Origin of the sequence: Rhizobium rhizoryzae (assembly GCF_011046895.1) — a bacterium.
GTDB classification, from domain to species: domain Bacteria; phylum Pseudomonadota; class Alphaproteobacteria; order Rhizobiales; family Rhizobiaceae; genus Neorhizobium; species Neorhizobium rhizoryzae.
This window is the reverse complement of the sequence record NZ_CP049250.1, coordinates 1,324,653-1,382,323: the sequence shown is the minus strand read 5'-3', so window position 1 is coordinate 1,382,323 and position 57,671 is coordinate 1,324,653. Positions and strand designations below refer to the sequence as shown.

The 57,671-nt window shown below is 59.5% G+C and carries 45 protein-coding genes (2 of these 45 cut by a window edge); 11 read left to right on the top strand and 34 right to left on the bottom strand.

Features of this window, described 5'->3' with window-relative positions; genetic code table 11:
* Positions 1 to 762, bottom strand: partial view of an FAD-dependent oxidoreductase gene (locus G6N80_RS12695; RefSeq protein WP_165134252.1) — the 5' portion only. The gene continues 462 nt to the left of window position 1, outside the view; only the first 762 of its 1,224 coding nucleotides appear in the window; the start codon lies at positions 760 to 762; its stop codon lies off the left edge, out of view.
* Positions 763 to 899: 137 nt separating this feature from the next.
* Between G6N80_RS12695 and dxr the strand changes: the two genes are divergently transcribed.
* Positions 900 to 2,066, top strand: a complete 1,167-nt coding sequence (gene dxr, locus G6N80_RS12690; protein ID WP_165134249.1) for a 1-deoxy-D-xylulose-5-phosphate reductoisomerase — start codon at positions 900 to 902, stop codon at positions 2,064 to 2,066.
* 60 nt (positions 2,067 to 2,126) lie between these two features.
* Here the strand turns inward: dxr and scpA are convergent, their stop codons facing one another.
* The gene (gene scpA, locus G6N80_RS12685) at positions 2,127 to 4,265 is read right to left on the bottom strand and encodes a methylmalonyl-CoA mutase (RefSeq protein ID WP_062556059.1); all 2,139 of its coding nucleotides are present in this window, start codon (positions 4,263 to 4,265) and stop codon (positions 2,127 to 2,129) included.
* Between the two features lie 106 nt (positions 4,266 to 4,371).
* Between scpA and G6N80_RS12680 the strand changes: the two genes are divergently transcribed.
* The gene (locus G6N80_RS12680; protein ID WP_165134246.1) at positions 4,372 to 4,641 is read left to right on the top strand and encodes a type II toxin-antitoxin system ParD family antitoxin; all 270 of its coding nucleotides are present in this window, start codon (positions 4,372 to 4,374) and stop codon (positions 4,639 to 4,641) included.
* Complete coding sequence (locus G6N80_RS12675) at positions 4,631 to 4,990, top strand: type II toxin-antitoxin system RelE/ParE family toxin (RefSeq protein ID WP_165134243.1); 360 nt, start codon at positions 4,631 to 4,633, stop codon at positions 4,988 to 4,990. Before G6N80_RS12680 ends, G6N80_RS12675 begins: the two co-directional genes overlap by 11 nt.
* A gap of 28 nt (positions 4,991 to 5,018) precedes the next feature.
* Here the strand turns inward: G6N80_RS12675 and G6N80_RS12670 are convergent, their stop codons facing one another.
* From G6N80_RS12670 to G6N80_RS12650, 5 genes are all read right to left on the bottom strand, one after another.
* Entirely contained in the window at positions 5,019 to 7,031 is a 2,013-nt protein-coding gene (locus tag G6N80_RS12670; RefSeq protein WP_165134240.1) for an acetyl-CoA carboxylase biotin carboxylase subunit, read from the bottom strand.
* 4 nt (positions 7,032 to 7,035) lie between these two features.
* A complete protein-coding gene (locus G6N80_RS12665; RefSeq protein ID WP_062556063.1) occupies positions 7,036 to 7,410 on the bottom strand; it encodes a hypothetical protein in 375 nt (124 codons plus the stop codon).
* A gap of 4 nt (positions 7,411 to 7,414) precedes the next feature.
* Complete coding sequence (locus G6N80_RS12660; RefSeq protein ID WP_062556064.1) at positions 7,415 to 7,792, bottom strand: hypothetical protein; 378 nt, start codon at positions 7,790 to 7,792, stop codon at positions 7,415 to 7,417.
* A gap of 73 nt (positions 7,793 to 7,865) precedes the next feature.
* Positions 7,866 to 8,759 (bottom strand): glutathione-dependent disulfide-bond oxidoreductase, encoded by an 894-nt coding sequence (gene yghU / locus G6N80_RS12655; protein ID WP_165134237.1) that lies wholly within the window; start codon positions 8,757 to 8,759, stop codon positions 7,866 to 7,868.
* Positions 8,760 to 8,848: 89 nt separating this feature from the next.
* A complete protein-coding gene (locus tag G6N80_RS12650) occupies positions 8,849 to 10,381 on the bottom strand; it encodes an acyl-CoA carboxylase subunit beta (protein ID WP_165134234.1) in 1,533 nt (510 codons plus the stop codon).
* Positions 10,382 to 10,512: 131 nt separating this feature from the next.
* On the opposite strand from G6N80_RS12650, the gene G6N80_RS12645 reads away from it, so the two are divergent.
* A complete protein-coding gene (locus G6N80_RS12645) occupies positions 10,513 to 11,922 on the top strand; it encodes a helix-turn-helix domain-containing protein (RefSeq protein ID WP_165134231.1) in 1,410 nt (469 codons plus the stop codon).
* Positions 11,923 to 11,979: 57 nt separating this feature from the next.
* On the opposite strand, the gene hemA is transcribed toward G6N80_RS12645, so the two are convergent.
* From hemA to G6N80_RS12625, 4 genes are all read right to left on the bottom strand, one after another.
* Entirely contained in the window at positions 11,980 to 13,194 is a 1,215-nt protein-coding gene (hemA, locus tag G6N80_RS12640) for a 5-aminolevulinate synthase (protein WP_165134228.1), read from the bottom strand.
* Positions 13,195 to 13,411: 217 nt separating this feature from the next.
* Complete coding sequence (locus G6N80_RS12635; protein ID WP_165134225.1) at positions 13,412 to 14,209, bottom strand: FAD binding domain-containing protein; 798 nt, start codon at positions 14,207 to 14,209, stop codon at positions 13,412 to 13,414.
* Between the two features lie 15 nt (positions 14,210 to 14,224).
* Positions 14,225 to 16,588: a xanthine dehydrogenase family protein molybdopterin-binding subunit gene (locus G6N80_RS12630; RefSeq protein ID WP_165134222.1), complete on the bottom strand. Its 2,364-nt coding sequence runs from the start codon at positions 16,586 to 16,588 to the stop codon at positions 14,225 to 14,227.
* 99 nt (positions 16,589 to 16,687) lie between these two features.
* Complete coding sequence (locus G6N80_RS12625) at positions 16,688 to 17,179, bottom strand: (2Fe-2S)-binding protein (protein ID WP_062556072.1); 492 nt, start codon at positions 17,177 to 17,179, stop codon at positions 16,688 to 16,690.
* A 266-nt stretch (positions 17,180 to 17,445) separates the two neighbouring features.
* On the opposite strand from G6N80_RS12625, the gene G6N80_RS12620 reads away from it, so the two are divergent.
* The 5 genes from G6N80_RS12620 (at position 17,446) to G6N80_RS12600 (ending at position 27,621) form a co-directional block, all read left to right on the top strand.
* Complete coding sequence (locus tag G6N80_RS12620; protein WP_062556073.1) at positions 17,446 to 17,709, top strand: glycine zipper domain-containing protein; 264 nt, start codon at positions 17,446 to 17,448, stop codon at positions 17,707 to 17,709.
* A 181-nt stretch (positions 17,710 to 17,890) separates the two neighbouring features.
* Positions 17,891 to 19,807: an autotransporter assembly complex protein TamA gene (locus G6N80_RS12615; RefSeq protein WP_376748629.1), complete on the top strand. Its 1,917-nt coding sequence runs from the start codon at positions 17,891 to 17,893 to the stop codon at positions 19,805 to 19,807.
* Between the two features lie 64 nt (positions 19,808 to 19,871).
* Complete coding sequence (locus G6N80_RS12610) at positions 19,872 to 25,964, top strand: translocation/assembly module TamB domain-containing protein (RefSeq protein ID WP_165134201.1); 6,093 nt, start codon at positions 19,872 to 19,874, stop codon at positions 25,962 to 25,964.
* 194 nt (positions 25,965 to 26,158) lie between these two features.
* Positions 26,159 to 26,635: a chemotaxis protein CheW gene (locus tag G6N80_RS12605; protein ID WP_062556076.1), complete on the top strand. Its 477-nt coding sequence runs from the start codon at positions 26,159 to 26,161 to the stop codon at positions 26,633 to 26,635.
* Positions 26,636 to 26,772: 137 nt separating this feature from the next.
* Positions 26,773 to 27,621, top strand: coding sequence for an asparaginase (locus G6N80_RS12600; RefSeq protein ID WP_246251482.1), 849 nt, complete (start codon positions 26,773 to 26,775; stop codon positions 27,619 to 27,621).
* Between the two features lie 116 nt (positions 27,622 to 27,737).
* On the opposite strand, the gene G6N80_RS12595 is transcribed toward G6N80_RS12600, so the two are convergent.
* The 15 genes from G6N80_RS12595 to G6N80_RS12525 form a co-directional block, all read right to left on the bottom strand.
* A complete protein-coding gene (locus G6N80_RS12595; protein ID WP_165134198.1) occupies positions 27,738 to 29,390 on the bottom strand; it encodes an OFA family MFS transporter in 1,653 nt (550 codons plus the stop codon).
* A gap of 163 nt (positions 29,391 to 29,553) precedes the next feature.
* On the bottom strand, positions 29,554 to 29,898 hold the full coding sequence (locus G6N80_RS12590; protein WP_062556078.1) for a formate dehydrogenase subunit delta: 345 nt from the start codon (positions 29,896 to 29,898) through the stop codon (positions 29,554 to 29,556).
* Positions 29,888 to 30,712 carry a formate dehydrogenase accessory sulfurtransferase FdhD gene (gene fdhD, locus G6N80_RS12585; protein WP_165134195.1) on the bottom strand — a complete coding sequence of 275 codons (825 nt, stop codon included), beginning with the start codon at positions 30,710 to 30,712 and terminating at the stop codon, positions 29,888 to 29,890. Before fdhD ends, G6N80_RS12590 begins: the two co-directional genes overlap by 11 nt.
* A gap of 6 nt (positions 30,713 to 30,718) precedes the next feature.
* Positions 30,719 to 33,601, bottom strand: a complete 2,883-nt coding sequence (gene fdhF / locus G6N80_RS12580) for a formate dehydrogenase subunit alpha (RefSeq protein ID WP_165134192.1) — start codon at positions 33,599 to 33,601, stop codon at positions 30,719 to 30,721.
* A 151-nt stretch (positions 33,602 to 33,752) separates the two neighbouring features.
* Positions 33,753 to 35,309: a formate dehydrogenase beta subunit gene (locus G6N80_RS12575; RefSeq protein WP_165134189.1), complete on the bottom strand. Its 1,557-nt coding sequence runs from the start codon at positions 35,307 to 35,309 to the stop codon at positions 33,753 to 33,755.
* Positions 35,306 to 35,785: a formate dehydrogenase subunit gamma gene (locus G6N80_RS12570; protein WP_165134186.1), complete on the bottom strand. Its 480-nt coding sequence runs from the start codon at positions 35,783 to 35,785 to the stop codon at positions 35,306 to 35,308. The genes G6N80_RS12575 and G6N80_RS12570 overlap by 4 nt, the downstream gene beginning before the upstream one ends.
* Before the next feature lie 120 nt (positions 35,786 to 35,905).
* Positions 35,906 to 36,841, bottom strand: a complete 936-nt coding sequence (locus G6N80_RS12565; RefSeq protein ID WP_165134183.1) for a LysR family transcriptional regulator — start codon at positions 36,839 to 36,841, stop codon at positions 35,906 to 35,908.
* A gap of 84 nt (positions 36,842 to 36,925) precedes the next feature.
* Entirely contained in the window at positions 36,926 to 37,858 is a 933-nt protein-coding gene (locus G6N80_RS12560) for an L-lactate dehydrogenase (RefSeq protein ID WP_165134180.1), read from the bottom strand.
* Between the two features lie 216 nt (positions 37,859 to 38,074).
* The gene (locus tag G6N80_RS12555) at positions 38,075 to 38,482 is read right to left on the bottom strand and encodes a F0F1 ATP synthase subunit epsilon (RefSeq protein ID WP_062556085.1); all 408 of its coding nucleotides are present in this window, start codon (positions 38,480 to 38,482) and stop codon (positions 38,075 to 38,077) included.
* Positions 38,483 to 38,556: 74 nt separating this feature from the next.
* On the bottom strand, positions 38,557 to 39,987 hold the full coding sequence (gene atpD, locus G6N80_RS12550) for a F0F1 ATP synthase subunit beta (RefSeq protein WP_062556086.1): 1,431 nt from the start codon (positions 39,985 to 39,987) through the stop codon (positions 38,557 to 38,559).
* 21 nt (positions 39,988 to 40,008) lie between these two features.
* Positions 40,009 to 40,884: a F0F1 ATP synthase subunit gamma gene (locus tag G6N80_RS12545; protein WP_062556087.1), complete on the bottom strand. Its 876-nt coding sequence runs from the start codon at positions 40,882 to 40,884 to the stop codon at positions 40,009 to 40,011.
* Between the two features lie 27 nt (positions 40,885 to 40,911).
* Complete coding sequence (atpA, locus tag G6N80_RS12540; protein WP_062556088.1) at positions 40,912 to 42,441, bottom strand: F0F1 ATP synthase subunit alpha; 1,530 nt, start codon at positions 42,439 to 42,441, stop codon at positions 40,912 to 40,914.
* Positions 42,441 to 43,007 carry a F0F1 ATP synthase subunit delta gene (locus G6N80_RS12535; protein WP_156379294.1) on the bottom strand — a complete coding sequence of 189 codons (567 nt, stop codon included), beginning with the start codon at positions 43,005 to 43,007 and terminating at the stop codon, positions 42,441 to 42,443. Before G6N80_RS12535 ends, atpA begins: the two co-directional genes overlap by 1 nt.
* 258 nt (positions 43,008 to 43,265) lie before the next feature.
* Complete coding sequence (locus G6N80_RS12530) at positions 43,266 to 43,649, bottom strand: AGROH133_08824 family phage infection protein (protein WP_062556090.1); 384 nt, start codon at positions 43,647 to 43,649, stop codon at positions 43,266 to 43,268.
* Positions 43,650 to 43,709: 60 nt separating this feature from the next.
* Entirely contained in the window at positions 43,710 to 45,941 is a 2,232-nt protein-coding gene (locus G6N80_RS12525) for a primosomal protein N' (protein WP_165134177.1), read from the bottom strand.
* A gap of 171 nt (positions 45,942 to 46,112) precedes the next feature.
* On the opposite strand from G6N80_RS12525, the gene G6N80_RS12520 reads away from it, so the two are divergent.
* Together G6N80_RS12520 and G6N80_RS12515 are read left to right on the top strand one after the other, a co-directional pair.
* Entirely contained in the window at positions 46,113 to 47,048 is a 936-nt protein-coding gene (locus G6N80_RS12520; protein ID WP_165134174.1) for a tyrosine recombinase XerC, read from the top strand.
* A 183-nt stretch (positions 47,049 to 47,231) separates the two neighbouring features.
* Positions 47,232 to 48,242 (top strand): TraB/GumN family protein, encoded by a 1,011-nt coding sequence (locus tag G6N80_RS12515; protein WP_246251493.1) that lies wholly within the window; start codon positions 47,232 to 47,234, stop codon positions 48,240 to 48,242.
* On the opposite strand, the gene G6N80_RS12510 is transcribed toward G6N80_RS12515, so the two are convergent.
* The 8 genes from G6N80_RS12510 to sucC form a co-directional block, all read right to left on the bottom strand.
* Positions 48,239 to 48,733: a cytochrome b gene (locus G6N80_RS12510; RefSeq protein ID WP_165134168.1), complete on the bottom strand. Its 495-nt coding sequence runs from the start codon at positions 48,731 to 48,733 to the stop codon at positions 48,239 to 48,241. The genes G6N80_RS12515 and G6N80_RS12510 overlap by 4 nt on opposite strands.
* Positions 48,734 to 48,933: 200 nt before the next feature.
* Complete coding sequence (gene lpdA, locus G6N80_RS12505; RefSeq protein WP_062556093.1) at positions 48,934 to 50,340, bottom strand: dihydrolipoyl dehydrogenase; 1,407 nt, start codon at positions 50,338 to 50,340, stop codon at positions 48,934 to 48,936.
* Between the two features lie 27 nt (positions 50,341 to 50,367).
* Positions 50,368 to 51,120 (bottom strand): SDR family oxidoreductase, encoded by a 753-nt coding sequence (locus G6N80_RS12500; RefSeq protein WP_165134166.1) that lies wholly within the window; start codon positions 51,118 to 51,120, stop codon positions 50,368 to 50,370.
* 22 nt (positions 51,121 to 51,142) lie between these two features.
* On the bottom strand, positions 51,143 to 51,556 hold the full coding sequence (locus tag G6N80_RS12495; RefSeq protein WP_062556095.1) for an MAPEG family protein: 414 nt from the start codon (positions 51,554 to 51,556) through the stop codon (positions 51,143 to 51,145).
* Between the two features lie 132 nt (positions 51,557 to 51,688).
* Complete coding sequence (odhB, locus tag G6N80_RS12490; RefSeq protein WP_062556096.1) at positions 51,689 to 52,915, bottom strand: 2-oxoglutarate dehydrogenase complex dihydrolipoyllysine-residue succinyltransferase; 1,227 nt, start codon at positions 52,913 to 52,915, stop codon at positions 51,689 to 51,691.
* Between the two features lie 60 nt (positions 52,916 to 52,975).
* Positions 52,976 to 55,972, bottom strand: coding sequence for a 2-oxoglutarate dehydrogenase E1 component (locus tag G6N80_RS12485; RefSeq protein WP_062556097.1), 2,997 nt, complete (start codon positions 55,970 to 55,972; stop codon positions 52,976 to 52,978).
* Positions 55,973 to 56,159: 187 nt separating this feature from the next.
* Entirely contained in the window at positions 56,160 to 57,062 is a 903-nt protein-coding gene (gene sucD, locus G6N80_RS12480) for a succinate--CoA ligase subunit alpha (RefSeq protein ID WP_062556098.1), read from the bottom strand.
* Between the two features lie 17 nt (positions 57,063 to 57,079).
* Positions 57,080 to 57,671, bottom strand: partial view of an ADP-forming succinate--CoA ligase subunit beta gene (gene sucC, locus G6N80_RS12475; protein WP_062556099.1) — the 3' end only. The gene runs 602 nt beyond the window's last position; 592 of the gene's 1,194 nt are visible here — the last part of the coding sequence; its start codon lies off the right edge, out of view; it ends in the stop codon at positions 57,080 to 57,082.

Genomic DNA, 57,671 nt, shown 5'->3' with positions numbered 1-57,671 from the left:
GGGAGAAACAGCACGCACCTTGTTGCGGAATTCTTCCAGATCGCGCTGCCGGATCTCTTCGAATGTTTCGCCGCGAACGATATAGCCGCACTGCCAGTAATCGCCGCGATCGATCAGCACGAAGCCCTGTCGCGGACCTGCATGGCCCATGGTTTGCGCCGGGTCGCCCTCCTGTTTGGACAGCTTCATCCAGACGACTTCGCTGGGACTGCCGAAGCTTTCCACGTCCAGACCTGCCTTTTCCCGAACCACGGAATTGCGACCATCGGCGGCAACGACCAGATCACTCCGCAGCATCAACGTGCCTTCCGCGGTTTCGACCTTGAGGCCCTGAACCCGATGTCCCTCCTCCAGCACCTCTGTGACCCTTGCGCCTGTCAGCAAGCGGAAGTTGGGATAGCGCGCGGCCTGGCTTGCGAGAAAATTCAGGAAATCCCATTGCGGCATGAAGGCGATGAAGCGATTGCGCACGGGCAGGCGCGAGAAATCCGCCATGGTGATCGTCTGGCCGCCCATCTCGGCCATGAGTTTCGGCGCACGCGTGTGTGGCAGCTTGAGAAATTCCTCTTCAAGGCCCAGTTCGTAGATCACCTCCAGCGTAGACGGGTGGATCGTATCGCCGCGAAAATCGCGCAGGAAATCATCGTGCTTTTCGAGAACGGTCACATCGACCCCGGCACGCGCCAGAAGAAGCCCCAGCATGAGGCCAGCCGGACCGCCACCTGCGATGGCGCAGGATGTGTTCAGAACTTTTTCCACCATGCATGATCTCCCGATTCGCTTGCGACCCGACTCTGCCATCTGGCAATGAAACAGGGGAAATTCAATGCGACTTGATAAGCTCTTGTGAGGGACAGGCGCCGCCTGTAAACGGGCAGGTGAATGAGGAACGGGAAAGAATGACTTCTGCCAGACGCAGCATTTCCATCTTGGGTTCGACGGGCTCCATCGGCACCAATACGCTGGATGTGCTGACGCACCTCGATGAGGCGGACGGTTTCGAGGTTGTCGCCCTGACGGGCGCCGGAAACATCGAGCTTCTGGCCGAGCAGGCAAAGGCGCATCGCGCAAAGCTCGCCGTCACCGCCGATGAAAGCCAGTATGTGGCGCTGCGCGATCTCATGTCCGGCACCGGTATTGAAGTGGCCGCTGGCCAGACCGGCCTCCTGGAGGCGGCAAGCGCCGAAGCGGACATGGTGATGGCCGCCATCGTCGGCACGGCAGGGCTTGGCCCCACGCTGGCGGCGGCCAAACGCGGCGCAGACATCGCGCTCGCCAACAAGGAATGCCTCGTTTCTGCTGGTGACCTGTTCATCTCAGCCGTCAAAGCTGGTGGCGGTCGTCTGCTGCCGGTCGACAGCGAACACAATGCCATTTTTCAGGTGCTGGAGGAGAACCAGCGCCACGCCATCGAGCGCGTGATTCTCACCGCATCCGGCGGGCCGTTCCGCACCTTTACGCGCGAACAGATGGCGGGCGTGACAGTGGAGACAGCACGCGCGCACCCCAACTGGTCCATGGGCCTGAAGATTTCGATCGACAGTGCCTCCATGTTCAACAAGGCGCTGGAGATGATCGAGGCGAAACACCTCTTCGGCCTCTCGCCGGAACAGGTGGAGGTGATCGTTCATCCGCAATCGATCATTCATTCCATGGTAGGTTATGCGGATGGCTCCGTTCTTGCCCAGCTTGGCTGCCCGGATATGCGCCACGCCATAGGCTATGCCCTGCATTATCCCCGCCGCGGGAAGCTGCCGGTGGAGCGGCTGGATTTCGCCAAGCTCTCTCGACTGGATTTCGAAGCGCCCGATGAGACCCGCTTTCCGGCGCTCCGGCTGGCGCGGCTTGCCATGACACGCGGCGGGGTGCAGGGCGCTGTGCTGAACGGTGCAAAGGAAGTGGCGCTGGAGGCCTTCATTGCGGGCGAGCTTCCCTTCCTCGCCATGGCGGAGATTACCGAAGCCGTCATGGACGAGCTGGCACAACTACCACCAGCCACAACCATGGACGATGTGTTTGCTGCCGATCTGGAAGCGCGCCACCGGGCGAAGGCGAAGTTGCCTTAAGCATTTCCAGGAAAAGTGGCACCCGGTTTTCCGTCTGGAAATGCGTCAAACAGAGCAACTTCAGGCGTTGCGCCGCCGCCCTTCCATCAGGTCGAGAATGGCGCGGGCGGCATCCAGCACATTGGTGCCGGGACCGAAGACTGCAGCAACGCCGGAATCCAGCAGGAACTGGTAATCCTGCCGGGGAATGACGCCGCCCACCACGACAATCACCTCTTCCGCCCCCTTCGCCTTCAAGGCCTCGACGAGCTGCGGCGCCAGCGTCTTGTGACCGGCCGCCAGCGATGACATGCCGACCACTTGCACCTTTTCGGATACGGCAAGCGATGCCGCCTCTTCCGGTGTCTGGAACAGCGGACCGGCAATCACCTGAAAGCCGATATCGCCGAATGCAGAGGCAATGACCTTCGCACCGCGATCATGGCCATCCTGACCGAGCTTGGCGACCAGCATCTTCGGCTTGATGCCCGTTGCCTTGGCAAATTCCGAGAGACGCCCGGTCAGCGTCTGATATTCGGGATCATCCGCATAGGCCGGACCATAGATATCGCTCACCACTTCCGGCACGGCAGAGTGATCTCCGAAAACGGCGCGCATGGCATCGGAAATTTCACCGACACTTGCGCGGGCGCGGGCAGCCTCGACCGCCTTCTCCAGGAGATTGCCCTCTCCGGTTTCAGCGACCTTGGTCAGCGCTGCCAGTGCTTCCTCAACGCGTTTCGGATCGCGTTGGCGGCGGATCTGCTCCAGCCGCTTGATCTGCGAATTGCGGACAGCGGTGTTGTCGATGTCGAGAATATCGATCGGCTCTTCATTCTCCAGCCGGTACTTGTTGACGCCGACGATGATCTCCTCGCCACGATCCACACGCGCCTGCCGCCGGGTTGCCGCCTCCTCGATCAAGCGCTTGGGAAGACCATCAGCCACAGCCTTGGTCATGCCGCCCAGGGCCTCGACCTCTTCGATCAGCGCCCAGGCCTTGTCTGCCAGTTCCTTGGTCAGGCTCTCGACGTAATAGGAGCCCGCCAGCGGATCGACCACCTTGGTCACACCCGTTTCATGCTGAAGGATAAGCTGCGTGTTGCGGGCAATGCGCGCTGAAAATTCCGTCGGCAGGGCAATCGCCTCATCCAGCGCGTTGGTATGGAGAGACTGCGTGCCGCCCAGCACCGCCGACAGCGCCTCATAGGCCGTACGGATGACGTTATTATATGGGTCCTGCTCCTGAAGCGAGACGCCCGAGGTCTGACAGTGGGTGCGCAGCATCAGCGAGCCGGGCTTCTTGGGCTCGAACTCTTCCATGATGCGCGACCAAAGCAGGCGCGCAGCGCGAAGCTTTGCTGCTTCCATGAAGAAGTTCATGCCGATCGCGAAGAAGAAGGACAGGCGCCCGGCAAATTCATCGACGTTCAGGCCACGTGCCAGAGCGGCCCGTACATATTCCCGACCATCCGCCAGCGTGAAGGCTAACTCCTGCACCAGCGTCGCGCCCGCTTCCTGCATGTGATAGCCGGAAATCGAGATGGAGTTGAAGCGCGGCATTTCCTTGGCCGTATAGGCGATGATATCCGCAATGATCCGCATGGAAGGCTCCGGCGGATAGATGTAGGTGTTGCGAACCATGAACTCCTTCAGAATATCGTTCTGAATGGTGCCCGAGAGAAGATCCCGCGAAACGCCCTGCTCCTCCCCCGTCACGATGAAGTTCGCGAGGATCGGAATGACCGCGCCGTTCATGGTCATGGAAACGGAGATATCCTGCAAGGGAATGCCATTGAACAGGATCTTCATATCCTCGACCGAGTCGATCGCTACGCCCGCCTTGCCGACATCGCCGACCACACGCGGATGGTCGGAATCGTAACCGCGATGGGTGGCGAGATCGAAGGCGACGGACACACCCTGCTGACCGGCGGCCAACGCCTTGCGATAAAACGCATTGCTTTCCTCAGCGGTCGAAAAGCCCGCATATTGGCGGATCGTCCAGGGGCGCCCCGCATACATGGTGGCGCGAGGACCGCGCACGAAGGGTTTGAAGCCCGGCAGGCTTTCCAGATGCTCGACGCCGTCAAGATCTTCCGCCGTGTAGAGCGGCTTCACCGGAATGCCTTCCGGCGTGTTCCAGATGAGCTTGTCCGGTGATGCTTTTAGTTCCTTCTCGGCCAGCACCTGCCAGTCGGCAACGGTTTTCTTGCTCATCGGGCTGATCCTCCAGAGGCCGACATCACAGTCAGCGCGGCGTTGAGATTGACGAAATTGCTACTCAGTAGCATATTGAGCGCATTTTTCACGGGAGCCTTGAGCCATGACCGTAAAAGCATCCGTATCCATTTCCGACCAGCAAGACGCCTTTGCCCGCCGACTGGTTGAAGAAGGCCGCTATTCAAGCGTGAGCGCCGTAGTGCAGCAGGGGCTGGAGCTGCTGCGCGAGCAGACGGAGATGAAGGAAGCGGAATTGGCGGCTCTGCGGGAACTAATCGAAGAGAGAAGCAAGGGGCCTTTCTTGAATGCGGAGGAAAGCAGCCGCCGTATTGATGCGTTGATTGCACGCAAGAAAGCAGAATATGGTTTTTGAGCTGTTCCGGGCCCCTGCAGCGGACCAAGACCTCAACCTGATTTTCGAGCATCTTGTCGAGTCCTATCTCTCTCTCGGAGATGACTTGCACGACGCCGTTGAGCGTGCTGCAGCGCGCTTGAAAGCTATAGACAGTGATATGCTGGCGCTTGTTCGTGCTCCGCACCAGGGGAGTCTGCGGCATCAGATTTCGCCTGGATTGCGACAGGTGACCAAGAATCGCACGATTTTCTATTTTAAAGTCGATGAAGCAAGGCAGGAAGTGAAGGTCTTGGCGGTATTTTTCCGTGGCCAAGACCACGAGAAGCACATCCTCAAACGGCTTGGCAAAACGTTCGGCGACGCTTGACCACTTTTCCAAACCGTTAGATCCCATCTTACTCGAACTCCATGATCAGTTCGTCCACCGCCAAGCTCTGACCGGCACTGGCGGCAACACGCTTCACCACGCCACGACGCTCGGCTTTCAGCACGTTTTCCATCTTCATGGCTTCGACGGTGGCGAGCGTCTGACCGGCTTCCACCGTGTCACCCACCTTCACCGCGACGCCGGTAATGACGCCCGGCATGGGGCAGAGCAGCATCTTCGAGGTATCCGGCGGCAGCTTGACCGGCATAAGCTTTGCCAGTTCCGCCACACGTGGGCTACGCACACGCGCCGACACATCCATGCCGTTGGCGCGCAGGCGGATAGCAGATCCGACGAGATCCACCTTCACGCCCAGCTTTTGCCCGTTCAGCAGGAAATGCGCGTGCGTCTGGCCCGGATGCCAGGAACCGGCGACCGTGACGCTTTCGCCACCTTCGTTGAACGTGACGACCTGCGCATCCGCACCGCTTGAAAGCGAAACGGCATGGCTGACATCGCCCAGCTGCACCACCCAGTCCTTGCCCACCTTGCGGGCATGGTTGCCGATGGTGCCGGAAATCTGCGCCGCACGGCTCTGCACATGGGCATTGATGACAGCAGCAATGGCGGCCAGTTTCTGCGAAGCGGCGGCATCCGGCGTGACACCGGAAAAGCCATCGGGAAATTCCTCCGCGATATAGGCTGTCGTCAGCTTGCCGGAACGAAAGCGCTCCTGCCCCATGACGGCAGAGAGGAAGGGCAGGTTATGACCGATGCCTTCCACCTCGAAATCATTGAGCGCCGCCTGCATGGCATCGATTGCCACCTCGCGGGTCTCACCCCAGGTGCAAAGCTTGGCGATCATGGGATCGTAATACATCGAGATCTCGCCGCCCTCATAGACGCCGGTATCGTTGCGCACCACCGTGCCCTCAGCCTGCTCACCCTCGACAGGCGGGCGGTAACGGCTGAGACGGCCAATGGAGGGCAGAAAGTTGCGGAACGGATCTTCCGCATATAGGCGGCTTTCGATGGCCCAGCCGTTCAGCTTCACGTCGTCCTGAGCGAGCGCCAGCTTTTCGCCCGAGGCAACGCGGATCATCTGTTCCACAAGGTCGATGCCGGTGACGAGTTCGGTCACCGGATGCTCCACCTGCAAACGGGTGTTCATCTCGAGGAAGTAGAACTTGTTGGCCTTGCCATCGACGATGAATTCCACCGTACCTGCCGAGTGGTAACCGACAGCTTTCGCCAAAGCCACGGCCTGTTCGCCCATGGCGCGACGGGTCTCAGGTGTGAGGAACGGCGACGGAGCCTCCTCGATAACCTTCTGGTTACGGCGCTGGATGGAGCATTCGCGCTCACCCAGATAAAGGCAGTTACCGTGCTTGTCGCCCAGCACCTGGATCTCGATATGGCGTGGTTCGGTGACGAATTTCTCGATGAAGATGCGGTCGTCGCCAAACGAGCTTTTCGCCTCGTTCTTGGAAGACTGGAAGCCTTCACGGGCTTCCGCATCGTTCCAGGCAATGCGCATGCCTTTACCGCCACCTCCAGCAGAGGCCTTGATCATGACCGGATAACCGATGGCTGCGGAAATCTTCACCGCCTCATCCGCATCGGAAATCAGCCCCATATGGCCGGGAACGGTAGAAACGCCTGCTTCAGCTGCAATCTTCTTCGAGGTGATCTTGTCACCCATGGCCTGAATGGCACCGACCGGTGGGCCAATGAAGGTTACGCCTTCCTTCTCCAGCGCCTCTGCAAACAGCGGATTTTCCGACAGGAAGCCGTAACCGGGATGCACGGCATCGGCACCGGTCTGGCGGATTGCATCCATAATCTTGTCGATGACGATATAGGACTGCGACGACGGTGCCGGACCGATATGCACCGCTTCATCGGCCTCACGCACATGCAGCGCATTCGAATCGGCATCCGAATAGACGGCGACCGTCTTGATGCCCATTTTCTTCGCCGTGCGAATGACGCGGCAAGCGATTTCGCCTCTGTTGGCAATCAGGATTTTCTGGATCGGCATCGTGTCACCCCTGACCTAAATCTTCAAAAGCACTCGGGAAATTTTTCCGCGCGGCGGCCTCGTTGATCTTCAACAGCGCCGTATAGGATGAGGGATCGAAGCCGCGTTCTGCGGCAACCACTTCCCGTCCGAACAGACGGCCAAGCCGCTCGCCATCCAGATTGCCGCGCTCGAAGGGTTCCGCTCCGAAAAACTGCCACAGCGCTTGCAGGAAACCGGCATCCGCCAGAGCCACTGTCTGGTCCATGGTACGATGGCGCGGCATGGCCGTGAGTTTGGTCACCTTGGAATTGGCGCGGCGCAGTGTGTACTGCCACTGGGTTCCGGGAAGCCCCAGCGGAAAACCGCGATGCTTTGGCATTTCAGGGGTCTTGGCCATGGCTCTAGACCTCAAACACATCTTCGAAGGATTCAGGGAAATTCTGACGCGCTACGCGTTCATTGATCTGCAGCAGCGCCTCGTAGGATTGCGGATCGAAATCCTTGTCGACAGGCACCACTTCGCGCCCGAACAGCAGGCTGAGGCGGGCGGCATCCAGATTGCCGCGCTCAAATGGCTGGTCGCCGAAATGATGCCACAGTGCATGCAGGAAGGCCGCATCGATGCGGTGTTCCTTGGTGCCGGGACGGGCCTTGCGTGGAATAGCCTTGAGCGGTGTCACGCCCTTCGGGTTGGCACGACGAATGGTGAACTGCACGCCGGTGCCCGGCATTCCTCCTGGAAAGCCTCGGTGTTTCGTCATTTCCGGCAGGTTGGCCACGGGCAGTCTCCAGTTTATTCTTATGTGTCGACGGCCTGCCCGTTCCGAGGAAGAGGCAGGCCGATGTGTATGATCAGACGTTCAGACCGTTGAAGTCGGACGCATCGTGACGCTCAGGCAGGAAGGAACCCGGATCGCCCGAGGCCTTGTTGACGATGCCGCCGCGCTTGACACCGGGACGCGCCGCCAACTGCTTGGCCCAGCGCACCACATGTTCGTATTCAGCGGTTGACAGGAATTCGCCTGCATTCGGATAGGAGGAATCCAGTGCAAGGCGACCATACCAGGGCCAGATCGCCATATCGGCAATGGTGTATTCGCGACCGCCAACGAACTCATTCTCGGCCAACTGCCGGTTCAGCACATCCAGCTGGCGCTTGGTCTCCATGGCGTAGCGATCGATGGCGTACTGGATTTTCATCGGCGCGTAGGCAAAGAAGTGGCCGAAACCGCCGCCGACGAAAGGCGCTGAACCCATCTGCCAGAACAGCCAGTTCATGGCCTCGGCACGGGCCCGCAGATCGCCGGGCAGAAACGCGCTAAACTTTTCCGCCAGATAGACGAGAATGGAGCCGGATTCGAACAAGCGCACAGGCTCACCACCGCCCGTCGGCTGATGATCCATCAAAGCCGGGATCTTGGAATTCGGATTGACACCAACAAAGCCGGAACCGAACTGATCGCCCTTGCCGATATTGATGAGCCAGGCATCGTATTCGGCAACCGCGTGACCCGCTTCCAGCAGTTCTTCCAGCAGGATCGTAACCTTCTGGCCGTTGGGTGTGCCCAGTGAGTAAAGCTGCAGCGGATGCTTGCCGACCTTCAGTTCTTGCTCATGCGTGGACCCGGCGATGGGTCGATTGGTGCTGGCAAAGGCGCCACCATTGCCAGGCTCCCAGGTCCAGACCTTGGGCGGTTCATAGCCGGCTGGCAGGTTCTTTTCCGGCGGAAATTTGGAATCACTCATGGAATTGAAATCCTTGTTTCAAGAGGCTGACGCCGTGGAGGAAGGGCGTAACCCGCAAGATATAAGTGTTCACACTGGATACGCGAGCCTCAAAGCGGGATCGTGTCGTGCTTTTTCCAATGGGTGGTAATCTGCTTGTTGCGCAGAGAGGCGAAAGCCCGCGCAATGCGGCGGCGCGACGAATGCGGCATGATGACCTCATCGATGAAGCCCCTTTCCGCCGCCACGAAGGGATTGGCAAACCGCTCCTCATATTCCTTGGTGCGTGCCGCGATCTTGTCCGCATCGCCAAGCTCGGAACGATAGAGAATTTCGGTTGCCCCTTTGGCTCCCATGACGGCAATTTCCGCACTCGGCCAGGCATAGTTCACGTCAGCGCCAATGTGCTTGGAAGCCATCACGTCATAGGCACCGCCATAGGCCTTGCGGGTAATCAGGGTCACCATCGGCACGGTGGCTTCCGAATAGGCAAACAGCAGCTTTGCGCCGTGCTTGATCACGCCGCCATATTCTTGCGCCACACCCGGCAGGAAGCCCGGCACATCCACCAGCGTCAGGATCGGGATCGAGAAAGCATCGCAAAAGCGCACGAAACGCGCTGCCTTACGCGAGGCATCGATATCGAGGCAGCCCGCCAGCACCATTGGCTGGTTGGCGACGACGCCCACCGTCTGTCCTTCCAGACGGATGAAGCCGGTGACGATGTTCTTTGCAAAGGCTTCCTGAATTTCAAAGAAGTCACCCTCATCAGCAATCGCGTAGATGAGTTCCTTCATGTCGTAAGGCTTGGTAGGCGAATCCGGGATCAGGCTATCGAGCCGCATTTCCACTCGCGCCGGATCATCGAAGAAGGGACGCACCGGCGGCTTTTCGCGATTGTTGAGCGGCAGAAAATCGAACAGCTGGCGTACTGCTTCCAGCGTCTCGATATCGTTTTCATAGGCCGCATCGGCCACGGAAGACTTCTTCGTATGGGTGGAAGCGCCGCCCAGCTCTTCCGCCGTCACGATTTCGTTCGTGACCGTTTTTACCACATCGGGGCCGGTGACGAACATGTAGGAGCTATCGCGCACCATGAAGATGAAATCCGTCATGGCAGGCGAATAAACAGCGCCACCCGCGCAAGGCCCCATGATGACCGAGATCTGCGGAATGACACCAGAGGCCTCCGCATTGCGGCGGAAGACTTCCGCGTAACCGGCCAGCGACGCCACGCCTTCCTGAATGCGGGCACCACCCGAATCATTCAGGCCGATGACCGGCGCGCCGACACGAACCGCCATATCCATGATCTTGCAGATCTTTTGCGCATGGGTTTCAGACAGCGATCCGCCAAGAACGGTAAAATCCTGGGAGAAAACGTAGACCTGCCGACCGTTGATCGTGCCCCAGCCGGTAACGACGCCATCGCCGGCTACCTTTTGGCTTTCCATGCCGAAATCGACGCAACGATGCGTGACATACATATCGTATTCTTCGAAGGAGCCTTCATCAAGCAACACCTCGATACGCTCGCGCGCCGTCAGCTTCCCCTTGGCGTGCTGCGCGTCGATGCGCTTCTGGCCGCCACCAAGGCGTGCCTCTGCCCGCCGTGCTTCCACTTCGCTCAAAACTGCGCGCAATGATGCCTCCCCTGAATTTGTCTTGCTCTTGTATCGCGTTGACCATGCAGGCGAAACATGGATTTTGGTTGAAGAGGTGGCAATGTGTAATCTATAAATATGCAAACTGCATTTTGCGAAGTTGCAAACTCATGGCGATTGGCAAGCTCTATATCGGTCGAAAAGTTCGGGATGTGCGGGAGGCGGCCCGTGCCACACAAAGCCAGTTCGCAGAACGGCTCGGGATCTCGACCAGCTACCTGAACCAGATTGAGAACAACCAGCGTCCCGTATCCGCTGCCGTTCTGCTGGCGCTGGCGGAAAAATTCGGTGTCAGCATTGCTGATCTCTCTTCCGGCGAAGGGGACCGTCTTCTTTCCGCCTTGTCTGAAGCCCTCTCCGATCCGTTGTTTGAAGGCTACACGGGCAGCCTGCAGGATCTGAAGCTGGTGACGCAGAACGCACCTGCCATTGCCCATGCGCTGATTGCCGCGCATCAGGCCTATCGCCGTTCTAGCGAACAACTGGCCAGCATGGATGACCGGCTGGGTCGCGCGGCGCTGAGCGAGACCACACCTTACGACGAGGTGCGCGACTACTTCCATTTCGTGGACAACTACATTCACGAACTGGATATCCTGGCCGAGCGTCTGGCGGCCGAGATCGGCCTTGGCGGCGGGGACAACCACTCGGCCTTGCAGCACTTTCTGCTCAACCGTTTTGGTGTGCGCGTAGAGCGCACCTCCCTGAAGGATGAACTCATCCGCAGCTTCGATCCAGCCTCCCGTCGTCTCTCGCTGAACGCCTATGCGACGCCCGCCACTCGCGATTTCCAGATGGCGCTTCAGATTGCCCAGCTTTTCGCCGCAGAACCCATTGATCGCGCCGCCCGCGAGGCCGGTTTTCGGACAACCGAAGCGGTGGAAATCTGTCGCATTGGCTTACAGAACTATTTCGCCGGCGCCCTTCTTCTCCCCTACGAAAGCTTCCTGAAACGCGCCCGCGACCTGCGCCATGATCTCGACCTGCTCTCCGCCCATTTCGGCGCGAGCCTGGAACAGATCTGCCACCGGTTGAGCACGCTGCAAAGACCGGGGCAGAAGGGCATTCCCATTTTCTTCGCACGGGTGGATCGGGCAGGAAACATCACCAAGCGCCACAGCGCCGCCAAGCTTCAGTTCGCCCGCTTCGGTGCCGCCTGCCCCTTATGGAATGTGCATCAGGCTTTCGAGATGCCAAGCCGCATTATCCGGCAACTGGCGGAAACGCCTGACGGGGTGCGATACCTCTGTCTCGCCACCCAGATTACCAAGGGCAGCGGCGGCTTTCGCGCCGTGCAGCCACGCTATGCGTTGGCTCTGGGCTGCGAGATTTCCTATGCGGACAGCTTCGTCTATGCGGACGATCTGGATCTCGACAGCCGCGCCGCCTTCGAGCCCATCGGCATATCCTGCCGCATCTGCGAGCGCCACAACTGCCCGCAAAGGGCCATGCCCCCGCTCAAAAGCAGGCTGACGGTCGATCACGACAACCGTTCGATCGTGCCGTATCGGATTGTGTGAAACGAAAAGCGGACCGCGCTGCCACGATCCGCTTCTGAATTTCAGATCTTCGAATGCTCAGGCCACCGCACGCGCCAGTGCGCAACGCGACCAGAGCTGATGCAATGCGCCAACCAGGTGCTCGATATCAGCATCTGAATGCAACGGTGTCGGCGTGATGCGCAGACGCTCGGTTTTGCGTGGCACCGTCGGGTAGTTGATCGGCTGAACATAAATGTCCGAGTGATCGAGCAGCAGATCCGAGATCCACTTGCACTTGGCCGCATCACCCACCATGACCGGCACGATATGGCTCGGGTTCATCATGTGCGGAATGCCACGCGCATCCAGCGAAGCGCGCAGCTTTCGGACGCGATCCTGATGACGAGCGCGCTCGAACGGGCTGTTCTTCAGGTGACGAATGGAGGCGACCGCACCGGCAGCAAGCGCTGGCGGAATAGCCGTCGTGAAGATGAAGCCAGATGCAAACGAGCGAATGAAATCACACACGGCGTTTGAGCCCGTAATGTAACCACCCATGACGCCGAAGGCTTTGCCCAGCGTACCTTCGATGATGGTGATGCGATCCATAAGGCCTTCGCGCTCGGCAATGCCACCGCCGCGCGGACCGTACATGCCAACGGCATGCACTTCGTCCAGATAGGTCATGGCCCCGAATTCATCGGCCAGATCGCAGATTTCCTTGATCGGCGCGATATCGCCATCCATGGAATAGACGCTCTCGAATGCGATGAGCTTCGGAGCCTTCGGATCCGCAGCGGCCAGCTTGGCGCGCAGATCATCCAGATCATTATGCTTCCAGATGACGCGTTCGCACTTGCCGAAGCGAATGCCTTCGATCATCGAAGCGTGGTTCAGAGCATCCGAGAAGATGATGAGACCCGGAATCTTCGCACCCAGCGTACCGAGCGTTGCCCAGTTCGACACATAGCCCGAGGTGAAGATCAGAGCCGCTTCCTTGCCGTGCAGATCGGCAAGTTCCTGCTCCAGCAGAACGTGATAGTGGGTGGTTCCAGAAATATTCCGGGTGCCGCCAGCACCCGCGCCACAGTGATCGATCGCCTCATGCATGGCTGCAATCACAGCCGGATGCTGGCCCATGCCAAGATAATCGTTGGAACACCAGACGGTGACATCGCGTTTGCCTTCCGGAGTGTGGCGCGTTGCCCGCGGAAAGTTTCCACGGTGACGCTCGAGATCGGCGAACACGCGATAGCGGCCTTCCTGATGAAGGCTGTTCAGCTCGCCCTTGAAAAATGCCTCGAAATCCATTCTTACACTCCAGAACCTGCACCCCGTTTTGGGTGTTGAGGTTTGTCCCGTCAAGCCTGCAACCCGCGATTCCATGCCACCTGCGGCATTTGGCGCATTTTTTTGAATCATTCCAATATGAATTTATGAAAGCTGTCATAAGAAAAAATTGATTCACATCAAGCAGAGATAAAAAAGGGGCGGTTTTCACCGCCCCAAGTGGTTTTAAGCGAAGAAATTACCCCGCGGCATGCACCGCCCGCTTCGCCATGACCTTGACGAGATTGGCGCGATAGTCCGGCGTGGCGTGCATATCTTCCATCATCTGGCTCGCATCGACACTGACAGACGACACTGATTCGGCAGACCAGTTTGCCGAAAGTGCAGCCTCCAGATCCTGTACGCGGAACACGCCATTGGAGCCCGCCCCCGTAACCGCAACACGAACGCCGGAAGCATGCTTGGCGACAAACACGCCGGTCAGGGCATAGCGCGAGGCCGGATTGGGGAACTTGGCATAGCCAGCTTTTTCCGGCGCTTCGAAGGTGATGGCCGTGATCAACTCGCCCTCTTCCAGTGCCGTATCGAACATGCCCTGGAAGTAATCGTCGGCCGCGATCTCCCGGCGATCCGTCACGACCGTTGCATTGAGTGCCAGCACGGCGGACGGATAATCGGCTGCCGGATCGTTGTTGGCAACGGAACCGCCGATCGTGCCCATGTGGCGCACATGCGGATCACCGATCATGCCGGCCAGATGGCAGATAGCGGGGCATACGGCCCGAAGCGCCGACGACGAAGCGACTTCTGCATGGGTCGTGGCGGCTCCGATACGCACCTTGCGCCCTTCGACCGAGATCCCCTTCATGCTGGCCACATGCCGCAGATCCACCAGATCCGAAGGCGCGGCAAGCCGCTGCTTCATGGTGGCGATCAGCGTCATGCCGCCGGAAAGATAGCGGGCCTCGTCCTGCGACGACCGCAATTGAACGGCCTCCTCGACCGAGGAGGCGCGGTGGTAATTGGTATCATACATGCTTGATCCCTCCTCTTATTCGGCAGCCATGCGCGGCTGGGCGGATTGAAGCGCCTGCCACACCTTGAGCGGTGTTGCTGGCATGGTGATCTCCACACCGATGGCATCGGTAATGGCATTGATGAGCGCTGGTGGCGAACCGATGGCACCTGCCTCGCCACAGCCCTTGATGCCAAGCGGATTGCTGGGGCACGGCGTGTTCTGGTGCGAGAGCTTGAACGAAGGCAGATCGTCGGCCCGCGGCATGGCATAATCCATGTAGCTTGCCGTCAGAAGCTGGCCGCTCACCTCGTCATAGCGCACCTCTTCCAGGAGCGCCTGACCAATACCTTGCGCCAAGCCCCCATGCACCTGTCCCTCGACGATCATCGGGTTGATGATGTTGCCGAAGTCATCGGCAGCTACGAACTGGATGATCTCCGTCTTGCCGGTATCGGGATCGATTTCCACCTCGGCAATGTAGCAACCCGCCGGGAAGGTGAAGTTGGACGGATCATAGAACGCGGTTTCCTTCAGGCCCGGCTCCATGCCCGAAGGCAGGTTATGGGCAGTGTAAGCGGCGAGTGCCACCTGGAACCAGGGCAGCGTCTTGTCCGTGCCCGCCACCTTCAACTCGCCATTTTCGATGACGATGTCGCTTTCGTCGGCTTCCATCAGATGGGCCGCGATCTTCTTCGCCTTCATCTCGACCTTGTCGAGCGCCTTGACGATGGCCGACATGCCGACGGCACCGGAACGCGAGCCGTAGGTGCCCATGCCCATCTGCACCTTGTCGGTATCGCCATGAACGATATTGACGCTGGCGAGCGGTACGCCGAGGCGATCCGCAACCAGCTGGGCAAAGGTGGTTTCGTGGCCCTGCCCATGGCTATGCGAGCCGGTGAGAACCTCGATTGTGCCAACGGCATTCACCCGCACTTCCGCCGATTCCCAGAGGCCGACACCGGCACCAAGAGAACCAACCGCCTGCGAGGGTGCGATGCCGCAGGCCTCGATATAGCAGCTCATGCCGATGCCGCGCTTCTTGCCGCGCCCTTCTGCCTCGGCACGACGCGCGGGGAAGCCGTTCCAATCAGCAGCGTCCATCGCCGCTGTCAGGGATGCGTCATAGTCGCCCGCGTCGTAGTTCATGATGACAGGGGTCTGGTACGGGAAGCTGCGAATGAAGTTCTTGCGGCGAAGCTCTGCGGGAGAAACGCCAAGCTCGCGCGCCGCCACTTCCATGGTGCGCTCCAGCAAGTACGTCGCTTCCGGACGCCCCGCCCCGCGATAGGCATCGACCGGAACCGTATTGGTGTAGACCGTGCGGACATTGGCATGGATGGCGGGAATGGCGTACTGGCCCGACAACAACGTCGCATAGAGATAGGTCGGCACCGCCGACGAGAAGAGCGACATATAGGCGCCGAGATTGGCGATCGTATCCACCTTCAGGCCGATGATCCGGTGATCCTTGTCGAAGGCCATCTTGACCTTGGACACATGATCGCGGCCATGCGCATCGGTGAGGAAGGCTTCGGTACGATCCGATGTCCATTTCACCGGAACGCCGGTCTTTTTCGAGGCCCAGAGACAGACGATTTCTTCCGGATAGATATAGATCTTGGAGCCGAAACCGCCGCCCACGTCAGGCGCAATGACGCGCAGCTTGTTTTCCGGCGCGACATTATAGAAGGCGCTCATGACCAGACGCGCCACATGCGGGTTCTGGCTGGTGGTGTAGCAGGTGTAATGCTCCTCCGCCTCGTCATAGACGCCGAGCGCCGCGCGCGGCTCCATCGGGTTGGGCGATAGACGGTTGTTGAGGATCTCGATTTCGGTGACATGCGCCGCTTCGGCAATGGCCTTGTCGGTCGCCGCTCCGTCGCCGATCTGCCAATCGAAGATCAGGTTGCCCGGTGCTTCCGGATGAATCTGTGGCGCACCTGCTTCGAGTGCCGCTACGGACGTGATGACAGCGGGAAGTTCCTCATAATCGACCGTCACGACTTCCGCCGCGTCGCGCGCTTCAGCAACCGAATCGGCCACCACGATGGCGATGGCATCGCCCACATAGCGCACCGTATCCACGGCCAGCGGACGCCAGGCGCCCATTTTCATCGGAGACCCATCCTTGGAATGGATCATCCAGCCACAGATCAGGTTGCCGATCCCGTCGGCCTGCAACTGCTTGCCATCAAGCACATCAATGACACCCGGCATGGCCTTGGCCGCTGAAACATTGATGCCGGTAATCTTCGCATGCGCGTGCGGACTACGCACGAAATAGGCATATTTCATGCCCGGAACGACCATATCGTCAGTGTAGCGACCCTTGCCCGTGAGGAATCTCTTGTCCTCTTTGCGAGCAACGCGCGCACCAATCCCTTCCATACCCATGTCATCTCCTCCAGATGAAAGCGATAGAACAGCATTGAAAGGCCACGGCGAAAGCTGCCATCAGAGGCAGGAAAGATCCGCCGGATGCCGGTTCGAAATCTACTCGGCAGCCTGGCGCGATGCGCCATGCATCTCTTCATTGGCGGAGAGCACGGCCTTGACGATATTGTGGTAGCCGGTGCAGCGACAGATATTGCCCTCCAGCTCGTGCCGAACCGTCTGCTCGTCCAGATGACCGCCGTGACGATTGATCATGTCGACTGCGGTCATCACCATGCCAGGCGTGCAGAAGCCGCACTGAAGCCCGTGGTGCTGGTTGAACGCCGCCTGGACCGGATGCAATTCGCCCTGAGATGCAATGCCTTCAATGGTGGTGACGGTGGAACCTGCGGCCTGCACCGCCAGGATGGAACAGCTCTTCACCGATTTACCATCCATATGCACCACGCAGGCACCGCATTGGGTCGTATCACATCCCACATGGGTGCCGGTCAGGCCCAGCCTATCCCGGATGAAGTGTACGAGCAGAGTGCGATCGTCGCACTCACCCGACATCGTCCGGCCATTCACCGTCAACGTCACTTTCGCCATGATTTCCTCCCAAAATCCCCGAACAGGGAACGTGTCTCCTCAAACACGTGGTGTGCATCATTGGTCTTTTTTTAGCAGTGAGCAACAGATAGTTTTTTCCTGCGACATCAAATCAATGAGGATCAATGAAACTTCTTCGGGCAAGCTCTAGACTTCCTGGATTTGAGTCATATCCTCCCGTTCAAGCTGGGTTAATCTTGGCTGGTGTTAGCCTAGACGGGACCGGCCGAAGAGCTGGAAACGATCGTTCAAAGTTGGAGAGAGTAATGAAGAAGGCAATGATGCTTCTCATGGTGGGCGCGACCCTCGCAGGCTGCACCGCCACAGAACGTGGCGCCGGCATTGGCGCGGGCGCAGGTGCCGTCATCGGCGGCCTGGCGACCGGCAATGTTCGCGGCGCTGCCGTGGGCGCTGCGATCGGCGGCCTTTCGGGCGCTGTCATCGGCTCTGTTTCCGAGCAGCCTGGCCAGTGCTACTACCGCGACCGCTATGGCCGTCGCTATGTGGACGCCTGCCCGCGCGGCTACTGAGTTCTTCAGCGGAAGCTCGTTGAACAAAAGATTGGCCCCGGACTCGATCCGGGGCTTTTTGCTGACAGTGTGGCATATAAACGGTACCCTGGGACGCCGTTTGCGGTTACATTAGAAAAATTGAGTATAGACGCTCGCGTCTGAACGGGTGGGAAGAGCCGAACTGATTACGAGCAAGACGATGTGCGTACCGGTCCGCATGATGGCGTATCGGAAAAGAAGTCTCGCAGTTCTTCTGGCGGCGGGAGTAGCCATGACTGTGGGTTCTGCGGAACCCGCCCATGCCTTCAAGCTCTTCGGGATCAATCTCTTCGGCAGCGACGAGGAAGAAGCCGCCGACGTCATCGATCCCGTCCGCTACAGCACCACCCTGAACCTGACGACGGCAACCGGCGACCTGAAGGATCGGCTGGAGACGACGAGTGCTCTCAAGTCGGATGAGAAGCAGCCGGTCTCGGGCGATCTCGGCCTCGTCATCAAGGCGCGCGAAGATCGCGACAGGCTTGTGGCCGTTCTTTATGAAGAGGCACGTTATGGCGCCGTCGTGCGCATAACGATTGCGGGCCAGGAGATCGACAGGCTTCCGCCGGTTCCCGTGTTCGACCATAGCCAACCCGTCCCTGTTGTCGTGACGGTCGAGCCCGGACCCGAGTTTGCACTTGGCAAGGTAACGCTCGAGGGCGATGCAGCCGGGATCGATCCGGAATCCGTAGGCCTGGAACCGGGCAACAAGGCGGGCTCCGTATCGATCATCCAGGCGGGCGAGCGGATCGTTCGCGACCTCAAAAAGCAGGGAAGGCCGCTTTCGAAGATTGGCAAGCGCGACGTCATCGCCGATCATGCGACGAACACCGTCGCGGTGACAATCAGCGCTACAAGCGGGCCTGTCGCACCCTTTGGTACCGTGACTGTACGAGGCTCCGAGGGCGTCGATCAGGATTTCATTCGCCGCTATTCTCGCCTCGACAGACGCGAGACCTATTCCCCCGAACAACTCAAGAAGGCTGGTGACCGATTGCGGGAACTCGGCGTTTTCTCGAGCGTGACCATACGCGAGGCCGATGCTCTGGCGCCGGATGGTTCACTGCCGCTCAGCATCGAGGTTGCTGACGGAAAGTTCCGCTACTTCGGTTTCGGTGCCGAATTCTCTTCCATCGATGGCGCGGGCGTTTCCGGTTACTGGGGACATCGTAATCTCTTCGGCCAGGCGGAGTCGCTGCGGATCGAGGGACAGGTTTCCGGCATTGGTGCGACCACCGACCTCAATACCTTCGATTACTCCGCGGGCATCATCTACTCCGAACCTGGTTTCAAGATTCCGGAGATGACCTTCGATGCGAGCCTGCGGGCAAAGCGCGAGACGCCGGATGTCTATACTGCCAACACGATTACCGCACTTGCGACCCTGACCTACGAACTGAGCGAGCAGGACAAGGTGAAGGGTGGCGGCGAAATTGCCTGGAGCGAGAGCGAAGACGCGTTTGGCCGCAACCGCTACCTGACCTTTTCGCTGCCCATCGAGTTCGAACGTGACGCTCGCGACAACAAGCTGGAACCGACCGAAGGCTATCGCCTGACCGCATCGGCAAAACCAAGCTACGAGACCTATCGCGGCTCAATATTCTCGTCCTTCGAGGGGTCGATTTCCGGATATCTGGGACTGGGCGAAGAGAACCGGGTCGTTCTGGCAGGCAGGCTGTCGGCGGGCACGATCGTCGGCACCGACAATCTGCAGGATATTCCGACCATCAGGCGCTTCTACATGGGTGGCGGCGGATCGGTGCGTGGCTACACCTTCCGGGAAATTTCGCCCTATGATGCGCAAAATCGTGCGCTCGGTGGCCGCTCCTATACGGTGGCGAACCTGGAGGCGCGCGTCAAAATCAACGACAAGATCGGAATTGTGCCATTTTTTGACGTTGGAACCGTTTCCACCGAAATCGCGCCCGATTTCTCCGATATCCGCATGGGCGCCGGAATCGGGGTTCGCTACGCAACTCCGTTCGGCCCTCTGCGGTTAGACATCGCATTGCCGTTGAACCGCTATCCGGGCGGAAGCCAATACGGTATCTACGCTGGCATTGGACAATCATTCTGATGTCGCCAAACAACGAGGATCAGGATAAGGAATCCGGGACCGTGCCAAGGATGAACCCGCACCAATGACATCGTCATCGCGTGCCAGAAGCTGGATATTGCGCACCGCGCTTGCCGTGGTGACGATCCTGCTCGTCGGTATCATCGGCTTCGTGCTGTTCCTTGGCTTCGTTCCTGCGGGCAGCCGCTTGGCCGGAAACCTGATCTCCTCCGCAATTTCCTCGCCCGACCAATCCATTTCCGTATCAGCGCCGCAGGGGCTGCTGACGGGCCACCTGAAAATCGACCGTATCGCGCTATCCGATCGCAATGGCGTTTATGCCGAGGCAAGCAATATCCTGGTGGACTGGTCTCCGCTTTCGCTTCTGCGCCGCACTTTTCACGCGGACCGGATCGAAATCGCCGAATTGAAGGCAATTCGCCCTCCGGTTCCGGCGCAGCAGCAGCCCGCAACAAGCTCCGGCAATAGCGGCTTCTCCTTACCTGTGGCAATCGAAATCGATCGCTTCGCCTTGCCGGATATCGAACTTGAGCCTGCGATTACCGGGCGTCGCTTCGAGCTTGCCGCAGAGGGCGCTGCAAACGCGACCGGCGAACGCGTGGCACTGCAGCTTGCCGCGAGGCGCAAGGATGTACCAAACGCACTTGCAAAGACCGACCTCGTCTTCGCGCCGCAGCAGAACGAACTGAAACTTCAGGCCCTTGTTTCGGAACCGCAGGGCGGACTGCTGGCGCGACTCCTGCATTTGCCGGGCGCACCTTCGCTGGCGCTGGCGCTGGATGGACAGGGACCGCTGTCCAACTGGTCCGGGCAGTTGCGTGGCACGGTGGACAACAAGCCGGTGATCAGCATCGATGGTCGGCACGAATTGTCTGCTCAGGGTGTTCATCAGCTTCAGATCCATGGCGGCGGCCAGCTTTCCGAACTTCTGCCCCCGGCATTTCGTCCGCTTTTCATCGGTCGAACGGATGTCAATCTGGGCGCCCTGATCAGCCAGAGTGGGCGGATCGAAATCAAGAAGGGCGAACTGGCAACCGGCTCCATGAAGGTGCAGGCGTCGGGAGCGCTGGATCCTTCCGGTGACAACAGCCTGACCGGCAGCGCGACCGCGACCAATGGCTCGATCAATCTCGAATGGCCTATGCAGCCGCAAGCCGCGCGCTTTGCGATCGATAACCTGAACTTTACACTGACCGGACCGGCTGAAGGATCGCGTTTCAATGCGACGGCGGCGCTGAAGTCTATCAATGCAGCAGGAGCTTCACTGGCTCAGGTGCGGCTTCAGGCGGAAAGCGAAGACCTGAACCTGGTCGAGCAATCTGGCAGCGTTCGCACACGGCTCAGCATCGCCCAGGCGGATTTTGAAAATCCGGATCTGGACCGTCTGGTCCAGGGACCGATCCGGCTGGACGCCCCTATCAGGCTCGCCCCGCCTGCAATCGGTCTCGACGCATCGACCTTTGAAAGCGGCAAGGCATCCGGCACGATCAGTGGCGCCTTCAACACGGCAAAACAATCGGTCACAGGCAATATCCGCATATCGTTGAACCCGACCGGGTTGCCGAGTGCCGCGGCGCGTTACTTCGATGACGGGATCGGTGTCGAAGGCTATGTCGATGGCGTCATCGGCGGCCGGATCAGCCTCGAAAACCTCGTCGTCAAATCCAGCACGATCGAAGGCCACGGCAATGTGCTGTGGGACGGCACGAAACTCAATGCGCATCTGGCCGGGCGCGTGCCAGAGATCGGACGTTTCCAGCCTGATGCCAAGGGCGCAGCAGGCTATGACGTCGTACTGGACGGCCCTCTGAACGCGATCGGCGTCAAGGCGGTCGTAAACTCCGCGGAAGCCCGCTATAGCGGCCGGACGCTGGAGGCCGTCAGCGCCCGCTTTGACGGTACGGTCGGCACGTCTTCCATTGGTGGCATGGCGCTCATATCGGGCCGCGTGGACGGCAAGCCGCTGAAACTCGATACAGAAGTCCGTCGCGAAAACGGGACCATTCGTCTACCGAGGCTGGCGCTGGATGCGGGCGCGAACCGGCTGAGTGGAAACCTGGCATTTTCTCCTGATTTCCTGCCGCAGGGACAACTGGCTTTCGATTGGCCGGATATCGGTCTTCTTGCTTCACTGGCAGGCCAACAGGCGGGCGGCGACCTTCGCGGCTCCTTGAGCCTCGGCCAGTCGAACGGCAAGATCTCCGCGACGATCAACGCGACGGGTCAATCCGTTTCTTACGGCACGACGGTGATCGAGGGTCCTGCTCTCAACATCACGAGCAAGGATCTGCTTGGACTGTCGGTCGATGGTGTCATTCGCGCGGCCAAGCTGAACGCAGGCGGACAAGTGCTGGCCGACACGGCGCTGACGCTCGCTGACAGGTCTGGCATTCTCGGCTTCAATCTCGCAAGCCGTTATTCCGACGCGCCGCTCGTCATGACCGGCACCTTCGATCGCTCTCATCCGGACGGTATGACACTTGCGCTGGATCGTCTCGAGGCAAAGCCCTCTGGATTGAATCTCGCACTGGCAAACCCGGCGCGGGTGACAATTTCTGATGGTGTGGCAAATCTCGGCAGTATCGTCCTGAACGCAGGCGGTGGCCGTCTCGTCATCGAGGGCAGTGCGGGTCCACAGTTGAATATGGCGCTCCGGCTGAGCGACTTGCCCGCTGCCATCGGGGACGAGTTCCGTCCGGGCCTCGGCGCGGAAGGCATGATCGGTGGCGCAGTCACAGTCTCCGGTGCGGCGTCCAGCCCCGTCATTCGATACAGCCTCGGATGGCAGAACGCACAAATTGCCGAAACGAAGGCGCGCGGCATCGGCGCACTCTCGATCTCCAGCCGAGGACGTTTCCAGAACGGCACGCTGACGCTGGAACAGACGACATTGACCGGCCGCGATGGTCTTTCCATCAATGCGGGTGGAACGGTGGGGACCACGACGCCGCAGAGTCTCGATATCCGCGCCAATCTGGTTTCGGTACCCGCAAGCCTTGCCAATGCTTTTGTCGCCGATCTCGACGCACGTGGTCAACTGACGGGCACCGTCACGATTTCAGGCTCGATAAGCGCTCCTGAAGCCGCCTTTCAGGCAAAGCTCGCCAATGCTTCGGTGGCTCAAACGCGTGCTGCCAAGATAGACCGTATCGATTCCGATCTCTCGGGTCGCTTCTCCGGCAATAGCGTAACGATCGACCGGCTATCCGTGACTGGCGAGCAGGGCCTTTCGGCGGAAGCGAGTGGCACGATTGCCGTGAGCAATGGCAATGCCTTGGGGCTCCAGGCAAAGCTGAATGCAATTCCGGCCAGCCTTTTGAATGCCTTGCGCCCTGACATCGGCGCAGAGGGGGTTCTGTCCGGGACGATCAACGCAAGCGGTTCATTGAGCACGCCTGCCGCTGTCTTTGAGATGGCTGTGAAAGACCTGACGCTCAAGCAGACACGCGATGCTGGAATGACACCGCTTGGCGTGACCGCAAGCGGACGCCTTGAGAACCAGATTCTCAACCTGTCGAACGTCAGCCTCACCGGTGCGAACGGGCTCTCCCTGACAGCCTCAGGCACGGCAGCATTGGCCGGCGACAAGGCGCTCAATATGACGGCAAATATAGCCAATTTGTCGCTTTCACTCGCCGATGTGTTGCGTCCGGGTCTACAGGCCGGGGGCCTGTTGAACGGCTCCATCACGCTGTCCGGCCGCACCGATGCACCCGCGGTTCAATATCAGTTGCAAGGTTCCGACCTTGCAATTGCCCAGAGCCGCCAGACCGGCGTCCGCGACATGACCTTGCGCGCTACCGGCAGCTTCGAGAATGGTACTCTTACCCTCGGCGATACATCCCTGACCGATCCTTCAGGCCTTTCCGTCAATGCCAAGGGGCGCGTCGTCGTCACTGGCACTCAGGGACCGGCCATTGACGTGAACGCATCGATCGCTGCCCTGCCTGCAGCCTTGGCGAATGCATTTGCGCCCGGCCTTGATGCCGGTGGGATCATCTCCGGCACTGTTTCCTCGACCGGCACCCCGGAAGCACCGATTGCGAACTTCAAGCTGCGCTGGGCAGATGTCGCAACGGCACAAACACGCACAGCTGGCCTTGCAGGACTGAACCTCGACGCCGACGGACGCTTGGCCGAAGGAATGTTGAGCCTGAATGATGTGCAACTGACGGGGCCGCAGGGACTATCGGCGTCGGCGAAGGGTACGATAGGCCTCGCAGGCGAGCGTCCGCTGGATCTGACCGCTCAGCTTGCCGCACTTCCAGCAAGCCTCGCCAATGCATTTCTTCCAGGCGTGCAGGCATCCGGCCTGGTGTCCGGTTCGGCAAACATTGCCGGAACTGTCGCCTCGCCGTCCGTCCGCTATGACGTTCAGTGGGCTGACGGCGCAATCCGGCGCCAGGGTGACGCCGCAGTCGGGCCTCTTAATCTGCGGGCAGAAGGCTCCTTCTCAAACAACCGCCTGACACTTGGCACAACGCGCCTCACTGGCCCCAGCGGTCTTTCGGTTACCGCTAGCGGTGATGTATCGCTGCCGCAGGGCGGTCAGGGAGCCCCTGCCCTCAACCTCAACGCCGACATCAATGCGCTGCCTGCCAATCTTGCCAATGCCTTTGTGCCGAACCTCGGCGCTTCCGGGATTATTTCAGGCAAGGTTTCCGCGCTTGGCAATGGCGGCATGGGCGCCCGGTTCAATCTTGCCTGGAATGATGCATCGCTTGCACAGACCAGAAGCGCAGGGCTGCAAGGGTTCCGCATCACCACGGACGGCACGTTCGCCGACAACCGCCTCAACTTCCAGACGACGCTTGGCGGCGCTGGCGGATTGAACCTGTCCGGCGGCGGTAGCGTGGGACTGGCCGGTGCAAAGCCGCTGGATCTGCGCTTTCAGGGCAGGCTGCCCTTTGGCCTTCTGGCAAGCCAGCTTTCAGCACAGGGCTTCGTTCCGGAAGGCACGGGCACCATAAACGTGTCGGTCTCTGGAACTGCCTCAGCACCCCAGATAACCGGCAACGCTTCCACCAGCGGAGCCCGCCTCATCGATGTTCGGCGCAATCTGGCTCTCAACAACATCAATGCCCAGGTGAATTTCAATCGCGATCGCGCAGAGATCGCGACAATCTCTGCGTCGCTGTCGACGGGCGGCACGATTTCAGCACAGGGCAGCGTTGGGTTGACGGACGGCTTTTCCGCAGACCTGCGCATTGCATTGAACAACGCCACCTATGTAGATGGAACCTTGTTCAACGCCACCGCCAACGGCAATCTGACGGTGACCGGTCCTTTGCTGCAAAATCCGTCGCTTGGCGGGACCGTGACCCTCACACGCGCAAACATTACGGTTCCTGCAAAGCTTCCGGCCTCGCTTGCGGAAATCAACGTCAAGCATCGCAACACCCCGCCTGATGTGCGAGCTCTTCTTGCTGCACTGGCGCCGAAGGGCGGCGAAGGCACAAAAAGCAATCTTTCCCTCGATCTGGTTCTGAATGCTCCGAACGGTATCTTCGTGCGAGGGCGCGGGATCGATGCGGAACTTGGTGGCAATCTCACCATTCGTGGCTCAGCGTCAGACCCTGTCGTCGCCGGTGGCTTTGAAATGCGCCGCGGGCGTATCGTCATCCTCAGCAAGCGCCTCGATTTCACCAGCGGCAAGATTACCTTTGGCGGCAGTCTGATCCCTGTCCTGGACATGGCCGCCGAAACAAGTTCGAACCAGACGACCATCACCATTACTGTGACCGGTGTCGCCAACGATCCGGACATTGCCTTCACCTCCTCGCCCTCCCTTCCGCAAGACGAGGTTTTGGCGCGGCTGATTTTCGGCCAATCCATGTCGCGTCTTTCGGCCCTTCAGATTGCCCAATTGGCGGATGCCGTCAGCCAGCTTGCGGGCGGTGGAGATAGTTCGCTGTTCCAGACCCTGCGCGGCAAGCTTGGTGTGGACGATCTTGACCTGAAGACCGATGACAATGGCCAGACCAGTGTCTCACTGGGACGGCGCCTGAATGACAAGACCTACTTCCAGGTAGAACAGGGCGGCAGCAGCGGAGCCAAGGCCAGCATCAACCTGGATGTGGGCCGTGGCGTGAAGCTCAAGGGCTCCGCCGGGAGCGGTGGCGGTTCGGCCGGCATCTTCTACGAAAAAGAATATTGAAGGGGGCGCATCTACGCGCCGCTCGGACAAGCTTTCCGTGTCCGGATTCAGCATTAAGAAACTATCTTCCTATAATTTTAACGAAACGCCTTCGCGAGACAGAGATCCGTCGCGCTTGAGGCGATCAATTTAACAGCTTGCTGTACTCGCGAGGGGTGGGTGCAGACTTGCAGCAACGCTTAAGGACATCCGGAATGGCGACGATCACTTCCAACAGCTTCAGCGGCGACACTCTCGAAATCATCGCATTCCGCCTTCACGATCAGGAATTCTGCGTGAAGACGACGACGATCCGCGAAATTCGCGGCTGGGCTCCCTCCACGCCGATCCCGCACGCTCCGGCAGATGTCATCGGCGTCATGAACCTGCGTGGCTCGGTCATTCCAATCATCGATCTCTCCTACAAGCTTGGCATGAAGAGCACTGTTGCCAACGAGCGCTCCGCGATTGTCGTCACCGAGGTTCACAATATGGTCATCGGCATGCTGGTTGATCGCGTATCCGACATCCTGACGATCTCCTCCAACCAGATCCAGCCTGTCCCGGAAGTCTCCGCCTCCTTCGACAAGTCCTTCTCCGAAGGCATCATTGCATCGGAGAGTGGCATGATCTGCTTCCTGAACCTCTCCAAGATGTTTAAGGGCAGTGAAATCGACGATCTGGCAGCCTAATTTAGAATTACCGAAAGTATAAAAGGCAGCCTTGTAGCTGCCTTTTATTATTAAGGTTATTTTAAACTTGGTAAACAATGTGTTGATATTACCAAGAGCGTTGGATACGTAACTCCTGAGTTCAGGAGGATGATCCGTTGAGCAAACTGCTTCTGATTCATACCGGTGGCGCGATCGGAATGGCTCCAGGCCCCAAAGGGCTGACGCCGATGCGGGGGCTCGTCGAAAGCGCACTCAGCGCTCGGCTTCCAGCCGATATGAAGCTGGTTGCCAATGTTTTCAGCCCGCTGCTCGATAGCGCGAATGTCGGCCCCATTCACTGGAATGCCATGCTGGAGGCGATCCGTACCCATCCCGGATTGCCGGTCATCATTACCCACGGCACAGACACCATGTCGTTCACCGTCGCCGCCCTTTCCCAGGCTCTGGTGGACGAAGGCAGACGGGTGATCCTGTGTGGATCAGTCGTACCACTTGGCGAAGATGGCGATGCGGAAGCAAACCTGACACTGGCGATTGACGCTGCCACGCAGGAAGGGGACGGCGTCTTTCTTGCTTTCGGTGGCAAGCTTCTGACTGCCGATGGACTGGTAAAGCATCAAAGCCAGGATACCGTTTCTCTTCGCACCAAGCAGAATGAAAAGCTCGATCCTCCCCGGTTTCGGACCTTCCCGGAACGGCGGTTGGCGATCCTGACACTGACACCCGGAATGCCGGCAGATTTCCTGTCTGCTGCGCTTGCAACCTTGGACGGAGCGGTGCTGCGAGTCTTCGGATCCGGCACCGTCATGGCAAATCCGCTTGTCCTCGACGCGATCAAACAGGCCATTGCCGACGGCAAGCGCATCCGGGCGGTGAGCCAGTCACAGAATGGCGGCATCATTCCGGGCTATTTCGCAGCCGGTGCAGCACTTTGGGATATCGGCGTCGAAAATGGTGGCGATGAAACGCCGGAAGCGGCTCTGATCAAGCTCTGGCTGAACTGACATCATCCTGCGGCTATGCAAAAAGGGCACCTTCATTGAAGACGCCCTTTTGCTGCGATCCAGGCATGCCAGCAAGCGATTGCTCGGTCTCGCTGGCACGACGTGTCTTCGGAACCTCATCCAAACAGCGCGAAGCTGCTTCTCAGCGTTACCCAAACACCCCACAGAAGCGGAAGGCCAACCGCCGCCCAGGCAAGCATGGCCTTGGCATCCAGCCCGCCCTTGCCAATCCCGAAGGAGCCGGTGGGGCCAGCATTGGCTGCCGCCGACTTCGCCTGAAGCGATGCGACTTCCTCATCCGACATGAACCACTTGTCAGACAGTGGCTTGACAAAGGCATTGGCTACGAGGCCGAGTGCCAGCATGCCTGCGAGGATGTACATGGTGCTGGTGTAGAGCGCCGGACCCGGTGCCACGCCAGCGGCGATCTGCGCTTCACGGATGTAGTTCACCACGACCGGACCAACGATGCCGGCCGTCGCCCAGGCGGTCAGGAGGCGTCCATGGATTGCGCCAACGAACTGCGTTCCAAAGATATCGGCAAGATAGGCGGGGATGGTTGCGAAACCGCCGCCATACATCGACAGAATGATGCCGAAGGCAAGAACGAACAGCGCCTTGGAGCCCATCATGGCCAGCGTGGGAGCCAGTGCATAGAGCACGATGCCGAGAATGAAGAAGCAGAAATACGTGTTCTTTCTACCGATCTTGTCGGACATCGAGGCCCAGAAGAAGCGACCGCCAATGTTGAAGAGCGAGAGAAGACCGGTAAAGCCCGCGGCGATTGCGGCAATCTGCGCCTTCTGCGCCGCGTCGAGCTGGGCGAACGCAACACCTGGCTGACCGATCAGGGAACCCGCAAAGATTTCCTGCAGCATGGGAGAAGCCATGCCGATAACGCCGATGCCTGCCGACACATTGAGGCAGAGCACGGCCCAGATGAGCCAGAACTGCTTGGTCTTGTGTGCATCACGCAGGTGAACGTGGCGGGTCGTGATCATCGAGCTTTTTGCCACCGGCGGGGTCCAGCCCTCAGGACGCCAGCCAGCCGGGGGAATACGATATCCGAACGTGCCGCCCATCATGAAGACAAAATAGATAAGGGCCATGACGACGAAGGTCTGCCAGACGCCCACTGAACCATCCGTCTTGAAATAGGCCATCAGCAGGTTGGCCAAGGGTGCGCCAATCATCGCGCCGCCGCCGAAACCCATGATCGCCATACCGGTCGCCATGCCACGCCGATCAGGGAACCACTTGATGAGAGTGGACACCGGCGAAATGTAGCCAAGACCGAGGCCAATGCCGCCGATGGCACCGGCACCAAGCCACATGAGCCATAGCTGATGGAACATGACGCCCATGGCAGCAACCAGAATGCCGCCACACCAGCAGCAGGCCGATACGAAGGCCGCCTTGCGCGGACCGACTCGTTCCAGCCAGCCACCCCAGATAGCGGCCGAGCAGCCGAGCAGCACGAAGAACAGCGTGTAGATCCAGCCAAGATCAGCTACGCGCCAGTTGCAGGCGGTGGTGAATAGCGCTCCGGCCAAGGTCAGCGTCGAGCAGCTTGGATCGGTCGTCGGTAGCGCCTTGCTGAGCGGCAGCCAGAAGACGCTGAAGCCGTAGGCCATTCCGATGCAAAGATGAATGGCCAGAGCGGCTGGCGGAACCAGCCATCGATTGAAACCCGGTTGAGCGATGATCCGCTCGCGATCAAGAAGACCGGCCTGCGCCACGCCTCCGCCAGTTACGCCTGCTACCGCCATTGCGAAAACCTCCCTTGCAATGTCAGAACAAAGAATATCGATCCGGCACACGCCCGTGCGCCGGTTCGGATGATGTGACGATACGCACTACGTTGCTCGTCTATGGCTTCGGAAGCCTGCTCCCCGATCCGCAATCCCCACTGCGGATATCACCAGGGAAAAGTCAGGTAGAGCCCGCCGGAATACTTGGTTCCGACAGGGATTCGCCGGCAATCGGTCCGCGACCTCCAGGTGCGCCATGAGCCGCATCCTGGCCGAGGCCGACAGCATTTGTAGTGGCAGCGTTTGGCCGCTTGATCTTCGAGGAGGCCTGGACGACGAGCGGAAGAAATCCGCCAATGCCCTGGTCGATCATCTCGAAGAACCGGCGGCGCATACGCGGTTCCCAGAACTTGTTGATGTGGGTGGCAACGCCATCCACCCGCACCTCTTCCGGCTGCGACAGGAAGAAGGTCGCGATCTGGTTCGCCATCCGAACCAGCTTTTCATCGGTGTGATTAAGCGACATGGGCAGCCTCCCCGGACATGAAACGATCGGGCCTCGTAAACACTTCGAATTCATCTCCCCGGGCAATTCCAATCAGGGTCATGCCCGCTTCATTTGCCGTATCGATTGCAAGCGCTGTGGGCGCGGAAATCGCAATGAGAACCGGACAGCCAAGAATGGCCGTCTTCTGCACCATTTCCACCGACAGACGGCTGGTCACCACCACGGCGCCATCGCGCGCCGCCTCGCCTTCGCGGACGATGGAACCAACAAGCTTGTCGAGCGCATTATGCCGACCGACATCCTCCCGCAACGCTATCAATCCTCGAGCCGGGCGATAGAAACCCGCACCATGCACTGCGCGTGTTCCGCGGTTGAGTTTCTGGGCGTCGCCAAGCATTCGCACTGCCAAGGCAACATGATCGGCGGACAGCCATGGCAAGGGTTCCGGAACCTTCGCGACCTGCCGCGCAGCCTGCTCTATGGATTCGATGCCGCACAGACCACACCCAACCGGGCCCGCCATCTTGCGCCGGCGCGCGGTCAGCGCATCGGCAGTGCTGTCCTTCAGGGTGACCTGGACATCGATGCCAGCACCGGCTTCGACACTCTCGACGGCGACGATGTCCTCGCTTAAGCGGATGATCTCCTCCGCCAGCGAAAAACCGTAGGCGAAATCCACCAGATCGGACGGGGTCGCCATCATGACCGCATGGGTGGATCCGCCATAGGAAAAGGCAACCGGAACTTCCTCAGGCACCAGACGGGAGGCTTCGGAAAGCCGCCCCTGCCGGAAGCTCAATGCGCCTATCCTGCGGCTCGTCTCTCCCACCATCAAAGCTTACCCCGCCGCTTCCAGCTTGCCGGCAATCCGGCGTGACTTGCGGCTGAGTTCCTCATATTCCTCCTGCCATTCCGTTGGCCCGTTGGACGGCGAGATCTGCACTGCCGTGACCTTGTATTCTGGACAGTTCGTTGCCCAGTCCGAGAAATCGGTGGTGATGACATTGGCCTGCGTTGTCGGGTGATGGAAGGTGGTATAGACGACGCCCGGCGCAACACGATCCGTAATCAGCGCCCGCAACGTAGTATCGCCTGCACGGCTGGCAAGCTTGACCCAGTCACCATCCTTGATGCCACGCTGTTCGGCATCATGCGGATGGATCTCCAGCAGGTCCTCCTCATGCCAGACGACATTGGCCGTACGCCGCGTCTGCGCACCGACATTGTACTGCGAGAGAATGCGGCCGGTGGTGAGAAGCAGCGGGAAACGCGGGCCGGTGCGTTCATCCGTCGCCACATATTCCGTTCGTATGAACTTACCTTTCCCGCGCACAAATCCGTCCACATGCATGATAGGGGAACCGTTGGGAAACTTCTCATTGCAAGGCCATTGGACCGAGCCCTTTTCCTCCAGATAGGCATAGGAGACACCGGCAAAGCTTGGCGTGGTGGCCGCAATCTCGTCCATGATTTCAGACGGGTGACTGTAGGCCCATTTCAAGCCCATGGCCTGAGCCATCTTCTGGGTTACTTCCCAATCCGCATAGCCGTTCTTTGGCGTCATTACTCGGCGTACGCGGTTGATACGACGTTCGGCATTGGTGAATGTGCCATCCTTTTCCAGGAAGGTCGAACCCGGCAGGAAGACATGCGCATAGTTGGCGGTCTCGTTCAGGAAAAGGTCGTGCACGACGACACATTCCATGGCCGCCAGTCCGGCAGACACATGCTTGGTATCCGGGTCAGACTGAAGAATATCCTCGCCCTGGATATAGATGCCCTTGAACGTGCCTTCGACGGCGGCATCCAGCATGTTCGGAATGCGCAGGCCCGGCTCGTTGTTCAGCGTAACGCCCCAGAGCTTTTCGAAGGTCTCGCGGGTTGCATCATCCGAGATGTGGCGATAACCGGGAAGCTCGTGCGGGAAGGAGCCCATATCGCAGGAGCCCTGCACATTGTTCTGGCCACGCAGCGGGTTAACGCCCACGCCCGGACGACCGATATTGCCCGTGGCCATGGCAAGGTTGGCAATCGCCATGACGGTGGTTGAGCCCTGGCTGTGCTCAGTCACGCCGAGACCGTAATAGATCGCGCCATTGCCACCCTTGGCATAAAGACGCGCGGCTCCACGCAGGTCTTCTGCCGGCACACCAGTGAATTTCTCTGTCTCTTCCGGAGAATGCTGCGCTTCGGAGACGAAGGCTGCCCAATCCTCGAACTCGGACCAATCGCAGCGTTCGCGAATAAACCGCTCTTCAAACAGGCCTTCGGTGACGATGACATGCGCAAGCGCCGTCAGCACTGCCACATTGGTACCGGGTTTCAGCGGCAGGTGATAGGAGGCTTCGATATGCGCAGAGCGAACGAGATCGATACGGCGCGGATCGATGACGATCAGCTTCGCGCCCTGACGAAGGCGCTTCTTGAGGCGCGAACCGAAAACCGGATGACCGTCTGTTGGGTTGGCGCCGATGACGATCACAACATCCGTATGCTCGACGCTGTCGAAATTCTGCGTGCCCGCCGATGTACCGAAGGCCTGGCCCAGACCATAACCGGTTGGCGAATGGCAGACACGGGCGCAAGTATCGACATTGTTGTTGCCGAAACCGGCGCGGATCAGCTTCTGAACGAGGTACGTTTCCTCGTTCGTGCAGCGCGACGATGTGATGCCACCAATGGATTCGCGGCCGTACTGATACTGAATACGACGGAATTCGGACGCCACATGGGCAAAGGCTTCTTCCCATGTCACTTCGCGCCAAGGATCAGAGATCTTCTCTCGGATCATTGGGTTGAGGATACGGTCCTTGTGGCTTGCGTAACCATAGGCGAACCGACCCTTGACGCAGGAGTGACCGCGATTGGCCTGTCCGTCCTTCCACGGCACCATGCGCACCAGTTCCTCGCCACGCATTTCAGCCTTGAAGGAGCAGCCTACACCGCAATAGGCGCAGGTGGTCACAACCGAATGTTCCGGCTGGCCGATCTCGATCACCGATTTTTCGGTCAGCGTCGCCGTCGGGCAAGCCTGTACGCAGGCACCGCAGGATACGCATTCCGACGATAGGAACGCCTCATGTGCGCCGGGGGAGACGCGGCTATCGAAGCCGCGACCTTCAATCGTCAGTGCAAACGTACCCTGGACTTCCTCGCAGGCGCGAACGCAGCGAGAGCAGACGATGCACTTGGAAGGGTCATAGGTGAAATAAGGATTGCTCTCGTCCTTCGGCATCCATTGCGCGTTGACCTCGCCCACCGCCGAGCGCGCCTTGACGTGATTTTCACCCTCATAGCCGTAGCGCACGTCGCGAAGACCCACAGCGCCCGCCATATCCTGCAACTCGCAATCACCATTGGCGGCGCAGGTCAGACAGTCCAGCGGATGGTCGGAGATATAGAGCTCCATCACGCCCTTGCGGATCGCCTTCAGCCGCTCCGTCTGCGTGTAAACCACAAGTCCGGCAGCAACGGGCGTCGTGCAGGAGGCGGGGGTGCCGTTGCGGCCCTCCACCTCGATGAGACAGAGGCGGCAGGATCCGAATGCATCGACCATGTCGGTCGCGCAGAGTTTAGGCACCTGGATACCGGCCTCCATGGAGGCGCGCATGATGGAGGTTCCGGCTGGCACCGTGACCTCGCAACCATCGATGGTCAGCGTTACCATCTCTCTGGATCTGGATGCGGGTGTACCGTAATCGATTTCAGGAACGAGGGGCATGGCGCTTACCTTTCCGCCGTCATCCTCGGGCTTGTCCCGAGGATCTGCTGCGTCTGAATATTGAAAGCCGGTTCAGCCGGGAACGTTACCCGCGTGGAAAGCTCGGTAGATCCTCGGGACAGGCCCGAGGATGACGAAGTAGAACCGTCACTCATTCTGCCGCCTCCCTCACCGGTGCAGGTGCGAAATCCTCCGGGAAATGTGTCAGCGCGCTCATGACCGGGTAAGGCGTAAAGCCGCCAAGTGCACAGAGCGAACCGAACTTCATGGTGTTGCAGAGATCTTCCAGCAGCACCTTGTTCTTCTCCGGCTCGATGCCGCGCGCGATCTTGTCGACCGTCTCGACGCCACGCGTCGAGCCGATGCGGCAGGGCGTGCACTTGCCGCAGCTTTCGACCGCACAGAACTCCATGGCGAACCGCGCCTGCTTGAGCATATCCGCCGTATCATCGAAAACCACGACACCAGCATGACCGATCAGGCCGCCTGCCGCCGCAAAAGCCTCATAATCGAAAATTGTCTCGAAGAGCGAAGGCGGGAAGTAGGCGCCCAGAGGCCCGCCGACCTGAACGGCCTTGACCGGACGCCCGGAGATCGTGCCGCCACCGATTTCGTTGATCAGCTGGCCAAGCGGCAGGCCAAACGCGGTCTCGTAAAGCCCGCCATGCTTCAGGTTACCGGCGAGCTGGATCGGGATCGTCCCATGTGAACGACCGACGCCGAAGTCACGATAGAAGGCGGCGCCCCGATCCATGATGACCGGGATCGATGCAAGGGACATAACATTGTTGACGACAGTGGGCTTGCCGAACAGGCCCTGAAGCGCTGGCAATGGAGGCTTGGCACGTACGACGCCTCGCTTGCCTTCCAGGCTGTTCAGCAGGGATGTTTCCTCACCGCAGACATAGGCACCGGCCCCAACGCGCACCTCCATGTCGAATGCGTAAGCAGATCCTAACACCGACGAGCCAAGAATGCCTTCCCGGCGGGCGACCTCGATTGCCTCGCTCATGGTCGCAATCGCATGCGGATATTCGGACCGGGTATAGATGTAACCCTTGGTCGCTCCGACCGCTATGCCCGCGATCACCATGCCTTCAATCAGGACGAAGGGGTCCCCTTCCATGATCATCCGGTCTGCGAACGTGCCGCTATCACCCTCGTCTGCATTGCAAACGATGTATTTCTGGTCGCCGACAGCATCTGCAACCGTCTTCCACTTGATACCGGTCGGGAAGCCTGCACCACCTCGACCACGCAGGCCACTATCGGTCACCTGTTTCACGATATCTGCAGGCGCCATGGCAAGCGCGTTGGCCAGACCCTTCATGCCCTGGTAATGCCGGTAGTCTTCGAGCGACAATGGATCCGTCACACCACAGCGGGCGAATGTCAGCCGCGTCTGGCTTTTGAGGAACGGGATTTCCTTGGTCAGCCCATGACAAAGCGGGTGATCGCCGCCACTCAGAAAATCCGCATCGAACAAAGATGCGGCATCGGAAGCTTTCACCGGTCCATAGGCTATACGGCCCTTGGAAGTGCGAACCTCCACCAGAACTTCCAGCCACAGCATGCCGCGCGAACCGTTGCGGACGATGCGGACATCCACGCCGCGCGCGGCAGCTTCCTTCTCGATTGCCGCAGCAACCCTGTCAGCACCAACAGCCAGGGCGGCAGCATCGCGAGGAACGAAAACGGTGACACTCATCGGCGCGCCTCCGTCAGGATTTCGCCAAGACAGTCTTCGTCCAGGCGGGCATAGACATCGCCATCCAGCATCGCGGCAGGCGCCTGCGCACAAAGGCCAAGACAGAAGACCGGCTCAAGCGTGATCGCACCGTCCGAAGTCGTCCCATGCCAATCAACGCCCAGCTTTGCCTTGATCTGCTCCGCCAGAGACTCGCAGCCCATCGACTGGCAAGCCTCGGCGCGACAGAGCTTCAGCGTATGCCGTCCGGCAGGATGATCGCGAAAATCGTGGTAGAAGGTGACGACCCCGTGAACCTCGGCCCGTGACAGGTTGAGAGCTTTGGCGATGATTTGCTTTGCACTCTCGGGAACGAAACCGAATTCAGCCTGCACCTTATGAAGAACAGGAAGAAGCGGCCCTTCCAGATGGCGACAGCTTTCAACGATCTCGGAAACCCGTGTTGCCTCATCGACGGCAACGGCACGAATGTTCATCAGTCAGTCCTCCCAAACCGACAAGACCCAGGTCGCTCCAGAGAGCTTCCTGTTAAGTCGGCTCGCTCATCTGCGACGACGTATATTTGTCTTTTGCGAAGAATGGCGAATTTGCCGACACTAGGTCAATAACGGCTTTCCGTCGCTCGATAGGAGATTTCTATCGAAATCCAATGCTGCAGCGCGCAATCGCGCCTCGTGCAGCAGGGCAGAGACCAGCGGAGTATGTGGTTCGCGATGCGTTGCGACCAGCCCAACCAGATGTTCGGCATCTGGCTCGACGATCGGAACCATTCGGATCTGTTCCGGAAAACCAAAGGATTCCGCGACGTTACGCGGCATGATCGACGCCCATTGACCGGTCCTGATATGGGAAAACAGCACGATCATCGAATTCGATTCAAGCGTTGGCTTGGCCCAGACACCAGCTTCTGCCATGTGCTTGTTGATGATGCGGCGGTTTTGCATATCCGGCGTCAATAGGCAAAGCCGAAGAGCGGAAACCTCTTTCCAGGTCACCGATTCCTGGTCTGCCAGTGGCGTTCCTGTTGCGGCAATCAGGTGATACCGCTCCGAATAGAGCGGAACCGTCGTCACGCGGCCAAGCGGTTCATTGTCGAGGTATGTGATGCCGGCGTCGATCTCGAGATTTTCCAGCTGACTGAGCACCAGGAGTGACGTGCGCGACGTGACAGAGAACGTAACTGCCGGATGGCGCGCCTGAAATGGCTCCGTGAGGCGTGGCACCATGGCCAGCGCAGTGGGAATGACGGCAAGCCGGATATGACCGGCGAGACCTTTCCGCGCGGCCCGCATCTCTTCGCGCATGGTGCGGGTATCGCTGACGATCCGTCGCGCCCATTCCAGCACGCGCTGTCCCTCGGGTGTAAGGCCCTGATAGCGGGAACCGCGCACGACAAGAATGACGCCCAGCTGGTCTTCAAGCTGGCGAATGGCCGCCGAGAGTGTGGGCTGGGAGACCCCACACTCCTCCGCGGCGCGACCGAAATGACCAGCACCGGCCAAAGCAATGAAGAATTCGAGCTTATCGATCATGCCTGTCAGGACCCCATTCGCTTGCTGACGCAACAGTTCCACACGGTGTCAGGATCGACAACAGAAGAAGCCCCCGCTTTCGCGCTACAATGCGAGCTTTCCAGACAAATCCTTCAACATCTCGGCACTTCTCCTGAGCCCTTCCCTCTCCTCGTCGTCGAGGTCGGGATGAAGATCAAGGTGGACCCCGGCCCGACCGATGACGCGGGGCAAGGAGAGCGTGACATTCTCGATGCCCTCGACAACGTCTGTGGTGGTCGAGACAGATAGGATCGCCTGCTGATCCTGCGCTATGGCTTTCACGATCCGGGCCAGGCCCCCACCGATCCCGTAATAGGTTGATCCTTTACCTTCAATGATGCGATAGGCCGCGTTACGGACATCGTGATCGATTGATTGACGCAGGTCCTGCGTCAGAGGCCGGCCGACCTGTTCGGCGAAAGCACTGAGCCCGATGGAACCGGCCCGTGCATTCGACCACGTCAACACCTCGCTGTCACCATGTTCCCCCAGCACATAGGCGTGCACGGATTGTGGGGAGATGCCGAGATGACGGCCGATGAGGCTCCGGAAGCGCGCCGTATCCAGAATGGTTCCAGACCCGATGACCTTGCTTCTCGGCAGGCCGGAAAGCCGTGTTGCGACATGCGTCATGATATCGACCGGGTTCGACGCGATCAAAAGGATAGGATCAGAAACCACAGCCAGCACGGCGCCGACGACAACACGAAATACCTCCGTATTCCGTTCGAGGAGGGCCAGACGCGTTTCACCCGGCTTCTGGCTGACACCAGCTGCGAGGATGACCATGTCGGCGCCGTCCAGCGCGTCATAACCACCGGATGTGACCTTGGTCGCCGAATGGAACGGAGTCGCGTGGGAGATATCTTCTGCCTGCGCCAGCGCAAGTGCGCGGTTCTGATCGACGAAAACGATTTCGCTGGCGGTTCCTGCAAGCGCGAGCGCAAACCCTGCCGCACTGCCGACCATGCCTGCACCCACGATGCCGACTTTCATGCCCTACCTCTCATACTGGCCACGGGGATAGGTACACGAACAGCGGCAGATGACAACCAAAGGATGGATAGTGCTTTCTCTGGCAGCAGCCGCCTCGATCCTCGACCGACAGTCCAGCGCGCTTGACCTGGCGAAAGTCCAATAAAGCGGATCCGTCCAAATGAAAAAGGCGGCCCAATGGACCGCCTTTCCAAAAATCAGACTCAACTTCGCACTTCAACCAGGCAGAATCGAATGGTTGAGATGCGTGAGTTCGGCCAGCATGTGCTCGAGCTTCGTGCGATGCTCATCCGTGGGCGCATCCGAGATATCGGCGCGCAGAGCTTCAATCCGCTGCTGGAAGAGATCGCGATTTGCGTCTTCCTGGGCAACAGCAGACTCCGCCAGCACGGTGCAGCCCGAAGGCAGAATGTCCGCGAACCCGCCGAACACGACGTACTTCTTGACCTGGCCAGAGACCAGCTTGACGGTCAGCACGCCTGGCTTGATCGTCGTCATCGTTGGCGCATGCTTCGCCAATACGGTCATCTCACCGAGAGTTGCCGGAATGATGACTTCCGTCACCTTTTCCGAAACCAGCAGGCGCTCGGGAGACACCAATTCAAAATCAAAAGAGTCGGCCATGACGGTCCACTTCTCCGGGCGTTATGCAGGATGGAGAAGCGCGCCCAATCAGGGCGCGCCTTCCGTCGATGACATTAGGCAGCAGCTGCCAGCTTCTTCGCCTTCTCGATGGCTTCCTCGATGGAGCCAACCATGTAGAAAGCAGCTTCCGGCAGGTGGTCGTATTCACCGTTGACCAGACCCTTGAAGCCCTTGATCGTGTCTTCCAGGGCCACCAGCTTACCCGGAGAACCGGTGAAGACTTCAGCAACGAAGAATGGCTGCGAAAGGAAGCGCTCGATCTTACGGGCGCGGGCAACCGTCATCTTGTCCTCTTCGGACAGTTCGTCCATCCCGAGGATGGCAATGATGTCCTGAAGCGACTTGTAGCGCTGCAGAGTCGTCTGAACCTTACGGGCAACTTCGTAGTGCTCTTCACCGACAACCATCGGGTCAAGCATACGGGACGTGGAGTCCAGCGGATCCACAGCCGGGTAGATGCCCTTTTCAGCGATCGAGCGCGACAGAACGGTTGTTGCGTCCAAGTGGGCGAACGAGGTTGCCGGAGCCGGGTCGGTCAAGTCGTCGGCAGGAACGTAGATGGCCTGAACCGAGGTAATCGAGCCCTTCGTCGTGGTCGTGATGCGTTCCTGCATCTGGCCCATGTCTGTTGCCAGCGTCGGCTGATAACCAACGGCCGAGGGAATACGGCCCAGGAGAGCCGACACTTCGGAACCAGCCTGCGTGAAGCGGAAGATGTTGTCGACGAAGAACAGAACGTCTTGGCCCTTGTCACGGAAGTCTTCAGCGATCGTCAGACCCGTCAGAGCAACGCGTGCACGTGCGCCCGGCGGTTCGTTCATCTGACCGTAAACGAGAGCAGCCTTGGAGCCTTCGCCACCACCATGCTTGTTAACGCCAGACTCGATCATTTCGTGATAGAGGTCGTTTCCTTCGCGGGTACGCTCACCCACGCCGGCGAAGACCGAGTAACCACCGTGCGCCTTCGCGACGTTGTTGATCAGTTCCATGATGAGAACCGTCTTGCCAACGCCGGCGCCGCCGAACAGGCCGATCTTACCGCCCTTGGCGTAAGGAGCCAGAAGGTCGACGACCTTGATGCCCGTGACCAGGATCTGGCCTTCCGTCGACTGTTCGACGTAAGCCGGAGCTTCCTGGTGGATGGCGCGGAGCGTGGACGTGTCCAGCGGACCAGCTTCGTCAACTGGCTCGCCAATGACGTTCATGATACGGCCGAGCGTCTGGTCACCAACCGGAACCGAGATCGGAGCGCCTGTGTCCTTGACCGGCTGACCACGAACCAGACCTTCGGTCGAGTCCATAGCGATGGTGCGGACAGAGTTTTCGCCGAGGTGCTGCGCGACTTCGAGAACAAGGCGGCTGCCATTGTTGTCTGTTTCAAGCGCATTCAGGATCGGCGGCAGGTCGCCATCAAATGCGACGTCAACGACGGCGCCGATAACCTGCGTCACCTTGCCGAGGGACGAGCCCGTTGCGATAGCCATGATTCTTACCCTCTTTGTTCCTTAGAGCGCTTCCGCGCCCGAAATGATTTCGATGAGTTCCTTCGTGATCTGCGCCTGACGCTGACGGTTGTAAGACAAGGTCAGCTTGTTGATCATGTCGCCAGCATTACGTGTCGCGTTGTCCATGGCGGACATCTGCGCACCGTAGAAGGAAGCGTTGTTTTCCAGCAGGGCACGGAAAATCTGCACCGCGATGTTGCGCGGCAGCAGTTCTTCCAGGATCTCCTGTTCGCCCGGCTCGTACTCATAAAGTGCAGCAGTCGCTGGCACTTCCGCCTGATCGAACTTGGCCGGAATGATTTGCTGCGCCGTCGCCACCTGCGAGATGACGGAAGCGAAGCGGGCATAGAACAGCGTTGCGACGTCGAACTCGCCGGCGTTGAAGAGGGCCAGAACCTTCTGGGCCACTTCATTCGCCTGTACGAAGCCAAGCTGCTTGACTTCGCGGAACGTGACGTAGTCGACAATGTTCTCACGGAAGCTGCGGCGCAGGATATCGTTACCCTTGCGGCCGACAGTCAGGATCTTGACGGTCTTGCCTTCCGAAAGAAGCTTCAGCGCATGGTCACGAGCCAGACGGATGATGGAGGAGTTGAAACCTCCAGCCAGTCCGCGCTCACCCGTGGCAACGATCAGCAGGTGGGTCTGGCTCTTGCCGGTACCGGTCAGCAGCAGCGGTGCCTCTGCGCTATTGGCAGAGGCGGCGCTGAGGCCGGCAAGAACGCGGTTCATCCGTTCCGCATAGGGGCGGGCCGCTTCGGCCGCCTCTTGCGCACGGCGCAGCTTCGCCGCGGCGACCATTTTCATCGCCTTGGTGATCTTCTGCGTCGCCTTGACGGAGGCGATCCGGTTTTTCAGATCCTTAAGTGAAGGCATCCGTTATCGGTCCTTGAGCTTGTCCGTTCAGGCGAAAGTCTTGGCGAAGGAATCCAGCGCCGACTTCAGCTTTGCACGGGTGTCGTCAGACAGCTGCTTTTCCGCACGAATAGCGTCGAGGATCGACTTGCCGTCGTTGCGGAGGTACGCGAGCAGGCCCTGTTCGAACTTGCCGACCTGGTTGACAGGCAGCTTGTCGAGGTAGCCGTTGACGCCAGCGAAGATCACTGCAACCTGCTCTTCCGTCTTGAGCGGAGAGAACTGCGGCTGCTTGAGGAGTTCCGTCAGGCGTGCACCACGGTTCAGCAGGCGCTGCGTGGAAGCGTCGAGGTCGGAACCGAACTGGGCGAAGGCCGCCATTTCGCGGTACTGGGCCAGTTCACCCTTGATGGAGCCGGCAACCTGCTTCATGGCCTTGATCTGCGCAGCAGAACCAACGCGGGAAACCGACAGACCGACGTTAACGGCCGGACGAATGCCCTGGTAGAACAGGTCGGTTTCAAGGAAGATCTGACCGTCGGTGATCGAGATCACGTTCGTCGGAATGAACGCCGAAACGTCGTTACCCTGCGTTTCGATGACCGGCAGAGCCGTCAGCGAACCAGCGCCACGCTCGTCGGAGAGCTTGGCAGCGCGCTCGAGAAGACGCGAGTGCAGATAGAAAACGTCGCCCGGATAAGCTTCGCGGCCCGGAGGACGACGCAGCAGAAGCGACATCTGACGGTAGGCGACAGCCTGCTTGGACAAGTCGTCGTAAGCGATGAGAGCGTGCTGGCCGTTGTCACGGAAGTACTCGCCCATTGCGCAACCTGCGAATGGCGCAAGATACTGCATCGGAGCCGGGTCAGAGGCAGTCGCTGCAACAACGATCGAGTACTGCAGAGCGCCACGCTCTTCCAGAACCTTCACGAACTGCGCAACAGTCGAACGCTTCTGGCCGATAGCCACGTAAACGCAGAACAGCTTGTCGTTCTCGGGACCATTGTCGTGGATTGCCTTCTGGTTGAGGAAGGCGTCGAGAATGATCGCGGTCTTGCCGGTCTGACGGTCGCCGATGACCAGCTCGCGCTGACCACGTCCAACCGGGATCAGGGCGTCGATAGCCTTGAGGCCCGTCGACATCGGCTCATGAACCGACTTGCGCGGAATGATGCCCGGAGCCTTCACGTCAACGCGCGAGCGGCGCGAAGCGTTGATCGGGCCCTTGCCGTCGATCGGATTGCCGAGTGCGTCGACAACGCGGCCGAGCAGTTCCGGACCAACCGGAACGTCCACGATGGCGCCAGTCCGCTTGACGGTGTCGCCTTCCTTGATGTCGCGGTCGGAACCGAAAATAACGACACCGACGTTATCAGCTTCGAGGTTGAGCGCCATGCCGCGGATGCCGCCGGGGAACTCGACCATTTCACCGGCCTGAACATTGTCCAGACCATAAACACGGGCGATACCGTCACCTACGGAAAGAACCTGGCCGACTTCGGAAACCTCAGCCTCCTGGCCGAAGTTCTTGATTTGATCTTTGAGAATTGCGGAAATTTCCGCGGCGCGGATATCCATCAGCCAACCTCTTTCAGTGCAAGCTTAAGCGTGGAAAGTTTGGTGCGGAGAGACGTATCGATCTGACGCGAACCGACCTTGACGATCAGCCCACCCAGGATCGACGGATCAACGGATACGTCGAGAGTGACATCCTTGCCCGTTACGCCCTTCAGCGTCGATTTCAGTTCATCTTCCTGCGCCGAAGAAAGCGCATGGGCCGAGACAACCTCGGCAGTCACTTCGCCCTTATGCTGGGCGACGAAGTCGCGATAAGCGCGGATCATGCCCGGCAGGGCAAACAGGCGGCGGTTGCCCGCAACGACCTTGACGAAGTTTGCAACGAGACCGGAAATTCCAGCCTTGTCGCAGAGGGCCGCGATTGCACGCGCCTGATCTTCCGAAGAGAAGACCGGGCTGGCAATCAAACGCTTGAGATCATCGCTCTCGTCGATCATTGCCTGAAAACGGTCAAGATCGGCGCGCACTGAATCGATAGAATTCGACTGCAGAGCAAGCTCAAAGAGCGAAGAAGCGTAGCGTTCCGCTACGCCGGAAGTCCGATGGGATGTGTCAGCCACGGGCACGAATTCCCTGATTTCTATTCAAATTACCAGCCAGTTTTCGGAATTCAGGCAAGCATCTGAATTTGCTTCTTTTTCTCAACACGGCCAGAGGCCCCCCTCCGCCGTTCTCCGAAATTCGCGGTTCGTCTAGCATAGGAGTTCAACAGGCGCAACACGCCGAAGGGCGCAAATCGCCTGAGAGGCAAGGCGTTAAAACGATTTTCTCGCTTTTCACAGCGTCGGGTTCCCTTACCGGACGATACCTCTCAAATGCCTTGCTTAGAAATAACCGAAGACATAGCCCAATGGCAGAGCCGCAATCACAATCTGGGCGAGAAGCTGTACAATATTTCTAGCGGTCACGCCCCGATCAAAGATCAGTGAGATGAGCCGCCCGAGTGCCGCCACTCCGGCAGAAACGCCAAGGGCCAGATAGGTCCAGTCCTGAGCCAGGAAAAGCGCCGTCAGGCCAAGGCCGAGCTGCAAACCGCCATTGGACCGGATTGCGGCATAACCTTCAGGTGTCACTTCTCCGACGGTAAATCCAAAAAGCTTGAGCGCCGTTGAAGGCAGGGCGAACTGAAGGAGGCCATGGAGCGCAAGAAGACACGCACCCAGATAGGCCAGCCGTTCAGGAAGTTCGGTTGGAAAGTAAAGTTCCATGTCATCCTGCCATGTTTCACGAATCGCAAGCCTGCGAAATATCAGGGGAAGCCCGGATTTTCAAAGAAAGCTTTGTGGATCCACATCCAGCTGAACCTGAACTGAGCCGCGTGCCTTCGGTCCGCTTGACAGCATCGCCCTCAGAAAGCCCTGCATGTCGCTGTTGCGGCGTCCGTGCACCAGCAGACGGAACCGGTGGCGCCCACGTACGATGGCAAGTGGCGCCTCGGCAGGTCCAAGCACGGTGACGCCAGACATCTTCGGCGCAGCGTTACGAAGTCCTCGCGCATGTGTTTCGGCATCGAGGCGCGTGTCGGCGGAAACGATAATGGAGGCGAGGCGCCCAAAGGGAGGTAGCAATGCCTTTTCCCGCTCGCCGATCTCGCGCTCGTAAAACGCCGAGGCATCGCCGGATGCGATCGCCTGCATGACAGGATGCTGCGGTTGATAGGTTTGCAAGAGCCCGTAGCTCTTCAGACCGGTTCTCCCGGCGCGACCGGTGACCTGACTGAGCAGCTGAAACGTGCGCTCGGCGGCGCGCGGATCGCCATTGGCAAGGCCAAGATCCGCATCGACAATCCCGACAAGCGTCATCAGAGGGAAGTTGTGACCTTTGGCAACGAGCTGCGTGCCGATAACGATATCCGCCTCCCCCTTGGCGATGGCTTCCAGTTCCAGCCGCATGCGCTTCACGCCACCCAGGAGATCGGACGACATGACGATGGTTCGGGCATCGGGAAAATGACGCTCCACTTCCTCGGCAATCCGCTCGACGCCCGGACCGCAGGCGACCAGGTGATCGAAGGTGCCGCATTCGGGACAGGCCTCCGGCGTTTTCTCCGAATAGCCGCATTGATGGCACTGGATCTGGTTGCGGAACCGATGCTCAACCAGCCAGCTCGAGCATTGCGGACACTGGAAGCGATGCCCGCACACACGGCAGAGCGTCAGCGGCGCATAACCACGCCGATTGAGAAACAGAAGCGCCTGCTCTTTCTTCTCGATCGTCTTTCCAATGGCCCGCAGCATGACGGGCGAGAGAAAGCCACCCTTGGCAGGCGGATGCCGCCGCATGTCAACGAGATGCAGGTCCGGCATGGCCGCATCGCCAAATCGCGTCGGCAGATGAACGACATGATATCGACCGCTCTGGCCGTTGACCTGGCTTTCGACGGACGGCGTGGCAGACACAAGAACGATGGGAAATTTGCCAATGCGGGCCCGCACCACGGCCATGTCGCGCGCATTGTAGAAGATACGGTCTTCCTGCTTGTAGGCGGGATCATGCTCCTCATCGACAACGATAAGACCAAGCTCCTCAAAGGGAAGAAAGAGAGCGGACCGCGCTCCGGCCACGACACGCACCTCGCCGGTCACGACACCGCGCCACACTTTTTCCCGCATGCGGGGCGCAAGATCTGAATGCCACTCGGCAGGCTTGGCACCGAAGCGGTCCTGAAACCGTTCCAGAAAGCTTGAAGTGAGTGCGATTTCCGGCAACAGGATCAGAACCTGCTTCCCCAGACGCAAAGCTTCGGCAATTGCTTCGAAATAGACTTCCGTTTTCCCCGACCCGGTCACGCCATCGATCAAAGAGGCCGAGAAGCCAGCCGTTTGCACCGCTTCCACCAGCTCGGAGGCGGCCTGCTTCTGCGGTCCATCGATGCGCGGCGCGACATAGTCCGGATCGGGAACGGCAACGACCGGCGGCGGCGGAAGAAAGACAGTCTCGAACAGTCCCTGTTTGACCAGACCATCCACGACGCTCAGCGAAACACCGGCAGCATGCGCAAGGCCGCTCCGCGTCCAGGGAATGTCGTCTTCCAGCGTCTGAAGAACGCGTTGACGTGCAGGGGTCACGCGATCAGGTTCACCGCCTGTGAACCGCAATGCCTCGATCATCGGCTCTGGTTCCAGTGCCGCAGGAGCACGGATTGCCATGCGGGCCACCAGTCCGGGCGGAGACAGTGTATAAGCCGATACCCATTCGATGAATTCCCGCATGTCTTTCGTCAGGGGTGGACAATCGAAAACCTGATCGATCGCCCGGAGCTTCTTCGGATCCAATGCCTTTTGGTTATCGCGCACCTCCGGCTCGTCCCACACGACACCAATGTGCTGGCGCGGACCGATCGGCACCTGCACGACAGAACCGGCTTCGACCGCCATGCCTTCCGGCACGGCATAACTATAGGCTTCCGGCACCGGCAGAGGCACCAGAACGGGTACAACGCGCTTGGACGCCGGTGTGTCAAACAGGGCGCCGAACAGGCTATGCGAATCTTGCGTCATCGGGCTGGACCATGCCCCGAAGAAGAACAAAAGGGAACCATGACAAGGCCGCTTTTTCCACCGGGGACTGGGGATCGACACAGGCAGCAGCGACAAATTCTGCATGCTTAATCAAATTGTAATGCTCAATTGTGACTCTGCGAGCCAATGTCGGACACATACGGAGCGACGATGAACGAGATCCTCATTCTGGCGACGCCCGAACTTCTGGACCATCGGCGGCAATGGCTGGACAGCCTCGCCAACGAGAAACGCTTCTCTGCAAACACGCTGACGGCCTATGAGCGGGATACACGTCAGTTCCTCCAGTTCCTGACCGTCCATTTCGGCAACCCACCGGGCCTCGCCGAGATTCATACTCTGCGCACAGCCGATCTCCGCGCTTTTCTGGCACAACGGCGAAGGGATGGATCGGGTGCCCGGTCCCTTGGGCGTCACCTCGCCGGTCTGCGGTCGTTCCTGCGCTATCTCGAGCGAAAGGGCCTTATCAATGCAGCGGCCGCTGGCGCCATCCGGGCGCCGCGCCAGCCCAAATCGCTGCCCAAGCCCCTCACCGACCGGCAAGCCCTTGAAGTGGTCAGCACACAGGCGCAGTTGCAGGAAGAGGGTTGGATTGCCGCGAGAGATTCAGCGCTCCTGACACTTCTCTATGGCTGTGGCCTGCGCATTTCCGAAGCCCTTTCGCTGACCCCTGCCGACTTGCCACCGGACGCAAAATCGATCCGGATTACCGGCAAGGGAGGCAAGACCCGGCTCGTTCCGCTGCTGGAGATCGTTCTGGATGCCATCGCGCGGTACAAGACGCTTTGCCCTTTTGAGCTGGAGGCAGAGAAACCACTGTTTCGTGGCGCACGGGGTGGACCGCTGCAGCCCGCAATCATTCAACGCGAAATGCAGAAGCTGCGCGGAGCCTTGGGCCTGCCGGACAGCGCAACGCCCCACGCCCTTCGCCATTCCTTCGCAACACATCTTCTGGCCGGCGGTGGCGATTTGCGAACGATCCAGGAATTGCTGGGCCATGCCAGCCTTTCCACCACCCAGGTTTATACCGGCGTGGATGCCGCTCGTTTGCTGGAAGTCTATGACCGTGCGCATCCGCGCGCATGAATTCTATCGATTCCTGCGCGGATGATCACGCGGCCACGGCATTAACCATATCCGTTAAGACTGCAGCGATCTTGGGACACTAGGGTAACGACCATGAACACGCGCGCACCCCATTTCTTCGTCCTCCGTCGTCTCCTGACCCGGGGTCTGCATCAATCCGTCATCAGCAGCGGTGCCCTCGGCATGATCGCCCTGATCCACGTATTGGCCCTGATTTCCTTCTTCGTCGTGCTGGGTTTCGCCGCCCAGGCAAGATCGGCAGAGGACATTTGCCGGGGTAGCAATCTGCTTAGCGAGATGGAGCGAACTGATCCGGCACGTTACCGATCCATTCAGGCCGAAGGCGCCGAGGTGGCAAACGGCAAGGGTGTCTTCTGGAAGGTCGAGAAGCCGGGTACCGCACCGTCCTGGCTGCTGGGCACCATGCATGTGACGGATCCGAGCGTCCTGAAGATGCCGACAGGTGCGCCCTATGCGCTCTCCAAGTCCAAGGTCGTCATCATCGAGTCCGATGAAATCCTGGATGAAAAGAAAGCCATGGCGGGCATGCTGGCGCGTCCGGAACTGACGATGATGATGAATGGAAAATCCATCCAGGATTTTCTCGCGCCGGAAGACAAGGCAAAACTGGAGACGGCTCTCAAGGAGCGAGGCATACCGCTGACGGCCGTATCACGCATGCAGCCATGGATGCTTTCCAGCTTTCTGGCACTGCCGGCCTGCGAGCTCAGCCGGAAAGCAAAGGGCGCCGCATTCCTGGACAAAAAGATCGCCGACGACGCGATAAGGGCCAATATCCCGGTCAAAGGCCTTGAAACCATGCAGGAGCAGCTCTCCGCAATGGCGTCTATCCCGACCGACTTCCATATCAAGTCGCTGATCGAGATGATCGGGCTTGGCTCCAAGATGGATGATGTCAGCGTCACGATGCGCGACCTGTATCTGGCCGGCGACATTGGCATGACGATGCCGATGCTGAAGTCGCTGGCCCCCGACGGAGCCGAAGGCGAAGGCTATGCCGAATTCGAAGAACGGATCGTCCGTCAGCGCAATCACACCATGGTGGACCGCGCCCTTCCCATGCTGAACGCAGGCGGTGCATTCATGGCCGTTGGAGCCCTGCATCTGGTGGGTGACGAAGGCCTTGTTGCTCTGCTGAGAAAGCAAGGCTTCACCGTCACCCGCGCGGACTAGGCACCCCGTGTCATCCGAGCCAGAACATTGGTCTTCCAATAGAACTGATGGACCAGTGCGCCGGCAATATGCGCGCCGAGCAGAAGCCACAGAACCACCTTCAGCACGTCGGCATGCAAGTCACCCGCTGAACCGATGTTGAAGTAATAGGCGGCAGCACCACTCAGCGGCATTGCGAAAAGAAGCACGTAAAGTAAGCCATGCGTCGCCTGCGCGACGAGTTTGAGCAGTGGTGGCTCTTGCGCGGGCGGCTGCGGCGCGCCCTGCACCAGACGCAAACCAATGCGCACGACAGCGAGCACCAGAATGGCGATGCCGACGTACGCGTGAATATTCGCGCTTGCCAGATCATCCGGCGTTACAGTCTGGCCTCGCTTAACCAGGTGGTGCCAATGCTCCATGCCTTCCGTGAAAAGCAAATTGAATAAAATCAGCGCTGCCATGCCCCAATGAAGCGCCCGCTGGGGAATTGAATAAGAAACCGGGTTCATACATCACCTCTTCAAATGCAGTCGATGTCCCTCGAAGCAGAACCAGACGCCCATCGCCGGGAGGCGCAGAAATCTGGTTGGCTTCAGCAATCGGGTTATGGCCGTAAAACCTGCAATCTGGCTGAACGCAGAACGCAAAAAACCCCGCCTGCGTGAGCCGGCGGGGTGTCTGACGTATGACCTTCGATGAGGCCGGTCGATTACATGTGGAGCGGCTTGAAGAACGTGGCCAGGGCCGCTTCCTTCACGGCTTCGGACATGGTCGGGTGCGCGTGGCAGGTACGACCCAGATCTTCGGACGAACCGCCGAACTCCATCAGCACGGCTGCTTCGTGGATCATTTCACCCGCACCGAAGCCGATGATGTGCACACCCAGAACGCGATCCGTTTCCTTGTCGGCCAGAACCTTCACGAAGCCTTCGGTCGCCTGCATGGCGCGCGCACGGCCATTGGCCGTGAACGGGAATTTGCCAACCTTGTAGGAAGCACCGGCTGCCTTCAGTTCTTCTTCCGTCTTGCCGACCGAAGCCACTTCCGGCTGGGTGTAGACGACGCCCGGAATGACGTCGTAATTCACATGGCCATGCTGCCCGGCGAGAATCTCCGCAAGGGCAACGCCCTCGTCTTCCGCCTTGTGCGCCAGCATCGGTCCCTTGACGACATCGCCAATGGCATAGATGCCCGCAACATTTGTGCGGTAGTGAGCATCGATCTCCACACGACCGCGGTTATCGAGAGCAACACCTGCCTCTTCCAGACCAAGGCCAGCCGTGTAGGGCTTGCGGCCCGTTGCAACGAGCACGACATCGGCATCGATGGTCTGCGCTTCACCGCCCTTGACAGGCTCGAAGGTAACCTTTGCGCCCGCTTCCGTCTTTTCAACGCCGGTAACCTTGGCACCGAGATTGAAGGTGACGCCCTGCTTGCCGAGGATGCGCTGGAACTGCTTGGACACTTCGCCGTCCATGCCGCCGAGGATCGTGTCGAGATACTCGACGACCGTTACCTTTGCACCGAGGCGAGACCAGACGGAACCAAGCTCGAGACCGATAACGCCGCCGCCGACGACAACCATATGGCCCGGCACCTTTTCGAGCGCGATACCGCCCGTGGAGGACACGATGACTTTCTCGTCGATCTCGACGGCAACGCCCGGAATGCCAGCCACATCAGAACCGGTCGCGATGACGATGTTCTTCGTCTCGATCTCCTGGACCTGACCGTCGGCGCCGGTGACAGAGACCTTGCCAGCGGAAACGATCTTGCCGGTGCCGATGAAGCTGTCGATCTTGTTCTTCTTGAACAGGAAGGCCACACCATCGACGTTCGCCTTTACGGTCGCGTCCTTGTGGCCCATCATCTTTTCAAGGTTGAGGGTTGTGCCAGACACTTCGACACCCAGATCCGCCATGCCGTGCTTGGCATGCGCGAAGACTTCGGAGGCATGCAGCAGAGCCTTGGAGGGGATGCAGCCGACATTGAGGCAGGTACCGCCAAAGGTCGCGCGCTTTTCGACGACGGCCACCTTCATGCCGAGTTGTGCTGCCTTGATTGCGCAGACATAGCCGCCAGGGCCCGTACCGATAACGACCAGATCATATGCCATTGATCAAATTCCTCTGCTTAAGACGGCTTATCTGCCGCCGCTCACGTTCATGATTGTGCCAGTCACATAGGATGCATGAGGCGAGAGCAGATAAAGAACCGCCTCCGCCACTTCATCTGCCGTTCCGGCGCGTTGCATTGGCACGCTGGGTGCCAGATCTTTTGCGCGATCCGGTAGCCCACCGGATGCATGGATATCAGTATCGATAATACCGGGGCGGATTGCATTGACCCGCACACCCTCGGCAGCAACTTCCCGCGCAAGGCCCACGGTAAACGTGTCCACAGCGCCTTTGGCAGCGGCGTAATCCACATACTGACCCGGACTGCCGAGAACCGCCGCCATTGAGGACAGATTGACGATGCTGCCGCCCTGCCCGCCATGACGCGTCGACATCCGCTTCACCGCTTCCGAAGCACAGCGGATCTTGCCCACCACATTAATCGCAAACATGCGGTCCAGCCGCTCGCGTGACATCTCGTCGACGCGGGCCGTCTGATCGACAACACCTGCATTATTGACGAGGCCGTCGAGCCTGCCGAATCTCTCGTCAACCGCACGAAAGATCGCTGCAATTCCATCTTCACTGCCGGTATCGCCCTGTACGATCTCGGCAGCCCCACCAAGGCTACGGATCTTCGCAGCAACAGCGTCTGCTGCCTGAGCATTCGAGACGTAGTTGATAAGCACGGACCAGCCCTGTTCGGCGGCCTTCAGCGCAACCGCAGCACCAATACCCCGGCTTCCACCCGTGACCAGCAGAACTTTTTCGTGTGCCATCATCGCTCCTACAGACTGGGTTCTAGACTATCAGTCCGACGACCATCATGGCGATGCCGAGCAGCGAGACCATCCAGATCAACGAGCGGACTTTTGGAATACCTTGAAGGTAAAGCGGGATGTAGGCGATGCGCGCCAGGAACCAGACCCATCCGCCGATCAGACCGATACCGCGAGCATCGCTGTAAAAGGCCAGAGCCAGGATCAGTGCCACGACGGCTGGATAGGTTTCGCGGTAATTCAATGAGGCACGCTCGGCGCGACCGGCGATCGGAGCCTTGGGCTTCAGACCTTCATCGCGCGGACCGGCATTCCATTTCGGTCCCAGTTCACGGGTCGCGAAGAAGCCTTGCAGCATGACATGAACGATCAGCAGCACGACGCTGCAAACCAGAAGCGCCATGTAGGGCGTTGCATGCGCAGCGATCGGATCCATTCTGTCTACCTCGTTTTCGGCGTTCGAACGACCATGAAGCGCGCAGCAGGCGCAGCTTCTTCGATATCAGACAATCGAATTGAGAATGACGAGACGCCCGCGAACACTCTTCGCGGGCGTCTTATTCAAAGATCAGAGATCGAGAACCAGACGTTCCGGATCTTCCAGGCTTTCCTTGACGCGAACAAGGAAGGTCACCGCTTCCTTGCCGTCAACGATACGGTGATCGTAGGACAGCGCGAGATACATCATCGGACGAATGACGATCTGGCCACCGACCACGACCGGGCGATCCTGGATCTTGTGCATGCCCAGGATACCGGACTGCGGCGCATTCAGGATCGGCGAAGACATCAGCGAACCGTAAACACCACCATTGGTGATGGTGAAGGTGCCGCCCTGCATGTCTGCCATGCCCAGAGAACCGTCGCGTGCAGCCTTGGCGAGACGGCCGAGTTCCTTCTCGACGCCAGCAATCGACAGCTGGTCCGCATCGCGGATGACCGGAACGACAAGACCCTTGTCAGTGCCGACAGCCATGCCGACGTGACAATAGTTCTTGTAGATGATGTCCGTGCCGTCGATTTCGGCGTTGACGGCTGGCAGTTCCTTCAGGGCGTGCGTGACAGCCTTGGTGAAGAAGCCCATGAAGCCAAGCTTTACGCCGTGCTTCTTTTCAAAAACGTCCTTGTAACGGTTACGCAGGTCCATGACCGCCTTCATGTCCACCTCGTTGTAGGTGGTCAGCATGGCAGCTGTGTTCTGTGCATCCTTCAGACGCTTGGCGATCGTCTGGCGCAGACGCGTCATCTTCACGCGCTCTTCGCGAACAGCATCGTCCGTGGAAGACGGTGCGCGCGGAGCGGCAGCAACCGGAGCCGGTGCGGAAGCCACCGGACCCTTGGCGATCGCCGCCAGCACATCGCCCTTCAGCACCTGGCCGCGCTTGCCGGAACCATCAACATCAGCCGTGTTGATGTTGTTGTCGGCAGCAAGCTTTGCCGCAGCCGGAGCAGCGGGCATCGAGGACGTTGCGGGTGCAGCGGCGGCGGCAGGCTGGGCAGCCGGGGCCGGAGCGGCCGCCGGGGCAGCGGCAGGCTGAGCCGAAGCAGAACCGGCAGCACCTTCGGCAATCTGGCCGAGCAGCGCGCCGAGACCAACGGTCTCGCCGGCCTGAGCGACGATTTCCGTGAGAACGCCGGATGCCGGCGCCGGAACCTCGACAGTAACCTTGTCGGTTTCCAGTTCGACGATCGGCTCGTCAGCCTTGACCGTGTCGCCCACCTTCTTGAACCAGGTGCCGACGGTTGCCTCGCTGACGGATTCGCCAAGAGTAGGGACGCGAATTTCGGTGGCCATGATCTGTTTCCGTTTTAAATCCGATATCGTGTTTTACGAGTGAAGGCGGGGCGGCTGAAATCAGCCGCCGAGCGCGTCTTCGAGGAATGCTTCAAGCTGTGCGAGGTGCTTGGACATCAGGCCCGTTGCCGGAGAAGCGGCTGCCGGACGACCCGTGTAGCGAACGCGCTGGTACTTGGCGTCGATATGCGCCAGAACCCATTCGAGATACGGATCGATGAATGCCCATGCACCCATGTTCTTCGGCTCTTCCTGGCACCAGACCATTTCGGCATGGCGGAAGCGGGACAGCTCGTTGATGAGCGCCTTGGCCGGGAACGGATAAAGCTGTTCCAGACGCAGCAGGTAGATGTCATCAATGCCGCGCTTTTCACGCTCTTCCAGCAGATCGTAATAGACCTTGCCGGTGCACATCACAACGCGGCGGATCTTGTTGTCCTTCTGGAGCTTGATCGGGCCGTCCTTGATCACTTCCGCATCATCCCACAGCAGACGGTGGAACGAGCTTTCGCCCGCCATTTCCGCCAGCGAGGACGTTGCGCGCTTGTGGCGCAGCAGCGACTTCGGCGTCATCAGGATCAACGGCTTGCGGAAATCACGCTTCAGCTGACGGCGCAGGATGTGGAAGTAGTTGGCAGGCGTCGTGCAGTTCGCGACCTGCATGTTGTCTTCCGCGCACATCTGAAGCCAGCGCTCGAGACGTGCCGAAGAGTGTTCCGGACCCTGACCTTCGTAGCCGTGCGGCAGAAGGCAGACGAGACCGGACATGCGAAGCCACTTGCGCTCACCCGACGAGATGAACTGGTCGAACACGACCTGCGCACCGTTGGCGAAGTCACCGAACTGGGCTTCCCAAAGCGTCAGGGCGTTCGGGCGCGCCAGGGAGTAGCCGTACTCGAAGCCGAGAACCGCTTCTTCCGAAAGCATCGAGTTGATGACCTCGTAGCGGGCCTGGTTGGGAGCCAGGTTTGCCAGCGGAATGTAACGCTCTTCCGTGTCCTGATCGTAGAGAACCGAATGACGCTGCGAGAAGGTGCCGCGCTCGCAATCCTGACCGGACAGACGAATCTTGTGGCCTTCCGTGACCAGCGAACCGAAGGCCAGCGCTTCCGCCATCGCCCAATCGATCCCTTCGCCGGTCTCGACCATCTGCGAACGGTTTTCCATGAAGCGCTTGATCGTGCGGTGCGCGTTGAAGCCGTCCGGAACGGTCGACAGCTTGCGACCGATTTCCTTGAGGCTCTTCATCGGTACGGCCGTCTTGCCACGACGCTGCTCGTCGGCATTGTCAGCCGAACGCAGGCCGGACCACTGACCATCCAGCCAGTCGGCCTTGTTAGGCTTGTAGCTCTGGCCAGCCTCGAATTCCTGCTCCAGATGGGCACGCCAATCGGCCTTCATCTTCTGGAATTCGCCGTCGGTGATCAGACCCTCGGCAATCAGACGCTCGGCATAGAGTTCCGTCACCGTCTTGTGGGCGCGGATGACCTTGTACATCTTCGGCTGCGTGAACGCGGGCTCGTCGCCTTCGTTGTGGCCGAAGCGGCGGTAGCAGAACATGTCCACAACAACCGGCTTGTGGAACTTCATGCGGTATTCGGTTGCGATCTTGGCCGCGTAGGTCACCGCTTCCGGATCGTCGCCGTTGACGTGGAAGATCGGGGCCTCGATCATCTTGGCAACGTCGGACGGATAGGGCGACGAACGGGAGAAGGCCGGGTTCGTCGTAAAGCCGATCTGGTTGTTGATGATGAAGTGCATCGTGCCAGCCACGCGGTGACCGCGCAGGCCGGACAGGCCGAGAATTTCAGCGACGACACCCTGACCGGCAAACGCCGCATCACCGTGGATCAGCAGCGGCAGAACCTTTGCGCGCTCCTTGAGCGGAATGATGTCGCCATCCCAGCTCTTGGTCAGCATGTCCTGCTTGGCACGCGCCTTGCCCATCACGACCGGGTTGACGATTTCCAGGTGCGACGGGTTGGCCGTCAGCGACAGGTGAACCTTGTTGTTGTCGAACTCACGGTCAGAGGAAGCACCGAGGTGGTACTTCACGTCGCCGGAACCTTCGACTTCATCCGGCTTGAAGGAACCGCCCTTGAACTCATGGAACACGGCGCGGTGCGGCTTGTGCATCACGTTCGTCAGAACGTTCAGACGGCCACGATGCGCCATGCCGAGAACGACTTCTTCCAGACCGTCCTGACCACCGCGCTTGATGATCTGCTCAAGAGCCGGAATGAGCGCTTCACCACCGTCGAGACCGAAGCGCTTCGTGCCCTTGTACTTGACGTCGATGAACTGCTCGAAGCCTTCGGCCTCAATGAGCTTGGACAGAATTGCCTTCTTGCCGTTCGCCGTGAATTCGACGCCCTTGTTTGGGCCTTCGATGCGCTCCTGAATCCAGGCCTTTTCCTCCGGGTTGGAGATATGCATGAATTCAACGCCGAGCGTCGAGCAGTAGGTCCGCTGCAGGATCTCCAGCATCTCGCGGATCGTGGCATATTCCAGACCCAGCACATTATCGATGAAGATCTTGCGGTCGTAATCGGCTTCCGTGAAGCCATAGGCGGTTGGAGACAGCTCGTTGTAATCTTCGACCGGTGCGGCAAGGCCAAGCGGATCGAGCTTTGCATGCAGGTGGCCGCGCATGCGGTAGGCGCGGATCATCATGATGGCGCGAACGCTATCACGCGTTGCCTGCAGGACTTCCGTCGCATCCACTGGCTTTCCGGCGGCGGCTGCGGTTGCCTCGGCCTTGGCCTGAACCTTCTTTTCGATGGCCTTCTCGACGACCGGCCAGTTTCCATCAAGCGCGGAAACCAGTTCGCCGTTTGCCGGAATAGGCCAGTTCCTGCGCTGCCAGGAGGCGCCCTTGGCGGCCTTCTTCACGTCTTCCGGATTATCGGCAAGCGCCTTGAAAAAGGACTGCCATTCCGGACCGACCGAATTGGGATCGTCCTCGTACTTCGCATAGAGCTGCTCGATATAGGCAGCATTCGCGCCGTCGAGGAACGAGGTGATAAGGAACTGCTCGTTGGCTTCTTGCCGTGCCATGGTGCTACCGCGGACGTAACGCCCGCCTCCTGACGTAATCTTGAAACCGGATCTTCAAGCGCCGGTTATCGCTTTCATTCGTAGTGCCGCGGGCGTAACTGCGGAACAGGCCCTTTTTGCGGCTGAGGCAGGCGAACCATCGACTGATTCGCCTGCCTAAAGCTTGATACTCGCAACTTATCTGGCGCTAGCCCTTGAGGACTTCAACCAGTGTCTTGCCGAGACGTGCCGGAGAAGGCGAAACCTTGATACCAGCTGCTTCCATGGCAGAGATCTTGGATTCCGCATCACCCTTGCCGCCGGAGACGACAGCACCGGCATGACCCATGGTGCGGCCCTTCGGAGCAGTGCGGCCTGCGATGAAGCCCGCCATCGGCTTTTTGCGGCCCTTCTTGGCTTCGTCGATGAGGAACTGAGCCGCATCTTCTTCGGCCGAACCACCGATTTCGCCGATCATGATGATCGAGGTCGTGGCTTCGTCCGCAAGGAACATTTCCAGCACGTCGATGAACTCGGTGCCCTTGACCGGGTCGCCGCCGATGCCGACAGCCGTCGTCTGGCCAAGGCCTTCATTCGAAGTCTGGAACACGGCTTCGTAGGTCAGCGTGCCGGAGCGGGAAACGATACCGACCGAACCCTTGCGGAAGATGGAGCCCGGCATGATGCCGATCTTGCACTCTTCCGGTGTCAGGATACCCGGGCAGTTTGGTCCGAGCAGGCGCGACTTCGACTTGTCGAGCTTCGCCTTGACGCGCACCATGTCCGCAACCGGAATGCCTTCGGTGATGCAGGTGATGAACGGGATTTCGGCGTCGATCGCTTCGATGATGGCGTCCGCTGCACCTGCTGGCGGAACATAGATCACGGTCGCGTCAGCGCCGGTCTTTTCCTTGCCTTCGACAACGGAGGCAAAGATCGGCAGGGTTTCACCCTTGGAACCGGTCCAGTTGCTGCCGCCCTTGGACGGGTGGATGCCGCCGACCATCTGCGTGCCGTAATAGGCCAGCGCCTGTTCGGTGTGGAAGGTGCCGGTCTTGCCGGTCAGGCCCTGTACGAGGACCTTTGTGTTCTTGTTTACAAGAATGGACATCGAATAGGTTCCTCAGATTAGCCGTTGATCGCCGCGACGATCTTCTTGGCCGCATCGTCCAAGTCGTCAGCTGCGGTGATGGCAAGGCCGGATTCGTTCAGCAGCTTCTTGCCGAGTTCGACGTTCGTGCCTTCGAGGCGGACGACGAGCGGAACCTTCAAGCCCACTTCCTTCACGGCGGCAATCACGCCTTCCGCGATGACGTCGCACTTCATGATGCCACCGAAGATGTTGACGAGGATGCCCTCGACCTTCGGGTCAGCCGTGATGATCTTGAACGCAGCCGCAACCTTCTCCTTGCCGGCGCCACCGCCGACGTCACAGAAGTTTGCCGGCTCCTTGCCGTACAGCTTGATGATGTCCATGGTTGCCATGGCAAGGCCCGCGCCGTTGACCATGCAGCCGATGTTGCCATCGAGAGCAACGTAAGCCAGATCCCACTTGGATGCTTCGATTTCCTTGGCGTCTTCTTCCGTTTCGTCACGCAGTGCGCGAACGTCTTCGTGGCGGAACAGAGCGTTGCCGTCGAAGGAAACCTTGGCGTCGAGAACGCGCAGGTTGCCGTTGGTCATGACGATCAGCGGGTTGATTTCGAGAAGGGCCATGTCC

Bases quoted from the DNA above. Each gene is read 5' to 3' on its own strand.
- G6N80_RS12570 (WP_165134186.1), bottom strand. From the start codon at position 35,785: ATGAACATTCGTGCCGTTGCCGTCGATGAGGCAACACGGGTTTCCGAG.
- G6N80_RS12565 (WP_165134183.1), bottom strand. From the start codon at position 36,841: ATGATCGATAAGCTCGAATTCTTCATTGCTTTGGCCGGTGCTGGTCAT.
- G6N80_RS12610 (WP_165134201.1), top strand. From the start codon at position 19,872: ATGACATCGTCATCGCGTGCCAGAAGCTGGATATTGCGCACCGCGCTT.
- G6N80_RS12675 (WP_165134243.1), top strand. From the start codon at position 4,631: ATGGTTTTTGAGCTGTTCCGGGCCCCTGCAGCGGACCAAGACCTCAAC.
- G6N80_RS12680 (WP_165134246.1), top strand. From the start codon at position 4,372: ATGACCGTAAAAGCATCCGTATCCATTTCCGACCAGCAAGACGCCTTT.
- G6N80_RS12620 (WP_062556073.1), top strand. From the start codon at position 17,446: ATGAAGAAGGCAATGATGCTTCTCATGGTGGGCGCGACCCTCGCAGGC.
- dxr (WP_165134249.1), top strand. From the start codon at position 900: ATGACTTCTGCCAGACGCAGCATTTCCATCTTGGGTTCGACGGGCTCC.
- fdhD (WP_165134195.1), bottom strand. From the start codon at position 30,712: ATGGTGGGAGAGACGAGCCGCAGGATAGGCGCATTGAGCTTCCGGCAG.
- fdhF (WP_165134192.1), bottom strand. From the start codon at position 33,601: ATGCCCCTCGTTCCTGAAATCGATTACGGTACACCCGCATCCAGATCC.
- G6N80_RS12575 (WP_165134189.1), bottom strand. From the start codon at position 35,309: ATGAGTGTCACCGTTTTCGTTCCTCGCGATGCTGCCGCCCTGGCTGTT.
- G6N80_RS12665 (WP_062556063.1), bottom strand. From the start codon at position 7,410: ATGGCCAAGACCCCTGAAATGCCAAAGCATCGCGGTTTTCCGCTGGGG.
- G6N80_RS12615 (WP_376748629.1), top strand. From the start codon at position 17,891: ATGTGCGTACCGGTCCGCATGATGGCGTATCGGAAAAGAAGTCTCGCA.
- sucD (WP_062556098.1), bottom strand. From the start codon at position 57,062: ATGTCCATTCTTGTAAACAAGAACACAAAGGTCCTCGTACAGGGCCTG.
- G6N80_RS12560 (WP_165134180.1), bottom strand. From the start codon at position 37,858: ATGAAAGTCGGCATCGTGGGTGCAGGCATGGTCGGCAGTGCGGCAGGG.
- G6N80_RS12630 (WP_165134222.1), bottom strand. From the start codon at position 16,588: ATGGGTATGGAAGGGATTGGTGCGCGCGTTGCTCGCAAAGAGGACAAG.
- G6N80_RS12545 (WP_062556087.1), bottom strand. From the start codon at position 40,884: ATGCCTTCACTTAAGGATCTGAAAAACCGGATCGCCTCCGTCAAGGCG.
- G6N80_RS12525 (WP_165134177.1), bottom strand. From the start codon at position 45,941: ATGACGCAAGATTCGCATAGCCTGTTCGGCGCCCTGTTTGACACACCG.
- G6N80_RS12530 (WP_062556090.1), bottom strand. From the start codon at position 43,649: ATGGAACTTTACTTTCCAACCGAACTTCCTGAACGGCTGGCCTATCTG.
- G6N80_RS12520 (WP_165134174.1), top strand. From the start codon at position 46,113: ATGAACGAGATCCTCATTCTGGCGACGCCCGAACTTCTGGACCATCGG.
- G6N80_RS12625 (WP_062556072.1), bottom strand. From the start codon at position 17,179: ATGGCGAAAGTGACGTTGACGGTGAATGGCCGGACGATGTCGGGTGAG.
- G6N80_RS12635 (WP_165134225.1), bottom strand. From the start codon at position 14,209: ATGTATGATACCAATTACCACCGCGCCTCCTCGGTCGAGGAGGCCGTT.
- G6N80_RS12510 (WP_165134168.1), bottom strand. From the start codon at position 48,733: ATGAACCCGGTTTCTTATTCAATTCCCCAGCGGGCGCTTCATTGGGGC.
- G6N80_RS12605 (WP_062556076.1), top strand. From the start codon at position 26,159: ATGGCGACGATCACTTCCAACAGCTTCAGCGGCGACACTCTCGAAATC.
- G6N80_RS12670 (WP_165134240.1), bottom strand. From the start codon at position 7,031: ATGCCGATCCAGAAAATCCTGATTGCCAACAGAGGCGAAATCGCTTGC.
- atpA (WP_062556088.1), bottom strand. From the start codon at position 42,441: ATGGATATCCGCGCCGCGGAAATTTCCGCAATTCTCAAAGATCAAATC.
- G6N80_RS12500 (WP_165134166.1), bottom strand. From the start codon at position 51,120: ATGGCACACGAAAAAGTTCTGCTGGTCACGGGTGGAAGCCGGGGTATT.
- lpdA (WP_062556093.1), bottom strand. From the start codon at position 50,340: ATGGCATATGATCTGGTCGTTATCGGTACGGGCCCTGGCGGCTATGTC.
- G6N80_RS12555 (WP_062556085.1), bottom strand. From the start codon at position 38,482: ATGGCCGACTCTTTTGATTTTGAATTGGTGTCTCCCGAGCGCCTGCTG.
- G6N80_RS12515 (WP_246251493.1), top strand. From the start codon at position 47,232: ATGATCGCCCTGATCCACGTATTGGCCCTGATTTCCTTCTTCGTCGTG.
- odhB (WP_062556096.1), bottom strand. From the start codon at position 52,915: ATGGCCACCGAAATTCGCGTCCCTACTCTTGGCGAATCCGTCAGCGAG.
- G6N80_RS12485 (WP_062556097.1), bottom strand. From the start codon at position 55,972: ATGGCACGGCAAGAAGCCAACGAGCAGTTCCTTATCACCTCGTTCCTC.
- scpA (WP_062556059.1), bottom strand. From the start codon at position 4,265: ATGAGCAAGAAAACCGTTGCCGACTGGCAGGTGCTGGCCGAGAAGGAA.
- G6N80_RS12595 (WP_165134198.1), bottom strand. From the start codon at position 29,390: ATGGCGGTAGCAGGCGTAACTGGCGGAGGCGTGGCGCAGGCCGGTCTT.
- hemA (WP_165134228.1), bottom strand. From the start codon at position 13,194: ATGGATTTCGAGGCATTTTTCAAGGGCGAGCTGAACAGCCTTCATCAG.
- G6N80_RS12645 (WP_165134231.1), top strand. From the start codon at position 10,513: ATGGCGATTGGCAAGCTCTATATCGGTCGAAAAGTTCGGGATGTGCGG.
- G6N80_RS12590 (WP_062556078.1), bottom strand. From the start codon at position 29,898: ATGTCGCTTAATCACACCGATGAAAAGCTGGTTCGGATGGCGAACCAG.
- atpD (WP_062556086.1), bottom strand. From the start codon at position 39,987: ATGGCTATCGCAACGGGCTCGTCCCTCGGCAAGGTGACGCAGGTTATC.
- G6N80_RS12495 (WP_062556095.1), bottom strand. From the start codon at position 51,556: ATGGATCCGATCGCTGCGCATGCAACGCCCTACATGGCGCTTCTGGTT.
- yghU (WP_165134237.1), bottom strand. From the start codon at position 8,759: ATGAGTGATTCCAAATTTCCGCCGGAAAAGAACCTGCCAGCCGGCTAT.